The organism is Bacillus sp. AM 13(2015), assembly GCF_001518755.1.
GTDB lineage: Bacteria > Bacillota > Bacilli > Bacillales > Bacillaceae > Bacillus > Bacillus safensis.
Genome location: NZ_LKCP01000036.1, coordinates 1 through 57,165 on the forward strand (window position 1 = coordinate 1; position 57,165 = coordinate 57,165).

Consider the following 57,165-nt stretch of genomic DNA (forward strand, 5'->3'; position numbering starts at 1 on the left):
TGTCAAATGAAGTCGGTGCTTTGTCAAACGCCTTTCATCATACTGTACATCTACTTTATGAATGAACAAAAGACGAACGTCCATCGTTCCCTCTTTCCTTACTTCACTTCCTCATGCTCTTGGGCAGCATCTCTTTTGCTCGCAATAAAGAGTGCACAAGTCATAGCAAGAATGGCCAGCGCCCACCAGAAGGTCGATACCGCCTCTTCATGATCAATGATAATTAAACGGATAACAGCTGTGATCCCTATATAAATAAAATAACGAAGCGGAAAATGAAAGTTAGATTTAAAGTATTTAATAATTAAGGCAATAAACTCAAAGTACATAAAGAAGATCAGCAGTTCCCCAAGCATTCCATAATAGCTTTCTCCTTTGTTGAACAGTGTCTTATAAACAAATTGGACAATGTACCATGTTTCACTGATTAAGAGAACACTTAAAGCGATGGCCAAAAAGAACAGACAGATATTGAGAAGGCCTTGTAAGAGATCAGGTATCTTTTGGAAGTTGTTGAATCGTTTCATTGAGTTGTCTCTCCATTCCAGTATATTCATTTGTTTTCTACATTTTGATGTTCCAAAATCGCAGCACGATGTAGTAAACATCGTTCCTTTCTATACTTTCAAACTGACCGTGCATGCGGGACATCATTCGTTTGATGCTTCGTTCACCAAGTCCAGTACTTTCCTGCGTGTCATTTGTCTCGTTTATCGCATTGCTGATATGGATCTCAAAGATTTCTTGATCGGATAAAAACGTTAGATTGATATCCTTTTTAGAATCTGCATATTTCCTTAAATTGGACATCACATTATCAAATACTCGGCCAATCAGCTCGACATTCACATTGATATAGCTGTCAGGCAGCTCTCCTAAAAGATGAACCTTAAAGTTCTCTTGATGCAGGATGGCCACCTGATCTGACAGGAGATCGTAAATCACCTCTTTGACCGCAACGGTCTCAAGCTCAGATTCATGTTCTTTATCCAGCAGAAAATAGGCAAACAGATTATCAGACAGATTTTTTAATTGCAGTGCTTTCCCGTAGGCACTCGCTATATATTGATCTTTACGGGTATTCGCTCCAGTCTCCTCTTTTTTCGCAAACTCCAGATTCATCATCAACGACGTCAGCGGTGTCCTCATATCATGGGACATTTCGGTGACCAAGCTGCGGCTCTCTTCTTGCAGCTCATCAATGGCTTGAAGCTTGTCTAAAAAGGCTTTTCGCAGATCCTCAATACTTTTGGCAATCATCGCTAATTCATCATGCCCTTTTACCGTCATCTCATAGTCCAGCTCTCCGCCTTCAAGAATATGAATCTCTTGATGAATCATTTGCAGGTAGCGCAGACTTTTGCGAATGCCAAGAAGAACTATGAGGAGAAATATAAGCGTCGCCCCGAGCAGCTCGAGTGTAAAGGCAAGATCATGGTAGCGAGATGAATAGAAACCGTCCACCATGACGCGGCCTTTACCGTCGCTAAACTGAATCGGATACGAATGGTGTTCAGCGTACTGGGTCATCTTTTCTTTTCCGTACGCCGATTCATCGGCAGCGGAATAAATAGAGTCATATTGCAGCACTTGATCCTTGAAAATGGTCAAATTAATGTAATTCTCTTTTTTCACCCACTCGCCAAACGCTTTTCGATCCGTTGAAGACAGCTCATTCTCAGACACGTAGCGGCTGAATTTTTGTATATACTTGGCTGACTCCTGCTCGTAATACTCGTCTGAACTCAAATATCCATCGATCAAATCATTGGTGATCTTTTGCAGTGTCAAAAAGACAATACCACTTACGATTGCAGCCGCCAAAATCAACAGCGCCAGCTTTTTGGCCAGTGTATATTTACGATGTGCCAAATCGATATCCTCTTCCCCATTCGGTTTTGATATATACAGGGCGCGCAGGATCATCTTCAATTTTGGCACGAAGCTTTCGAATATGCACCATCACCGTATTGTTGGAACAATAGAAATAGGGCTGTCCCCATACGCTTTCATAAATATTTTGAGCAGAAAATATTTTGTTTCGCCTGCTCATGAGCAGCTTTAACATCCGATATTCTAGATCAGACAGCTTAATTTGCTGGTTTTCTTTCCATACTTCATTAAATTCTTCACTTACCCTCAGTTTGCCCCCAACAAGAAAGGTCTCTACCTGCTCCTTCTTTTCCTGATAGACGGTATACCTGCGTAATTGTGCAATGACTCTAGCATGAAGCTCCTCTTCTGAGAAGGGCTTTGTCATATAATCATCCCCACCGGCAAGTAATCCTTCAGTTTTATCGAATGTGCTCGACTTGGCTGTCAGAAATAGAATCGGAACGTTAGATGAAGCTCTTATGTGCTGGCACGTTTCGATGCCTGAGAGCCCTGGCATCATCACATCTAAAATCACCAAATCGAGCGAATCATCCACAACCTTCAATGCTTGCTCGCCATTCATCGCTCTTAACACCTCATATCCTGCACGTGTAAGGGATTCCTGCAGAAGTTCACCAATATCCTGATCATCTTCTACGACTAATATTCGATGGGTCATGTCTCTCACCTCATGTAATGTGATGTTCTTTCTTTTATGTCTTTACTATATATCATCTAGCTATGTGAAAAGATACAGCATAAACCTTAACAGTTTATGAAGTTGAGCATACGCCATCAATTTGTCACATTTATTTTCAAAAAATTGGATCTTCATAAATTGTTAAGAATTGAGCCGTATATTGATTCATTGTAAGGATCAATGAATTGATCCGAATGACATTTATCATAACAAGAAAAGGAGCATGGATATGAATGCAAACAAAGTAGCACACGGACAACCGATGAGTCTGCGAGAAAGGGTTCATTTCTTGGACATCGTACGAGGATTCGCCTTAATGGGGATTATTCTAGTCAATTACTTTTTGATCGTGGATTCGGCCAAGGGATTTGACATGCAGTCAAATGATGTCTTTCACAATGTGGTGAATTGGTTTGCCTCGGGGAAATTCATTACACTGTTTTCCTTTCTATTCGGGGTTGGTTTTATGATTTTTATGGACCGAGCTGCTCAGAAGGTTGACAGCCCAAACAAGCTGTTTGCACGCAGGTTAGCCATTCTCTTAGGAATTGGTCTCCTGCATGTCACCTTTGTTTGGATTGGTGATATTTTGACCCATTATGCTGCCGCTGGCTTTTTGTTACTTTTCTTTTATAAACGTAAAGCTAAAACCATCCTGTACTGGCTCATCACGCTCTTTGTGATTCAATTGCTCACTCCTTTTTTCACGATGCTGTTCAATACCGTTAACACAGTATCATCAGGCAAGCCGGATTTTGCTGACTTCGAGCTAGCCAGCCACAACAGCCTGACTTATCTAGCATCTATTGGTGACCGGTGGACAGATTTGGCCACAATGGCTTCTGGTTCATTTTCTATGATCTATTCTATGTTCCTCATGTTTTTACTTGGTGTGTATTTTGTGAAAATGGAGTTATTCAAAAACATGGGGGCGAAAAAAGCGATTTGGAGTCGCATTTGGATCATTTTCACAATCGCGTTTCTAATTACACAGAGCAGCACGATCATAGTAGCGGTCAATCCTTTTGAAAATACACTATTGGTGGACATAGCCTCTGTCCTTGAACAAAACGGCGGATTAACAGGCAGTATGTTCTATATGAGTACACTTGCGATGCTGTTTATTCACGTTCCTCAGCTGCGTGGTGCTTTGATGGTCTTTACCAAAGTCGGACGCATGTCACTGACCTGTTATTTGCTTCACTCCATCATTGGCACAATGCTATTTCTGAAATACGGAGCCGGACTTGCCAATCATCTTCAGCCAGCTGGCACGTTCATGATTGGGCTGGGGGTTTATGTCTTCCTAGTGCTCTTCAGTACACTATGGTTAAAGCGGTTTAAATATGGTCCGATGGAGTTTATTTGGCGTCAACTGACATATGGAAAGGTTATGATAAATCGAAAACAAGCACAATGCATGTGGCGAAGTAACTGACATCATAGTAGTTAAAAAGAGTGAGAAAAGGCGAACTTTAATGGTTCGCCTTTTCTGTAGTATATTAGTTTTTTGTGATTCAATACTGGTCAATCACTTCTCGCAATTGATTCAAATAACTTTCTTTCAATTCATCTGGGTATTCAATTTTCACATGTTTCCCAAATGACATCAAATAGTGTGTCATATACGATAATTCTTCTTGGTTGTATCCACCCACAATATAAGGGATCTGATCAATGATCTCCAATCTCATATTTGGGTAATGGTGCTTCAAAAACTTTTCTTTTCCTTGTTCCGTTAATCGACATTTAAATGAGATATCATGATAATTTTTTTCATATTCGAGTTGCAGTTCTTTTAATTCTTCCTTTGTAAATGTGTCTCTGATTTCTTCTTCAATCACCATGTCCTTCATAAAGTCACATCTATAGATGCCCCACTTTTTATTTTGAACATCATATGCTTGAGAAAACCAAATGCCATTTCGATAAAACAACTCAAGAAATTGCAGCCTCATCCATTTATTTTCATATTGAGTGTAAGTCATCTTCACTATTTGATCTTCCATTATCGCCTGTAAAATCAATTCCAAATGATTTTGTTCACTAACTGGTGCGACATTATAGTAATGAATCACATCCAAAGTCTCCGTAATCATTTGCTTTCTCTCATCAGACATTGTGGCAAACAGCTTTTGGCGAATTTGTGAGTAGGATTTTTTAAATGGTGTTGCTGACACCAGGTCTAGCGCTTTAAGTGCGAAAAAAATAGCTAGGACTTCTTCTATATTGAAATAAATAGGTACCAATGGAGATTGATTCACCAGTCGATATCCTCCGTGTCTGCCATTTTCAACGTAAAAAGCTAAGCCCATTGACTCTAGCTCTTCTATATCCCTTAAAGCCGTCCTTTTAGAAATGTCAAATTCGGATTGTAAATCCTTTAATTGAAAAGAGTGTTTATCACTTAAAAAAATAAGTTCTTGATTTAATCGTTCTGATTTTTTCATTTGTTTCCCTCTTAAAAAGGTGACTTCTTTTGTCACCTTTATCATTTATACTCAGCTTATCAAAAGAAAAGGAGCATGTACATGCATACATTAATCATTAACGCGCACCCAGATTTCACTCATCGAGAAAGTTATTCAAACAAACTGCAAACACTATTTTTAACACAATTTAAAGAAAGGTTTCCTCATGAAGAACCAACCATTTTACATTTATATGGAACTGAAATCCCTCGTATCGAAAAAGAACAGCTGCTAGGAATTTGGGATAAGCAAGCATCCAAACAAGCATTAACGGCTGCCGAGGAAAAAATCGCCGCTGCTTCATCTGCTTTATTGGCTCAATTCAAAGCACATCATCGAATTGTGATCGTGTCACCTGTTCATAATTTCAATGTGACTTCACGAATGAAAGATTATATAGATAATATCTTTATTGCGAGAGAAACGTTCAAATATACAGAAAGTGGTTCTGTTGGTCTGATGACTGACGATTATCGTGTACTTTTACTTCAAGCAAGCGGCTCAATTTTCACAAATAACGATCGATATACACCTCTGGAATTTTCACATCATTACCTAAAAGAAATATTCCAAAACTTGATGGGCTTTCAACAATTTCATATTGTCCGAGCACAAGGAACAGCGATTTTAGAGCAAGATGCCATCTTACAATCCGCATCTGATGATATGACGAAAACCTTAGAGGAGTTTTATGCACCTAGTTAACTTCTATTTAATCAAAAAGACCCAAAACGAAAAATCGTGCATTTTTTGATAAAAATCACCTTTTTCGTTTTAGGGTGCTATAAAATCTTTCAGTTGATGTACATCGGCGAGACCCCAAGCACTGCGACTTCATTTCAATTACGACATACTTTATTTATGCCACATTCTCAACTACTAGTAAGACTATTTTTTATAACCAATACTGCCGTTTCACGCGGATGGCTAAGAGGAAAATGATGGCCATACGGAACTAAATCAACCTTACCAAGATGCGATGGAGCAGAATAGCCTTTGTCATACTCCCCCCAAATCATGTGAAGATTATGCTTTGTTGCTTCATTGAAATCACCGTGATCGTTTTTCAATAGTAAATGGCTAAGCTGAACCGTCGTATTTAAAATTCTAGGAGAAGTAAAGCTGTTTCTGATTTTTTCAATATAATGTTCAGGGATGCTCTCCGTCCTTTCAAACAAACCATTACTTAATAAATAGCGCTCTATCATTTTAGAAGTTGCTAATTTTAATGTCCATTTGTTCATCCATTGTGGAACATTTAGCGATTTAGCATTTTCTTTAGCAACAGGCGGCTGAAGTAAAGTGATTGAATACTTCTTATCTATGTACCCTTGTCCCAATGCTTCAAGTAAGATAAATGCACCGAATGAATGACCAATGAGATGTGCACCATTTGTCGCTTTCTCCAATAACTTTTTCACTACATTCAAGTAGATATCTAGAAGGTTTTTCTCTCGTTTAAAAGGAGATCGTCCCAAGCCAGGAAGATCCAAGATCCATACAGGTTGACCCGTTTTTTCATGAAGCTCTTGCGCTAAAGGAAATAAATCCTCTCCATCACTCAATAAACCATGTAATAAAATAAACGGTTTCCCTTCTCCTTGTAATTGGTAAAGGGTGTTGTTATCGCATAATGTTCGCTCAAATACATGATAATGCTCACCATGTTGATCCATCATTCGATAATCCAGATCAGCTACTACGGCAGGGATAAAGTTCATGACACTCGTCTTCTTAAACCAATCCCCTCCCATTATGTTTTTCACTGAAGCATTTGAAAATGTTCGTTTAGTCATAAAATTGAGTCCATCAGAAGGAATGTTTGTTATTTTACTTACTCCACTTTTCATTATTGTTTTCATAAGCGGCATTGGGACAGAGATTTTGGGTGCCCTCATATTCATACTTTCCGACATCACACTTAATAATTCAGCAATGTTCGGATCGTTCTCTTTGTCTTCAACAAGTGTATATGTTTGAATAGCCGGCTGTTCGATCCTGAGAACCTGCACAATAAATTTTGCAAACTCATCGTTTGAAATCAGTGGCAGCCTATATCCCTTACCTCCAGGAATCACCGGCATGAGCCCTCTTCGTATACTCGTCACAAGCAAACCTAATCCTGCTATCTGCTCTGTACTCCCTGTTTTACTACTGCCGACTATAGTTGGCGGATTAATGACAGACAGCGGATAACCTAGTGCTGTGGCCTGTTGACGGATATAAAGGTCTGCTAAAAATTTTGTTCTCTCATATGGATTTTTGATTTTCAAATAATTGTTTCCTTTTTTAAACACATCAATGGCAATCCTGCTATTTTCATCATCAAAGGGACTCATATAACCGACAACATGAATAAAATGCTGCAAGCCCTTCAATTGATGAATACTTTTAGCTAATTCACCAATATATTTGGCGCCATTTAAAAAGACGGAAGCTGCCTCGTTACTTGTCGCTTGAATATCCATGGGGCCTCCTGCGTGAATCAGCACATCCGTTTTCAACACCATCTCCATATCTTTAGCACTTAGACCTAAATCTACTTTCGTTAAATCACCTTCAATAAAGTGCATCACTTCCTGTTTTAAAATGCCTCTTTCTTGAAAAATACGTGTTGCTTTACTTTTCGACCTCACTAAAAGAAGAATGTTCACATCCTCTTTGGCTAATTCTTCGACTAATTGCTTTCCAATAAAGCCTGTTCCACCTGTTAAAAATACTGTTTTCATATAAAGTCTCCTTTTTAGTACTACTTAGTACTAATTTAATGTAAAAAAAATGCTTCTTTATCGAAGCAAGTTAAATAAATGATCTGCTGTTTTTGTGATGACAGTGGCATCCTTCAATGTTTCTGAAATAAATAACGCTCCTTCAAGATTTGTAATAAAAAGTGATGCCACCTCATCAATATGAATCGTATTTCGGAATTCCCCGCTCTCTACACCTTGTTTCAGTAATAGAGAAACTTTCTTTTGTAATCCTGTGAAAAAAAGACCTATTTTTTCTTTTATTTGCGTGGCCTGTGCAGGACTTTGAATATAAAGAGTAATAAATGGACAGCCGCCCTTATACTCTCTCGACTGAACGCCTTGTGATAATTGCTTTAAAAACAGTTGGATACGATCTTCAACTGAAAATTGGGTCTGAGAAATTACGTCGTCTATTGCAGCTTGATACATGTCAATCCAATAATCAACGACCCCTGCTAATAATTCCTCCTTATTAGAAAAGTGATAATACACATTAGACTTTGACACTTTGCTTACACGTACCAATTCATCCATACTTGTATAAGCAAACCCTTTTTCCAAAAATAATGTTGCAGCTACTTCAAGCACACGTTTTTGATTCATTAATTTTACCTTTGTCATAATTAGAACTATACAGTACTAATTTAAATGTTGCAAGTATTTATGTTCATTTAGAAATAAGTTTGATTCCACAGAAAAATATGATGGCTTTAATGATGATGATATTGGAGGGATGGATCTGACTTCACGAACTAAATACATCTGTCGTTTCATCATGAATGTGAATAAGAGCCATTTGTTGAGGATGAACACTGTATATCTCTCCACATTCACATAAAAAAACACAACGCCATGAAGGCTTAATTAACAAGTGGTATCACTCGAAATTAAATGCCTTCAAAAAGCGTTGTGCATCAATATTCTTTATTAACCAATAGAACCTTCCATCTCAAACTTAATCAAACGGTTCATTTCAACGGCGTATTCCATTGGTAGTTCTTTTGTGAATGGCTCGATGAAGCCCATGACGATCATTTCTGTTGCTTCTTCTTCAGAAATCCCGCGGCTCATCAAGTAGAATAGCTGTTCTTCTGATACTTTTGATACCTTCGCTTCGTGCTCTAATGAAATGTTGTCGTTTAAGATTTCATTGTAAGGGATCGTATCAGATGTTGATTTATTATCCATGATGAGTGTGTCACACTCGATGTTTGAGCGAGCACCCTCTGCTTTGCGTCCGAAGTGTACGATTCCACGGTATGTGACTTTACCGCCTTGTTTGGAAATCGATTTCGATACGATCGTTGAAGATGTGTTTGGTGCAAGGTGAATCATTTTTGCACCTGCATCTTGGTGCTGACCTTTACCTGCTAGGGCAATACTTAATGTCATACCACGAGCGCCTTCACCTTTTAGGATGACCGCTGGGTATTTCATTGTCAGCTTAGAACCGATGTTTCCATCAATCCACTCCATAGTTGCATTCTCTTCACATACTGTACGTTTTGTCACAAGGTTGAAGACGTTGTTTGCCCAGTTCTGAATCGTCGTATAACGGCAGTAGCCGCCTTTTTTGACGATGATTTCAACAACCGCACTATGAAGTGAGTTTGTTGTGTAAACTGGAGCTGTACAGCCTTCTACGTAATGCACGTGTGCGCCTTCATCAACGATGATCAGTGTACGTTCGAACTGACCCATGTTCTCAGAGTTGATTCGGAAGTATGCTTGAAGTGGTGTATCTACTTTTACGCCTTTTGGTACGTAGATGAATGAACCACCAGACCATACAGCCGAGTTAAGCGCAGCAAATTTGTTGTCAGTCGGAGGAATGACTTTTGCCCAGTGCTCACGGAAGATGTCTTCGTTCTCTTTTAATGCACTGTCTGTATCTTTAAACACAATGCCTAGATCTTCAAGATCTTGCTTCATGTTGTGATACACAACTTCAGATTCATACTGAGCAGATACACCTGCTAAGTACTTTTGCTCTGCTTCAGGGATTCCAAGCTTATCAAAGGTTTGTTTGATTTCTTCTGGTACTTCATCCCAAGAACGCTCAGAGCGTTCTGATGGTTTTACGTAGTACGTAATTTCATCAAAGTTTAATGCATTTAAATCTCCGCCCCATTGTGGCATCGGCATGTTGTAAAAGTGCTCAAGAGATTTCAAACGGAAGTCGAGCATCCACTGAGGCTCTTCTTTCATACGAGAAATTTCTTCAACGATCTCTTTTGTCAGTCCGCGCTCTGAACGGAAAATGGAAACGTCTTTATCAGAAAAGCCGTATTTATATTCACCAACATCTGGCATTTTTTTAGCCATCCATTTTCACTCCAATCTTATGATTTGCCGTTATCTTCGGCAGATGCGCCTTTTTCAAGCGCCTTCCAGGATAATGTTGCACATTTGATGCGCGCTGGGAATTTTGCCACTCCCTGCAGCGCCTCAATGTCACCAAGATCAATGGAATCGTCGTATTCTTTTCCTAGCATCATATCGGAGAAAATCTGAGACATTTTCAAAGCTGTTTCAATATCTTTCCCTTTAATCGCCTGCGTCATCATAGAGGCAGATGCCATCGAAATCGAGCATCCTTCTCCTTCAAATTTCGCATCGATGACTTTTTCGTCTTCGATTTTCATCGTGAGACGAATGCGGTCACCACACGTAGGGTTGTTCATATCGACGACAATGCTGTCGTTTAACACACCTTTGTTTCTCGGATTTTTATAATGATCCATAATCACTTGTCTGTACAGTGTGTCTAAGTTTACATTAAAAGACATTCGTAAAATACTCCTTTGTCTTACGGAGCGCTGCAATCAGTTTGTCAATCTCTTCTTCTGTATTATACAGATAAAAGCTTGCTCTTGCAGTCGCTGATACACCAAGCCATTTCATAAGCGGCTGTGCACAGTGGTGTCCAGCACGAATGGCGACACCTTCCGTATCTAGAACAGTTGACGCATCATGCGGATGGACGTCGTCTAAGTTAAATGTCACAAGCCCAGCTCGGTGCTGCGGTCCATAAACAGTCGCACCGTCAAGCTCCTTAAAGCGCTCAAGCGCGTAAGTCGCAAGCTGATGCTCGTAACGGCTGACTTCCTCCATACCAATGTCATTTAAGAAGTCAATTGCTTTTCCTAGTCCAACTGCTCCAGCAATAATCGGTGTTCCCGCTTCAAATTTCCACGGCAGCTCTTTCCATGTGGAATCATATAGATCCACAAAGTCGATCATTTCACCGCCAAACTCAGCAGGCTCCATATTATTCAAAAGGTCCTTCTTCCCGTAAAGCACACCGATGCCAGTCGGTCCACACATTTTATGCCCAGAGAATGCGAAAAAGTCACAATCTAGATCCTGAACATCAATTTGCATGTGCGGAGTGCTTTGTGCACCGTCGACGACAATGATTGCCCCATGTTCGTGGGCAATTTTGGCGATCTCTTTAATCGGGTTGATGGTTCCTAATACGTTTGAGACATGTGTGACAGCGACGATTTTCGTTTGATGTGTGATCGTTTGCTTCACATCTTCAAGCGATAGCGTGCCGTCTTCCTGTAACGGAATGTATTTCAATGTGGCGCCAGTTGCTTTCGCTGCTTGCTGCCAAGGGATGATATTCGCATGATGCTCCATATGCGTAATGACAATCTCATCGCCTTCTTTGAGGTTAGCTCTAGCATAGCTGATCGCCACTGTGTTTAGTGCAGTCGTTGTACCTCTAGTAAAAATAATCTCCTGGACAGATGAAGCACGGATGAATGCACGAACTTTCTCTCTCGCACCCTCGTATGCGTCCGTTGCTCTTGTGCCAAGGGTATGAACACCCCGGTGGACGTTCGAGTTGTAAGACCGGTAATACTCATTCATTGCATCAATGACCACTCTTGGTTTTTGAGAAGTCGCTGCACTGTCCAAATACACCAAATCATGTCCGTTCACTTGCTGATGAAGGATTGGAAATTGCTCACGAACGTCTTTGATATTCATTATTTTACTTTCCTTTCAATTACAGAAATCAGCTGCTTTTTAACTCCTTCAATCGGCAGTTCTTTCACAACTGGATTTAAGAAGCCATAAATCACAAGTCTTTCTGCATCTTCTTTGGAAATTCCGCGGCTCATGAGGTAGTACAATTGAATTGGATCGACACGTCCAACAGAAGCAGCGTGCCCTGCTGTCACATCATCTTCATCAATTAATAGAATTGGGTTTGCGTCACCGCGTGCTTTCTCACTCAGCATGAGGACACGTGATTCCTGCTCTGCATTTGACTTTGTTGCGCCATGCTCGATTTTGCCAATTCCGTTAAAGATAGAGGATGCTTGATCCTTCATCACACCATGCTTCAAAATATACCCTTCAGAGTTTTTACCGAAGTGGATGATGCTTGTTGTGAAGTTTTCAGTTTGGTTTCCTCGGCCGACAACAACTGATTTCGTATCACCAAATGTACCGTCGCCCATCAGTTTTGTGATGTTTTCAGATACGACGTCTCCATCATTCATCAGACCAAGCGCCCATTCGATTTTACTGTCACGGCCATTTGCCATACCACGTCTGTTTACATAGACTGTGACACCTTCTGCAAGGTTATCTACAGCACCGTATGTGACGCGGGCGTTTGCACCTGTGAACACTTCAGAAACGATATTGAAGATCGCTTCTTCCGGTTTTGCTGTACTGATGTAGTTTTCTACATATGTCACAGCACTATGATCGTCTGCTACAACGATGACATGGTTGAACAATGTCGTTTCGTCATTTTCATGAAGATAAACAGCTTGAATTGGTGCTTCAAGCTCAACGTTTTTCGGAACATAGAGGAAAGCTCCGCCATTCACTAAAGCAGCATGTAAAGCTGTTAGTTTATGCTCATCCACTTTCACTGCATCTGTCATGAAGTATTGTTTCACTAAATCTCCATGCTCACGAATCGCTGTATGAAGATCAGTGAAGATCACACCTTTGTCTTTCGCTTCAGCTGAAAGAGACAAATAGGCCGGCGTTTGATCACGCTGAATGTAAACTGTCTTATCTGTGTCCTCTAAATCAATAAGAGATTTCACTTCTTCTGGAAGCTCTTCTAATGATCCAAATGGTGCACTTTCGACTGTATGCTGTTTGAAATTCGTTAAATTCCATTTTGAAATATTCGTTTTGTCAGGCTTTGGCATTGGGAGGTCTTCTGCTTTTTCAAGAGCCTGTAAGCGAAGGGAGCTCATCCATGCCGGTTCCTGATGCTTCTCGGAGAAGCTTTTGACATAATCTTGATCTACTGATAATTTCGTTTCTAATGTCATCAATAATCCTCCTAACGCTTACGCTTCTTGACCAACAGTTTCGTCTTCAATTCCTAACTCTTTTTTAATCCAATCATAGCCTTCTGCTTCTAGACGCTGCGCAAGTTCTGGTCCGCCAGATTTCACGATACGACCTTGCATCATGACATGAACGTGATCTGGTGTGATGTAGTTCAGTAGACGCTGATAGTGAGTGATCATTAAGCAGCCGAAGCTTTCGCCGCGCATTTTGTTAATTCCTTTAGAAACAACTTTCAGGGCATCGATATCAAGACCAGAATCGATTTCGTCAAGGATGGCGATCTTTGGTTCAATCATCATTAATTGAAGAATTTCGTTGCGTTTTTTCTCCCCGCCTGAGAAACCTTCGTTTAGGTAGCGCTGTGCCATATCTGGATCCATTTCAAGGAACTCCATGTTTTCGTCCATTTTGCGGATGAATTTCATAAGAGAGATTTCATCGCCTTCTTCTCTGCGTGCGTTAATAGCAGAACGAAGGAAGTCAGCATTTGTAACACCGCTGATTTCAGATGGGTATTGCATCGCAAGGAAAAGACCAGCTTGAGCGCGCTCATCTACTTCCATTTCAAGGACATCTTCGCCATCAAGCAAGATGCTGCCTTTTGTTACTTCATATTTAGGGTGACCCATAATTGCAGCAGATAAAGTAGATTTACCTGTTCCGTTTGGTCCCATTACTGCGTGGAATTCTCCACCTTTTATCTCGAGGTTTACACCCTTTAAGATTTCTTTCCCTTCAATCTCAACGTGCAAGTCCTTAATTGTTAATGTCGAAGCAGTCATATATCGATACCTCCAAAATAATCATTATTCTCAATTTATTCTCATTCTAATTTTATAACAAATTAAAACTGAATACAACACATTCACGATAAGCGTGAGAGGATGCTCTCAAAATTCTAACAAAAAAAGCAGGTAGATAAAAGGATTTATGTCGAAAAGACTGTTTTCATAAAGAAAGGGCGGGAAACTGTTCTCCCCGCCCCTCAGCTATTATTAGCCTCTTATATTCATTTTTGCAAGCTGTCTTTTCTCATCTCGATAGGACTGCTCTCGTTTATATTCCACTTTCATCCTTAAGTCATGGTCTCTTTCGTACTCTGCATAGCTCATGCCATGAGCTTGATGCATGGCCTTTTCCATCTCGGCGGTATAATCCAATCCCAGTGTACTATGGTCCGAACAAATAATAAACCATTCCCTTCCTTGAGTGTAGCTTTATTGTAGCAAACGTATGCGGCTTCACTCAAAAGGGATATGACGCTCTATGACGTCATATTTTCTCACACATTCGGTTGAGAAGTACTCAACTCCTTGATATGGAAAAATACCTTGTTTTCCTTCTTTTAATGCGTCTGTCCTCCAAATTCATCAATACATTGCTGAACGACAGTGATTCCTTGGCTTAGTGCTGCCCCGCCGCCAAAAGCTGCCGCCACGCTCACAACCTCTAGCAGATTCTCTTCTGTCGCCCCTTGATCGAGCGCTCCCTTTGTATGATAAATCATGCAGTATTCATCCTGCGCGTGAATACTGATGCCAAGGGCAATCATTTGTTTTTCCTTTTGCGTTAATGAATCGCTTTGAAAGCACTGCTCCGTAAATTCATTGAATTTCTTTCCAAACACCGGCATTTTCTTCTGGAATTCACCCATTGCGGTTTTATAATCAGTCAGTGATTGCTGCATGGATCCGCTCATATGCTGTTCATTCATTTTGATTCCATCCCTTCAGGTCATTTGTACGTTTTTATTATGAGCGAGATTTGAAAAAATACACAAAAAACCTCGCTTTGAGGAAAGCGAGGTTGAAATGTTGTTATTCAGATACAGGCAATACTGCACCGTCATATTTTTTGTCGATGAATTCTTTGATTTTATCAGAGTGAAGAACTTCCATTAATGCCTTGATCTTATCTGATTTTTCGTCACCTTTGCGAACCGCAACGATGTTTGCATATGGGTTGTTCTTTGTTTGCTCAAGTTCGATTGAATCTTTTTTCGGATTCAATTTATTTTGGATCGCATAGTTGACGTTGATAAATACAGCATCGCCTTCACTGTTTTCATAAGCTTTCGCAGTTAATTCAGGCGCGATTTTTTTGAATTTTAGGTTCTTTGGGTTTTCTTTAATGTTCTTTACTGTTGCGTTGATTGTATCAACCTTTGGATCAAGTTTGATGACACCAGCATTTTGCAGAAGGGCAAGCATACGGCCTTGTTCAGCTACGTTGTTTGTCATGATGATTGTTCCGCCGTTTGGAATATCTTTTACTGATTTGTATTTCTTAGAGTAGATACCGAAAGGCTCAAGGTGAACCGCACCAGCACTCACTAGGTTATAATCTTTGTTTGATTTATTTTCTTCGTTTAAGTAAGGGATATGTTGGAAAAAGTTCGCATCCACTTCTTTTTCAGCTAACGCTTTGTTGTACATTTTATAATCGCTAAGTACTTTCACTTTTAAATCGTAGCCTTTTTCTTTTAGAAGTGGTTTTGCTTCTTCAAGAATTTCGGCATGCGGCGTTTTTGATGCGGCAACCGTAATGGTTTTGCTTTCACTTGCGTTATTAGATGAACCGCACGCAGCTAAAATACCTGCAAATGCTAGAAATAGTGCACTTAAAATCAATTTCTTCATGAATAAATCCTCCCTTAACGTTTATCAATTTTATTTGTAATCAAATCACCGATTATTTGAATAATAAAGACGATGATGAGAATAAACACAGTGGCTACAAGTGTGACATCTGTATTACCAGATTGGTACCCTTCCACATAGGCGAGGTCACCAAGTCCGCCTGCTCCAATTGCACCTGCAATCGCAGTAGAGCCAATTAGAGCAATCGCTGTTACGGTAATACCTGAAATAAGGGCTGGCAATGATTCTGGCAGCAATACTTTGAAAATGATTGTCGATGTTTTTGCTCCCATTGATCGTGCTGCTTCAATGACTCCTTTGTCTACCTCACGCAGTGCAATTTCGACAAGACGTGCATAGAATGGAGCTGACCCTATGACAAGGGCAGGGAGTGCTGCATTTGGACCAAGAATCGTGCCCATAATGAGTTTTGTAAATCCTAATAATAGAATGATTAGAATGATAAAAGGAATCGATCTGAAAATATTGACGACTGCCCCAATGACGGTGTTAATCGGTTTATTTTCCCAAAGACCGCCTTTTCCTGTAAGGAAGAGCAGGAGCCCTAGGATAATCCCGATGACAAAGGCAAATGCCAATGAAATCAGTGTCATATAAACTGTTTCTCCTGTTGCACTCCAGATGACGTCTAAATCAACGTTCGGAAACCATTTCTCAAACATGTGTCATCACCTCGATTTCAACCTGTTTGCTTTGGATATAGGCGATGGCTTTTTCTACCTCGGTCTCTTCTCCATTAATGTGGATAAAGAGTGTTCCAAACGCACCTTCCTGCGTTTGAGAAATTTTCCCTTGAAGAATGTTCACATCGACATGAAACGATCGAATGATTTCTGTGATCAGTGGCTGCTCGGCAGAGTCTCCAATAAAGGACAACCGTACGACCTGACCTTCTTTTACTCGCTCTAGGACGTGCTCGATTGTTTCTTTCGCTTCTTCTGGTTCCGCAAGCTGTTTCACAAATCGCTTCGTCATTTCTTCCTTCGGCTGTCTGAAGACGCGCAATACTTCGCCTTCTTCGACAATACGTCCATTTTCCATGACTGCGACGCGATGACAAATTTTGCGTATGACGTGCATTTCGTGTGTAATGAGCACAATCGTGAGCCCTAGTCGTTTATTAATATCGGCCAAAAGTTCAAGGATTGAATCGGTCGTTTGCGGATCTAGCGCAGATGTCGCTTCGTCACATAGAAGAACCTTTGGATCATTCGCTAATGCTCTCGCAATGCCGACACGCTGTTTTTGCCCGCCGCTAAGCTGAGACGGATACGCATTTTCTTTTCCTTCTAAACCGACCAATTTAATCAGTTCATTCGCACGTTCTCTCCGTTTTGATGTCGGTACCCCTGCGATCTCAAGCGGGAACATAATATTTTGTCTCACCGTTCTTGACCAAAGTAGGTTAAAGTGCTGGAAGATCATGCTGATTTCTTGTCTTGCTTTCCGAAGTTTCGCATTCGATACTTCATTGATCCGGTTGCCTGCCACTTCAACAATTCCTTCTGTTGGCAGCTCCAGACCGTTTAATAGGCGAATAAGCGAGCTTTTTCCTGCACCACTATACCCGATAATTCCGAATATTTCACCTTTATCAATATTCAAGTTGACGTCTTTCACGGCATCAACATTTCCGCTTTTTGAATGATACGTTTTTGATACATTCTGTAAATGGATCACAGTCTGATCACCTGCTTTCTTGCTGAATCTATAGGTTTCCATCACATACGTTATTTATTCTTCTTTCTGTCATGACTCTAGCATGACGCCAGGTCAGTAAAAAAGACCTAACTGCAACGCAAGCAGAAAGGCCTTTTATGTCAATTACGCCTTTCTCTCATCTTTCAAAGCGCTGCGGCTTTGAGTGAATTGGCACCAATTTCAGCTATGCTGACGGTTGCCGGGTTTCATAGGGCACGTCCCTCCACCTCTCTTAATAAGAGAAAATATGTTGTTTTATGTGATGTTCATGTTTTTACTAACGTAGAATATCATGCTATCTGAGATATGTCAACGCTGTAAATCGCTACTAATTTCCAAGTAAACAACTACGTTATTCATTTTACGAAAAACCGTTCGTCAGCCAAAGCACTGCCTCTAGTCTAAGGAGCGCACGGAATGACCCTTTGACTTTGACTTGTCCCCTGCTGATTAACTGCTGTAAGGACATATCTCCATCTAATAATTGTAGAATCTCTTTCCTCTCACCATAAAAGATGAGATCCGATAACTCAATTGCAGGTAGTTTCTTCACTTCACCACGTTCATCCACAATCAATGTACAAGAGTCAGTTTCCGCCTCAAATGTAATCTTCAAGGATGATGATGAGAGCAGCGGTTTTAATAGTAAACGCTGCCCTGTGTTACCATGGGCTTTCACATTTTCCACATGTATAACCTCCCTGTCATTTGGTTATACATAACATTTCTCTACAAACATCTTCTTGTCCTTTATAAATAACTCGACAAATTTTCAAATGAATTTCTTGAAATATGACAAAAAACCGCTTTATTTAGCGGTTTCAATCATTTCATGAAGATATGGAACTGAGTGAAAGGCATAGCCTTTTTGCACCAATTCTCCTTTTTTAAACAGTAGAAAGCAAGGAACACTCTCGATCTCAAATGCTTTTGCAAAACCTGGTGAGTAGTTTAAATTGTTTTCGTAAAATGGTACATCCGGCTGCATGGCGTCTACGACTGCCAGCATTTTCTTTGCCAGCTGGCATGTTCCACAAAACGGTGTATATAAGTATAAAAGAAATAAATCGTCCTCTATCTCTTTGAATTCGTGTTCTTCAATCTCTTTCATATACGTCCACCCTCATAAATATTTCGAATGAACATCAATGTTTGCAGCTAATAGGATAGATGCAATGTGGGCTGACGGTGAAGCGGCCACTTCGCGGTACGTTCTGTCGACAAAAAGATGAAGTGCTTCAGGGAATTCTTTTCGAAATTGCTTCCGCAGTTTGTCGCCTGCATCGTCACTGTCTGCTAGTATGTAAACGTCTTTCCCCACTAAATCGTCCACAAGCTGGTCCAGCTTCGATGTACTGATCGTGCCATTGGTGCAAATGATGGTAACAGGTTCACTTATGACTTCTTTCAGCTTTTGTTTGTCTGTTTTACCTTCTACAATGATGACCTTTTCTATCTCGACATTCATCACGATCACCCGGCCCTTTTGACGTTGATTCACTTCTTCCTTAGATTACAATCTTTCATTCAGGTTGTAAAGATTGGGCGCCTCGTCATCAAAAAGACTGCAGTTTTTGTTCACTGCAGTCTCCTCTGTGATTAGCACCACCCATTTTCATCGTCACAGTCTACATATTTTTCTGTCCCATCGGTCAATGTATCCGTTAGACGATAAAAACGATTTTGATCATAGGAATATCCCGATTTCAGCTCATATTGGTTTTCACTAATCATTGTGCCAATCTCTTCATTTTGATGATAAAGCACCATGCCGCTTTCTTTGAATCGTCCAGTGACATGCTCTGTTATATCCACCTGTTCTTTTTGAAAAGACAAATTGGACACCCCCCATAAAGGTAGAGTGTCCAATTTCACATGAATTAGTCTTCTTTTGTCATTTCTTCATATTGCTCAGCAGTCATTAAGTTCTCGATTTCAGATGCATCAGCTGGTTCTACAACGATCATCCATGCTTTTTCATATGGAGAGTCGTTGACGAATTCTGGGCTGTCATCCAGCTCATCGTTCACTTCGACGATTGTGCCATTGATCGGTGCATAAAGTTCAGAAACTGTTTTCACTGATTCTACACTTCCGAAAGGCTCGTCCGCTGTGATTTTGTCTCCTACTTCAGGAAGCTCAACGAACACGATATCGCCAAGCTCAGATTGAGCAAAATGCGTGATACCGATACGCACCTTATCTCCTTCTACTTTGACCCATTCATGTTCTTCTGAATAACGTAAATCTTTTGGTGTGCTCATTCAATACCCCTCCAGTCTTTTCTTACAATCTATATTGAAGATACCACAATCTGAATGAAAGTTACATCATTTCCAGACGCTTTTAAATGTATCTTCGTTAAATCCAACTGTTACTCGTTTACCGTCTGTTGTAATCGGGCGCTTGATCAGCATTCCGTTAGACGCGAGTAATTCTAGCTGCTCGTCCTCTGACATTGCAGGAAGTTGATCTTTCAGCTGCAGCTCCCGGTATTTTTGTCCGCTTGTATTAAAGAATTTCTTCAGCTCTAAACCGCTTTTTTCGTAAAGGGCTTTTAATGTTTCTTTATCAGGCGTCTCTTCGACGATATGTATGCTGTTGATGTCTTTATTGTGTGCTTCAAGCCACTTTTTTGCTTTTCGGCATGTACCGCAAGATGGGTATTCGTAAAAATCTAAAGCCACCATTTTCACCTCCTGCAAATTGTGACAACATTTTATCACAAAATATTTTAAAAACCTAAATGTATGCTTACAAAAAGGTGCGGAGTGATATCCGCACCTTTTAAGCCATCCTTATACGATATATTTCTCTGCTTCAAAGATTCGTTTTGCCACTTCACGCTTTTTGGCGATGACATTGATTGGAGTAAATCTTGTCAGCTTGCGAAGGGCTGACAGGCTCATGCGGAGTGAATCTCCTTCCTCCATCGCAATCAAGGATTCTTTTGCATGGGCTTCAATCTTTAAGAAAGCCTCCTGCGTGAAAATTTGTGTGTAAGCCAGCTTTTGAGCGTTCTTTTCTGCGCCTGATGCAGCGACTGCCTTTTCCGTACGCAGAATTGCTGATTCAGCAGCAAAAATTTCATTGACGATATCGGCTATGTTCACAAGAATTTCTTGCTCTTTGTCTAAGGTTTTCCCGTATTTCATGGCTGCCATACCAGCCACCATTAAGGCGACCTTTTTCGCATGGACGAGCAAATATTTTTCTTGATCGAGCGGCTGATCGCCTGGCTCTTCCGGCATCATCATCATCAGCTCTTCCTGTAAGGTCTGCGCTTTTTGAAGCAGCGGAAGCTCTCCTTTCATCGCTTTCTTCAAGAATGTACCTGGTACAAGCAAACGGTTGATTTCGTTTGTCCCTTCAAAGATCCGGTTAATTCGTGAGTCACGATAGGCTCTTTCGACCTCGTATTCTTGCATGAATCCATATCCGCCGTGAATCTGCACGCCTTCATCCACAATATAATCTAACGTTTCAGAGCCAAGGACTTTACAGAGAGAACATTCAATCGCATATTCCGCAATGGATTGAGCAATTTGTTTGCCGTCTTTTTGCTCTTCGTCACTTAATAGACCCATCCGCTGTTCAAATAATCCAACCGTACGGTAAACAGCACTTTCCATCGCATAGAGCTTTGCTGACATATTGGCTGCTTTTTCACCAATTAAGCTGAATTGAGAAATTGGTGTTTTGAACTGCTTACGCTGGTTCGCATATTCGGCCGACAATTGAATGACGCGCTTTGATGCACCGATTGTGCCGACTGCCAGCTTATAACGTCCGATATTTAAAATGTTAAAGGCAATCACATGTCCTCTGCCGGCTTCACCGAGCAAATTCTCCTTCGGTACTTGGGCATCTTCAAGAATTAATGTTCTTGTCGATGACCCTTTAATGCCCATCTTTTTCTCTTCAGGTCCCGTTTTGACACCTGGAAAATCCTTTTCGACAATAAAAGCAGAGAAGTGTTCACCATCAATCTTCGCATATACAACAAAGACATCAGCAAATGCGGAGTTTGTGATCCACTGCTTTTCTCCATTGAGGACATAATGGGTACCTGCTTCATTCAGAACCGCAGTTGTTTTTGCTCCAAGGGCATCAGAGCCTGATCCTGGCTCAGTGAGTGCGTACGCCGCAATGGTTTCTCCAGAGGCGAGTCCTGGCAGGTACGTTTCCTTTTGCGCTTGATTTCCGAAGAGCACGATCGGCAGAGAACCAATACCGACATGAGCGCCATAGGAAAGTGAGAAGCTTCCTGCTCTAGCGAATTTTTCAGTAATGATTGCTGAACTGATTTTATCTAATCCAAGCCCGCCGAATTCTTCAGGTACATCGGCTCCTAAAAGCCCAAGCTCTCCAGCCTTTTTGAGAAGCCTGACCGAATGCTCAAACTCATGATTTTCAATTTGATCTATATGCGGAACCACATCTTGTAAAATATAATCCTCTGTTGTCTTTCCAATCATTTGATGTTCATCAGAGAAATCCTCCGGTGTAAAGATATGCTCATAATTCGTCTCATCAATTAAAAAGCTTCCACCCTTTTTTACATCTTCCAATGCTTTCATCCTGATTTCCCCCTTTAGATCAATTCAAAAATGCCTGCTGCTCCCATGCCCCCGCCGATACACATTGTGACAATGCCAAATTGCTCGTTTCGCCGTTTCATTTCATGAATAAGTGACAGCGTTAGTTTCGTTCCTGTACAGCCGAGCGGATGTCCGAGCGCAATTGCCCCGCCGTTGACATTCACTTTTTCTTCATCAATTCCTAAATGGCGAATGACTTGAATTGCCTGAGAGGCAAACGCTTCGTTTAATTCAAACAGTCCAATATCCTTCAGCTCAAGTCCAGCGATTTTCAGCGCACGCGGTATGGCTTCAACCGGACCGATCCCCATCACCTCAGGCGGTACACCGCCAACAGCAAATGCTCTGAATTTAGCGAGCGGCTGAAGAGAAAGTGAGGATGCTTTCTCGCGGTCCATCATCATCACACACGCAGCCCCGTCACTTGTTTGAGACGAGTTCCCTGCAGTCACCGTACCTTTTGTCGAAAAGGCTGGACGCAAAGTGGAAAGAATCTCTTCCGTTGTACCTGCTCTCACACCTTCATCCTGTGAGAACGTGAATTGATGCTCTTCTAATTGATATTGTTCTCCTATCCGCCGGTCTGTTACATCAACGGGCACAATTTCATCAGAAAACTTCCCTTCTTGAAGTGCCTTTGCTGCCTTTTGATGACTCCTCACCGCAAAGGCGTCCTGATCTTGACGTGTGACCTGATACTTTTGCGCCACTTGCTCTGCCGTGTGCCCCATGCTCATGTAGTATTCAGGTGCTTGCTCTGCCAAGAGGGCATTCGGACGAATGGAATGCCCCATCATCGGCACCTGCGACATCGATTCGACTCCTCCGGCTAAAATCGTGTCTGCCTGCCCGAGCATAATTCGTTCACCCGCATAAGCGATAGACTGAAGACCAGACGAGCAGTAGCGGTTTATGGTGATGGCAGGTACCGTATAAGGCAGTCCCGCTAATGCTCCAATATTCCGGGCCACATTTAACCCCTGCTCTGCTTCTGGCGTTGCACAGCCAATGATCAAATCATCTATTTGACCGTCGTATTCACCGGCACGCTTTAACGTTTCTTTTACACATAATGCGCCCATATCATCAGGCCGGACATGTTTTAACGATCCTTTTTTCGCCTTCCCTACTGGTGTTCTTGCGCCAGCGACAATGACTGCTTCTCTCATTTTGACTCCCCCTTAGTTACGTAAAGGTTTTCCTTTGACGAGCATGTGCTGCATACGTGCCTGTGATTTCGCTTCTCCTACAAGACTTAAAAAGGCTTCTCTTTCAAGCTCTAATAAGTATTGCTCCTCTACCTCTGTTCCAAATGGCAGTTTCCCGCCGGAAATGACATGAGCTAATTTTTTTACAATGGTCATGTCATGCTCTGAAATGTATCCAGACAGTCTCATATTTTCAGCAGCCAAAATCATCGCTGCATAGCCTGTTTCTCCCATGACCGGCACCTTTTGCTTGAGCGGCGCGCGATAACCGGCTTCATCAAGAGAGAGCACCAGTTGTTTTGCATCATAGATCAGGTGATCCCCGTTCATACTAATTCGGTCGCTCACGCGGAGCATGTTCATATCCCGCGCTTCCTCAGCTGAAGTTGATACTTTTGCCATTGCAATTGTTTCAAATGTTTTTAGCGTGGCATCCTGTATAGCCGTCTGCGACGGCTTCGCTGATCCTTGCAGGTGACGAAGATATAATTCTTTATTTCCACCGCCCCCTGGAATCAGTCCAACTCCCGCTTCCACAAGTCCCATGTAAGTTTCGCTGGACGCCTGTATAGCCGCTGCCGGCAGACAAACCTCCGTACCGCCTCCTAATGTCATCCCAAACGGTGCGGCTACAACTGGGCGGTCGCTATATTTCACCTTCATCATCGCCTGCTGGAAGCGCCTGATCACAAAGTCAATTTCAAAGAAATTGTCGTCCTGTGCTTCCATTAAAATCAGGGCAAGGTTGGCGCCAACACAGAAGTTCTTCCCTTGGTTTCCGATGATAAGCCCTTTGTAATTCTTTTCCGTCTCATCAACAGCGCGATTGATCATATCAATGACATCTAGTCCAATGGCATTGCTTTTAGAGTGAAATTCGAGCAAGGCGACATCATCACCAATATCAATCAGGCTCGCACCAGAATTTTTGAAGATGACGTCCTGTTTCTTTTTCAATCTAGCTAAAGAAATATGTTTGTCGTTCCATTTTTCCTGTACGTAAGCCCCATCCTGATAAAACGCACGCTCACCATCAGCATTCTCTTGATAGAATGTGTCGTGTCCTTTTGACAGCATGTCTTGCACCCATGCTGGGATGCTGTGGCCTTCTGCTTCCATGCGCTCGGCGGCTTTTTTGACGCCTATTGCATCCCACAGCTCAAATGGGCCTTGCTGCCAGCCGAATCCCCATTTCATTGCGTTATCGATGGACTGAATATCATCCGCAATTTCGCCTTTTAGATGCGCTGAATAAAGAAGTACGGGCGCTGTCATATTCCAAAGCAATTGCCCTGCACGGCCATCTTGATAAATAAGCGCTTTCAACTTTGCTTTTGTTCCCTTTTGCTGTTTCGCCATCTCAATGCCTGGATCTTTGAGCTTTGTGCGCTCTCCATATGTGAGCGTCACTGGGTCAAGCTCTAAAATGACCTTGCCATTTTTTTGATAAAATCCTTGTCCTGCCTTGCTGCCAATCCATCCTTTTTCAAGCATTCTTTCAATAAACTCAGGCAGCTGGAAAATCTCTTTTTCCTTTCCTTCTACCTGTTCATAGACGTTTCGTGCCACATGAGAAAATGTGTCAAGCCCCACTACATCGAGTGTACGGAAGGTCGCACTTTTCGGTCTTCCAATGAGGGGTCCTGTGACTGAATCCACTTCTCCAATGGTGTATTTGTTCTCAAGCATTTCACGCACTGTGACAAGAAGCCCATACGTGCCAATGCGGTTTGCAATAAAGTTCGGTGTGTCTTTAGCTTCAACCACACCTTTGCCGAGTACATCCTCGCCAAACGTTTTCATAAATGACAGTACTTCTGGATCTGTTTCTTGAATAGGAATGATTTCTAAGAGCTTTAAATAACGAGCTGGGTTAAAAAAATGTGTGCCTAAAAAGTGGCGTTTAAAATCATCTGATCGCCCTTCTGCCATTTTTTCAACCGAAATACCAGATGTATTGCTCGAAACGATGCTTCCTTCTTTGCGGTGTTCGTCGATGAGAGAGAATACGTGTTGTTTTATGCTGAGCTTTTCAGTGACGACTTCAATGATCCAGTCAGCATCGTGTAATAAGGAAAGGTGGTCTGTGAGATTTCCCGGTGTGATGTATGATAGGTTTTTTGCTGAAGTAAGAGGTGCTGGCTTTTGCTTTAACAATTTTTTCATCGCTTCTTGACTTAATCGATTCCGAACACTAGGGTGATCAAGCGTTCTCTTTTTCGCCGTTTCTTCCTTTGTCAGTTCATTTGGCACAATATCTAGCAGTGTTACTGGTATCCCGATATTGGCTAGATGCGCAGCAATGCCTGAGCCCATGACACCTGAACCAATGACAGCCGCCTTGCGAATATGTTTGCCCATAAATATCCCCCTAAACATTTTGAATGAACAGTCATTCATTTTTTGTCCAAAAAAAAGCAATGCCTCTTTCTTTATCTTAAAAGATTTTCCGAAACAGTTCAATAGCGGATTTCAAAAATTTACACATTCTCATGTGCCTTATTTTGCGGTGTATGAATTAAAGATCAAAGGGAATTGTAAGAATGGAGGTGATGTCCACATGTCTCGTTTGAAGAAAAACCCATCGAAAGCAGGCGTAAGTGCTGCAAGTGTAAAAGGAAACGCAGGTCCATCACAGGAAGCAGACCTAGGCGGGAAAAAAACCAGTCAAAATCAGCAATATAAAAAGAATCAGTAAGGAAACAAAATCGTAAGGAGGAACACATGTTGAACAATCAGCCAATGAATATGCCCCCAGAAGTCATTTCAGTGAAGGATTCCTTGTACTTAGAGGATATGCTCAACTGGAACTTGATCGCCATGAAAAAGGCTCATTTTATGGCCGAGCATTGCCAGGATCAAACATTGAAACAAGAATTAAATCAAGTTGGCCAAATGCATCATCAGCATTACACACAAATTCTTCAGCATTTAGGCAGCTCAGGGCAAGGCCAGTCTACTGGCTTTATGCAATAGGAGGAAAAAACATGGAACAGCAAAACCAACAAAAAATCGGGAATCCACAAACCCCGGTTCCCACAACTACAAACATGAACGATCGTGATTTCGTTACAGATCTCTTGTCTACTGAAAAATACATGACAAGTGGATACAACACAGCGCTCAATGAATTCAGTCATGAATCTCTTTACCAGGATATTCAGCGAATTGCGCTGGAAACACAGAAAACACAAAGACATTTATATGATGTCATGTTCCGATATGGCTGGTATTCTGTTGAAGCGGCTGATCAGCAAAAGCTCCAGCAGACACACCAGAAATTCCAGCAAACACTGACAGATCAATCTCCGTACGGATCATCACAAATGTCATAAGAAAAAAACTGCCAGTCTGATGCTGGCAGTTTTTTAACGGTCTTTATTGGCGCGATGAGCTTCGTTCAACTGTTTGATTCGTTGAATCGTGTGTTTGATTTCTTCTTTTGCTTCTGGATACGTTTCATTGAAATGCTTTGCTAGCGGCGGCATGCTTTTGGCAATATGAGAGTAGATCACCCATTGTTTCACATCTTGTTTCAGCTCGTCTGTTGATTCACCGAGCAGCAGCTCTGTATATTTATCAAGCAAGCCTTCCAGCTTTTCTTCTAATTCATTTCCCATTGATATTCCGCTCCTTTTTCAGAAAAAAGCCTGACTCTGTGAGACACAGATGTCAGGCTTTTGACATACGATTATCTTGCAGCAAGAAATGTTTCAGCTTGCGCTTGCTGCACAATACAGCGTCCTCTACCGTGCGGAATACATAATGGTGTTCCAAATAGAGGATCTGTTGTCACTTGGCAATTCATATCAAAGACATTTTTCACGAGATCACAATTAATCACTGTTTCTGGTCTGCCTTCTGCATAAATTGACTTGTCTTTAATCGCGACAAGATGATGAGCATATCTGCATGCGAGATTGAGATCATGAAGAACCATCACAATCGTGCGCTGCTCTTTCTCATTTAAATCAAACAGAAGGTCCAAAATTTCGATTTGATGCGTCATGTCTAAATATGTCGTCGGCTCATCTAACAAAATAATATCGGTCTCTTGGGCCAGCGTCATCGCAATCCATGCACGCTGCCTTTGTCCACCTGATAATGAATCAACGGTCCGATCAGCAAGGTCTTCCATCTTTGTTGACTTCAATGCGCGATTCACTGCTTCTTCATCTTGCTTCGACCACTGCTTCAGCCAATTTTGATAAGGATATCTGCCTTGCTTCACTAACTGATGCACAGTTAATCCTTCTGGCGCTTCTGGTCCTTGTGGAAGAATAGCGAGCTGTTTCGCTACTTCTTTTGTTGGTAATTTTGCAATGGAATGACCTTCAAGCAGGACAGAACCACCCATTGGCTTCATGAGACGGGCCAAAGAGCGAAGTAGCGTGGATTTACCGCATCCATTACTGCCAATAAATACTGTGATTTCACCCTTAGGGATTGATACATTTAGTTCATCGATGATCATTGTTTCTCCGTAGCCTAAGCTTAAACCTTCAGTAGAAATGGCACTCATTCCGCTCAAACGCTCCTTTTCTCATCCAAATTTTTATATGAAATATCGTCTATGTACAGACGTAAAAGATCACTTATCTCAATTTAGTGTATCAGATTTAAGTGATCTTGAAAATCATTTTCAATTAAAAAATGAGAAAGTCTCGTTTATTTCTTCCTTTGGAATGTACGTTTGGTCCCATCCTCGAGCTTCAGATCGATCTGAATCCGCTGATAATCATCATCTAAATTAAAAGCAGCTAATAGTTCATTTACATACGCTTCATTGATCTTTGCACTAGGAATCGACATATCATTCAGCTTCATCTTCATCTCGCGCAAGGCTTCTTCCCCTTCATAGCGGACCCCATTCATATGATCACGAATGATTGCCTCCTCTTTGCCTCTTGCCTGACGGTAGGTCGCTTCGTATAATTCGTTTTTCTGTCCATATTGTACATGCAGATGCAGATGCTGAAATGGCAGTTCCTTCATTTGAACAGCTGACAGACTTTCTGCCTCTGCTTCATGTGTTTGTTGTAATGGTTCAATTGATTGACAGCCGGACAGCATAAAGAGCAACACTCCTATTTGTCCCGCCTTCTTCCAACACATCATGTGTTTCCTCCTATTTCACAGCATCGCTTTTTATTCTTCTCCAGGCTCCTTTTTGTTATTCAATAAAACATCTCACTATGATAAATTTAAACAAAAAGGAGAACCGGATGATGAAAAAAACAGCCATTGTAACTGGTGCCAATAGCGGCTTTGGCAAGCTCATCACGATGCGTCTCGCCAAGCAGGGCTATACAGTGATTGCCAGCGTCAGACAGGAAACCAATGCAAAAAAGCTCGCTGAAGAAATCGAGCAAGCCTCTTTATCCGGCATGATACATATTGAAGCGTTAGATGTGACGGATACGCAGTCGATCCAAGCATTTCAGAAGAAACTTCATGCCTATGCACCTATTACCCTGCTTGTGAACAATGCGGGAACAGCCTTTGCTGGTTTTGCGGAAGAGATTCCTGTTGACACGTACCGCCAGCAATTTGAAGTGAATGTCTTCGGTGTGATGGAAATGACCCAAGCAGTCCTGCCGTTTATGACGAGCGGCGCAAAGATTTTCAATATGAGCAGTATCAGCGGATTAATGGGAATGCCTGCACTTTCTCCATATGTATCGTCTAAGTTTGCGTTGGAAGGCTATACAGAAAGCCTACGGATTGAACTAGCTTCGTTCGGTATCCAGGCGGCCTTAATTGAGCCGGGCTCTTTCCAAACAAATATTTGGAATACCTCCATGAACGAGCAAATGATTCAGCCAGCAGAGGGATCGAAATACATAAAACTCTATCAAAAGATGATGGCCCATATTGATACCCAGAAATCCAACTATGGAGATCCTCGTGAAGTGGCAGAGCTTGTTGTTCGGTTAGCAGAGAAGAAGCGGCTGAAACGGCTGAGATATCTTGTTGGAAAAGGCGTACGACTTTCATTCACAGCAAAACAGCTTCTGCCGTGGAACATGTGGGAACACCTCATACTGCGTACACTCTCTTCAAAAAAATAAGCACAAAAAAACAGGTGGATATGTTGACATCCACCTGTTTTTTTCATTTATTCGCTCTCTGACTGCCCAAGGGTAATATCTAGATTTTTGTTCTTTCCTTCACGGATGACAGTCATTGTGGTTTTATCGCCGACTTTTGTTTCTTTGTAAAGAATTTCTTTCAGCTGAGAGCTGTTCACTACGTCTTTCCCTTTGAACTTGATGATGACATCTCCAGATTTTAAGCCTGCTTTTTGAGCAGGTGAACCTTTTGAAACATCCTTTACGTAAATGCCTTTGCCGATTTGTTTATCAAATAAGCCGAGCGTATTTTCCTGATACGTCTCAGGCACTTGCTCAAGGTCAATCATTTGTACGCCAAGGTATGGACGTTCAACTTTTCCATTTTTCAACAGCTCATCTACAATCGGTTTGACATCGTTACTTGGGATCGCAAATCCGAGTGATTCCACACCGCTTTCGCTGATTTTCAAGCTGTTAATACCAATGACTTGACCATCTGTATTGATCAGTGGCCCCCCGCTGTTTCCTGGGTTAATGGCTGCATCTGTTTGCAGTACATTCATCTCCACTGTACCAGATGACGTATTTGCTTCAACAGTACGATCAAGACCACTAATGATTCCTTCTGTCACAGTACCTGAAAACTGTGCACCTAGAGGATTCCCAATGGCAATGACTTTATCTCCAGCACGAAGCTTAGAAGAATCACCAAAGCTTGCCACTTTATCAATGCCGTCTGCATTGATTTCAACAACGGCTAAATCTGTCATGACATCACTGCCGACAAGCTTTGCGTCTTTTGTTTTTCCATCATATAGTGTGACCTTTAATTTATTGGCACCTTCGACAACGTGGTTATTTGTAATAATGTACGCTTTTTTGCCATCTTTTTTGAAAATGACACCAGAGCCTGTTCCAGCTTCAGCTTCTGTTTGATCACCGCTCAAGCCAAACGAATTTTGTGTAGATTGATAGTTTGAGACACCTACAATGGTGGGCTCTAAATCTTCTACCATATCAGCAACATTTGTGGCATTGGTGATTTGTTTTGTCGAGAAATTATCTGAGGACTGCCGGCAGCACTTGATGCGGTCTGCGTTTGCGTGTTGGCAGCTGTATCCTGTGACTGCGGCAAAAGCGGTGTAATGCCAAGTACAAGACCCCCGCCAATAATTCCTCCAAGAATCGGGCTGAGCCATGCCGCCTTCCGCTTTTCTCCTTTTTTGACGCACGGTCATCCACCATTTGAGAAGAATGATTTGTCACACTCTCCTGCGCGGCAGATGCTTCGTTTTCATGCTGGTGTAAAACGAGTTCCTTCTCTTTTTCTGGTGCGTCTATTTGTTTCTCATTCTCTTGATGGGTATCTTCTTGATGGTTCATTTCATTGTCTTGATTCGTGTTTTCTGGATGATTCATCTTATTCTCTTCATCTTCTCTTCGGAAATCCATCGCTTGCACTCCTTTACATCATGTTTCATTTCATATGTCTAGATAGGACTCAGGTCCTCTTAATGGAAAGATCATTGAAAAATACTTTATGGCAATATGTCAAATTATATAATACTTATTCATAGAAAAAAAGCAAGGTGCGCACATTGATGAAAAGCACCTATTCATCCGCCTTTTGTCTATGCCCTTTTTTCCCTTGACCTTATCATAATCAAACATTATGGGATAATGATGAGAAGAATATGTGAAATTGTGAAAAAAGCATGTGATTGTTGACATGCCGCCTTTGTATCCCGTTATAATGACGTTGAGAGGATGTGGAAGACTTTGTCGTACACCATTTATTTAGTTGAAGATGAACAAAACTTAAATGAACTGTTAACCAAATATTTAGAGAGTGAGAATTGGAATGTCTCCTCTTTTTTAACCGGAGAAGCGGCACGCGAGGCAATGAACAAGCCGCCGCATCTATGGATTTTAGATATCATGCTGCCTGATACAGACGGCTACACCCTCATTAAAGAAATCAAAGCCGCATCACCTGACGTACCGGTCATTTTCATTTCAGCACGTGATGCCGATATCGACCGTGTCCTCGGTTTAGAGCTGGGAAGCAGTGATTATATTGCGAAGCCGTTTCTTCCGCGTGAGCTGATCATTCGGGTACAAAAGCTGCTGGAGCTTGTGTATAAAAACAGTGATACCCCGCAGCAGCAAAGTGTCACAACCGTTTCTTCTTATGTCATTCATGAGGATGTAAGAGAGGTGTATGAAGAGGGTCAGCTCATTAACTTAACTTCTAAGGAATTTGACTTGCTGCTTTTATTTACACATCACCAAGGACATGCTTTTTCTCGTGAAGATATCCTCGTCAAAATTTGGGGACACGATTACTTCGGGACAGATCGTGTAGTCGATGACCTTGTTAGACGGCTGCGCAAAAAAATGCCCGACTTAAAGGTCGAGACCATCTATGGATTCGGTTATAGGATGCTAAAAGGATGAAGAACAAACCGCTCGCTTTTCAAATTTGGGTTGTGATCTCTGGCATTTTGCTCACCATTTCCATTGTCCTGATCATTCTATTTTCTAATACATTACGTGACTTCTTCACAAATGAAATTTATAAAAATATTGAAAATGAACAGCAAGTGCTGACAGAATATCCATTAAACCGAGACGGCTCGCCAAAGTCGACACCGGAAAACCGCTCCGTGCAGCACATTTTGATTCCGTCAAATGAATTAGATCAAATGGCGCAGTTTTTTCCGCATGCCTTTATTGAGAAAATCCAATCGTTTGTGAAAAAACAAAAAAGCGCAACGAAACGGTATTCTGAAGAGGTGAACGGCCAGCATATCTTTTTTGTCATCAAAAAGGTATCATCAGGCAATACACCATATATTCTTCTATCCTATGCACCAGATTCTTATCGAGACGACCTGTCCTTTACGCTGTTTAAACAGCTGATCTTTATCTTAGGCACCGTTATTTTACTAAGCTGGATTCCATCGATTTGGCTTGCCCGCTATTTATCCCGACCAATCGTTGCGTTTGAAAAACACGTCAAACGGATTGCACAAGAGGACTGGGACGATCCTGTCATCGTTGACCGGCAAGATGAAATTGGCAAGCTTGGTCATACCATTGAAGAAATGAGACAAAAACTCATTCAAAAGGATGAAACAGAACGGACACTTTTGCAGAATATTTCACATGACTTAAAAACACCTGTCATGGTCATCCGCGGCTACACGCAGTCCATTAAAGATGGTATTTTTCCTAAGGGAGATCTTGAACAAACGGTGGAAGTCATTGAAGGTGAAGCGGAAAAGCTTGAGAAGAAAATCAAGGATCTGCTGTACTTAACTAAGCTTGATTATTTATCAAAACAACATCCCGCACATTCTTCCTTCCTACTCAGTAATACGATGCTGGAAGTGGTCGACCGAATACGCTGGTCGAAAAATGAATTGCAGTGGAACGTGGACTTAGATGATGAGGCTGCTCTTGAAGGCGATCCAGAACAATGGAGCAAATTATTTGAGAATGTACTAGAAAATCAACTTCGCTACGCAAAAAGTAAGATTGATATTCAGATGAAACAGGAAGAGGATCAAATCCGCATTGTTATTCGAAATGACGGTCCTCCAATTGAAGAACATATGCTGTCCAACCTATACGAACCTTTTAGTAAGGGAAAAAAGGGCGAATTCGGTATTGGATTAAGCATTGTCAAAAGAATCCTTTCAATGCATCAAGCGTCCATATCTATTGAAAATGATGATCTAGGTGTACGTTATACAATCATAGTTCCAAAGAAGAGACTGTAGGTTTTTGACCGCAGTCTTTTTTAGATGAATGAATACCCATTGAAATCACGGTATGTGGCTTTGATCTTTTTGCCAGCTTGATACATCCATTTCTTTTCAATGGTTGTCTCTTTCGGCATTTTGACTTTTTCTACTTGAATCCCTTTTGTTCGCAAGCGTCTAATCATATCATCAATTTCTCTCATGGAACATCATCCTTTCACATATTTTGACCAGTTGGTCACCTTACTTTATAATATAAAGAATTACACTGTAAAAAACAAGTTACAATCTGATTAATTTTTGAAAACTTTCGTCGTTTATGACCGATAAGTCATATCTCTTTGCGCACGTTTCCTAAGACATTTGTCTCTCGGTAAGAAAGGATGACATTCATATTGAAAAAGAAAGAAAAAATGATCATTGAGGCTGGCATGAAATTATTTGCCAGCAAAGGCTACAACACAACGTCTGTTCAGGAAATTGCGGATGAATGCCACATGTCAAAGGGTGCTTTTTATCTTTATTTTAAATCAAAGGAAGCATTGCTCATTTCGATCCTTCATTACTATTACGATAAGGTATTTACCCGGATTCATGAGGTTCAAACAGAGGGCGGCACACCAAAAGAAGCCTACCGCAAACAGCTCACTGTCTATTACGATAATATTTTGCAGCAAAAGGATTTTATTAAAATGCAGCTGAGCGACAGGGCGCTTCCACTGAATGAAGAAACGCAGCAGCTCGCAAAACAAATTAGGCTTGCGACCATCCAGCTTCACATTGATAACATTAAACAAGTATATGGAGATGCTGCAATTCCTTATATGGCTGATTTATGTTTGACGATTGAGGGCATGAGCCACGTTTATTTCGAGCTGGCGATTTTATATGATTTTCAGCTGGAAGCAGAAGAACTTGCCACAACCATGATTCATCGTATCGATGATTTGATGGGCGGTATGATGAAGCGAAATGACCTTCCTCTCATTTCTGTAGATCAAGCGAGCGATTGGTTTGGCCCGATTTATGAACGGTCATTCGATCCGCTCACAGAATCTCTTTTAAAGGAATTAAGAGAGATTGCTGAATCACAATATGAAGTGAAGAACGAACCTGAATTATTTGAAGCGCTTGGCATACTAGAAAATGAATTAAACAAACAAAAACCAAGACAAGTCATCGTGAAAGGCATGCTGTACCAATTAAAATTATACGCACCGCTTCAAACCAACTCTGAGTCACTTTTGCGTATTTTGAAAGAGGATCATTTGTAAACACATCACTTTTAATGAAAAAAACCAGGGGCAGCCGCCCCTGGTTTCTTATTTTGCTTTCGGTGTCACCATTTCTTCTGGTTTCACAAATTGCTCGAACTGCTCCTCTGTTAGCAGCTCTAATTGAAGTGCTGCTTCTTTAAGTGTTAATCCTTCTTTGTGAGCAAGCTTCGCAATTTTCGCTGCATTTTCATATCCGATGTGCGGGTTAAGTGCCGTCACAAGCATCAATGAATTGTTCAAGTTTTTCTCAATTGTTTCTAGGTTTGGTTCGATTCCAACTGCACACTTGTCATGGAATGAGTTCATGCCGTCAGCAAGTAGTTCAACTGATTGCAGGAAGTTATAAATGATGACTGGCTTGAATACGTTCAGCTCAAAGTTTCCTTGGCTTGCCGCAAAACCGATTGTGGCATCATTCCCCATGATTTGTGCTGCAATCATAGTTAAAGCTTCACTTTGAGTTGGGTTGACTTTTCCTGGCATAATAGAGCTTCCCGGCTCATTTTCAGGAATGATCAATTCGCCAATTCCACAGCGTGGGCCACTTGCAAGCCATCTCACATCATTGGCAATTTTCATTAAATCAGCTGCAAGTGCTTTTAAGGCACCGTGTGCATACGTAATTTCATCATGGCTTGTCAGCGCATGGAATTTGTTTGGTGAAGAATTGAATGTTTGACCTGTCAGCTGGCTGATTTCCTCAGCAACATATTGACCGAACTCAGGATGTGCGTTAATGCCTGTACCAACAGCAGTTCCGCCAATGGCTAATTCTCTCATTTTTTCAGTTGATTCTAGAATCATTTCTTTTGAACGGTCCAGCATGTATACCCAGCCACTAATTTCTTGACCAACTGTCAGCGGTGTTGCATCCTGCAAGTGCGTACGGCCGATTTTCACAATCTCTTGATACGCTTTTGCTTTCTCATCAAGAGTTGTTCTTAACTGGTCAATAGCAGGCAGCAACTTTTTGTACACAGCTAAAACAGCTGCCACGTGCATAGCCGTTGGGAATGTATCGTTTGAGCTTTGGCTGCGGTTAACGTCATCATTCGGGTGAATGCTGAACTCACTATTTTTATCTTTCAAATAAGCAGTTGCTCTATTTGCAACGACTTCGTTCATGTTCATGTTACTTTGTGTTCCACTACCTGTCTGCCAAACAACAAGCGGGAAATGCTCGTCATACTTTCCGCTGATGATGTCATCACATACAGCAGCAATTGCTTCTGCTTTTTCGCTTTCAAGGTTGCCAAGACGCTCGTTGGCAATCGCTGTGCTACGTTTCAAAATTGCAAACGCATTCACAACTTCCTTTGGCATTTTCTCAGAACCGATTTTGAAATTTTCTTTGCTTCGTTGTGTTTGTGCACCCCAGAACTTGTCCTTCGGCACTTTGATTTCGCCCATTGTATCTTTTTCGATTCTAAATTCCGTCATTATGTATCCCTCCATAGCTTCTCATCACTCAACTCTATTCTATACAAAAAACGAAAATCCTTTAAGCGTTTTCAATTAAAATTTTATCTTTATTTTAATTTTAGTTCAATATAAACGCGAACATCCTTCGAATATTTGTATTTTGGGTTCGTTTTTCCGTAGTCCTTTGATGTATAAGTCACCTCATAATGCTTGTCAAACGACTGTAGAATACGGTCGATCTCCTCTTTTGTTCCTGCTAAACGAATCTGTGCCATCTTGTTTCCTCCAAAACCCTCATTCTTTCTTTTACCACAAAATAATGTAACACAGAATATTGTTTTTTCAAGCAGGTAATGCTAAGAAAAAGATTTGAGGCGGGTGATCCGAATGAATCAAACTCCATTAAAAGAGCACTTATACGATAACCTCTCCGTCATTCTTCCACAATTAAAAGAAATGGACGACTTGGTTCATGAGAAAAAAACGTTGCCTCACGGACAGGTTGTTTACTATTTATACATAAAAGAAATGAACGAAACGATGGAGATTCAAACCTTTTTAAAGCTGCTTCTCCAAGATCATACGTCTCTCACAAAAGAGAAGCTGGAATCCAATTTATCGATGATGACCACCCGTTCGGTGAAGACTTCTGAGGAATTGGTCGCTGCGATTTTTGATGGGCATTGCGTGGTACTGATTAACGGTTTTCAGCATGCGTACATTTTAGAAACGCATGGAACGAAGAAACGCAGTATAGGGGATGCTACCTCTGAAACAGTTGTGAGAGGACCGAAAATTGGCTTTATTGAAGATTTAGATACGAACTTAGCTCTTGTAAGACAGCGCTTGAAAAACCCCGATCTTAAAACCGTCGACATGAAGATTGGTCAAAAGAAGTACACCCAAGTGACCATCATGTACATAGATGGCATGGCTCAATCGTCTGTTTTAAAAGAAGTGAAAAAACGACTCAAGCAAGTCACCATTGATGATATACAAGACTCTGGGGTTCTTGAGGAACTGATTGAAGACAATGTGTACTCTCCTTTTCCGCAAATCCAAAACACAGAACGACCGGATAAAGTGGCGTCTGCTTTAAATAATGGACGTGTCGCCATTTTTGTTGATCATTCTCCTTTTGTGTTAATTGTACCTGCTTCTCTCGCGACGATTATGCAATCACCTGATGATTATTATGAAAGGTGGATCGCCGCCTCTCTCATTCGGATGCTACGGTTTACCTCTATCTTTCTGACATTATTTTTATCAGCCATTTATATTGCGCTTGTGTCCTTCCATCAAGGACTGTTACCAACAACACTGGCTATTTCGATCTCAAGTACAAGAGAAAATGTCCCATTTCCTCCTATTGTGGAGGCACTCATTATGGAAATAACGATTGAGCTGCTGCGGGAAGCGGGTTTAAGGCTGCCAAATCCGCTCGGTCAAACGATTGGACTTGTAGGTGGAGTTGTCATCGGACAGGCGGCCGTTCAGGCTCATATTGTGAGCTCAATCATGGTGATTATCGTCAGTGTGATTGCCCTTGCGTCCTTTACTGTTCCTCAATACGGGATGGGCATGTCGTTCCGCGTGCTCCGCTTTGTGTCTATGTTTACGGCAGCTACTTTGGGTTTATATGGGATTGTGCTGTTCATGCTCGTTCTCCTTACTCATTTAACACGGCAAAAAAGTTTTGGTACGCCTTATTTTTCACCAGATTTTGTGTTCAGCTATAAAAATGAAGACAATTCCATCATTCGATTGCCTTTGAAAAATCAAAAGAAAGGAGAACGATATGGTCAATCATAAAGAGTCGATCACCAGCTATCAGGCAAGTGCCATTATTGCCAATACAACATTAGGTGCCAGTATGATGATTCTGCCAAGAGCAATGGCTCAAGCTGCAGCTACACCTGACGGCTGGATTGCGCTCTTGCTCATGAGTGCCATTTACATTGTATTTATTTTTGCGAATGTCCTTATGATGAAAAAAGTCCCCTTCTCCTCTTACTATGATTATACAAATGAGGGTCTTGGAAAGTACATTGGCGCTCTTGCTAACATATTGATTATTATTTATTTTCTTGGCGTTGCCAGCTATGAAGTACGAGCGATGTCGGAAATGGTGAAGTTTTTTTTGCTTCAAAACACACCTGTAGCAGTGACAATGATCAGCTTTATTTTGGTTGGCCTTTATCTCGTAGTCGGTGGGATTGGTGATTTTGCCAGACTGTGCCCCTTTTTCCTCATTGTCACCTTGATTATCTTATTTGTTGCATACGGACTCAGTGTTCAAGAATTTAAGTTAGATAACCTCCGGCCTGTTTTAGGAGAGGGATTCTCCCCTGTCTTCAAATCCCTTAACGCATCAGCCATTTCGTTTGTTGGCATTGAAATGATACTGTTTATGCCTGTCTATATGAAAACGCAAAAACACACCTTTGCTTATGGCGCAGTCGGCTTTTTGATTCCTGCGATCATCTATATTTTCACCTATATTCTTGTCGTTGGTGCGTTCACGGTGAAAGAAACAGCGACTTTGACTTGGCCGACGATTGCCTTATTTCAATCGTTTGATATACAAGGAATCTTTATTGAGCGAATCGAATCCTTTTTGCTCATCGTTTGGCTTGTTCAACTTTATACGAGCTTTGTAGGATATACGTTTTTTGCTGCAATGGGGTTATCAAAACTCACAAAATTCCCTAAAAAGATCGTGCTCGCGCTGATGGGAATTGTCATCTACTTTGCCGCCATTTTCCCAAAGGATGTTGATACAGTGCGCAATTATTTAACGTATGTAAACCATTTATTTTTCCTTTTATTCGGTATCCTCCCGTTTCTCTTATTTATCATCGTGTTTTTGAAAAGGAGGCGGAAAACAGCATGAAAAAGAAGAAGGTCTTTGCATTACTCGCCCTTGTTCTATTAAGTGGATGCTGGGATAGTACCAATATTGAGGAGCTCAACATGGCGATTGGTTATGGCTTAGATAAAGGAGATAACGGTCATAAGCTGAAAATATCTATGCAAGTCCTTGTTCCTCAAAAAATTGAACAGGAATCCAGCGTAAAAGACCCAACAAAGATTATTGAAACTAGCGGTGATTCCGTGCATCAAATATTCCGAACAACGACTCTCAAAAGCCATCGGATTTTCGCCCAGCAGCTGAGGGTGTATTTATTTTCTGAGGAGCTTATCAATGAAAATAATTTCGACCTCGTCATCAATCAATTTATTCGCGACAATGAAACGCGGAGAGGAAGCCTTGTCTTTATGACCGCTGAAAAGCCTGGAGACTTGCTGAAAATCAATGATGATGGGCAGCCTGCTTCTTCTACATTATATGATATTTCGGGGAATACAAAATCGACCATCCGTATGTTAAAGCCTGTTTCATTAGGAGATATTTCTACTGCTATGCAAAACAACGTATCTTTTGCTGTTCCAAAAGTCAGTGTGGATCAAGGGAAATTAATACTCGACGGTGCCTCTATTATTAAAAACAAACGATTTCTCACCGACATCTCTCCGTTAGCCGTGCAGTCATACAACCTATTGACAGGGGAAGGAAAAGGTGGAGTCATTGAATTTAAATATGACCACAGCATCTATTCTTATGAAATATTTAAACTGAAACACAACATTGAAACGAAGAAAACAGCCAGCGGAAGATATCAATTTGATGTATCCGTAGAACTTGATGGAAGATTATCTGAGGATTGGAATGAGCGTGAGAATGCATTTAATGAAAAGTATCTTCAAGAGATTGAGGGTGCAGTGGAGCGTCAATTAAAGAAAACCGTAAAGGATTTCATTGGGGAATTACAGCATGAGATCAAAGCAGATATTTGCGGGTTTTCTCAAAAAGCGAGTATTGCGTATCCGAAGGACTTTCGAAAAGAAGCGAAGCATTGGGATGAGATTTTTAGTGAATCGGACATTCGTTACAAGGCAAATGTGAAAATCCGTGACTTCGGGACTAAGGGCGCAACACAATCTTTATAGAGTATGTTAAAATGGTAAGAAAAAAAGGGTGTCAATCATGAAACGAGCTTTACTTTCGGCCGGCATTCTATTTTTGATTCTAGGGATACTTCTGTTAATCGTTGTATTTATGCAATCAAAAGAAGATTTCTTCATTGAAGCCGACAGCTTTTCAAGCACATTTTTGATCGTGGTTTATTATGGACAAACCCCTGCGCTCCTTCTGTTGGGAGGCGGATTATTCGTCGGACTTTCACAGATCATTGATTTGCAGGAAAAAAAAGCGGCAGCAGCAAAGGAGAGCGTAAAGCTTTTATCCGAAATGAAGAAAACCCTGGAAGAAAAATCGGCCAAGGAGCAGGAGGCTTTTCCAGTTCCTGAGCTCCATCAACTATCCGAACGTCCGATCACAGGACAGAAGGACTAATTTTACGCATGTTCTAGCAGCTTTCACTTGAAAGCTGTTTTTTTATTGAATCAGCTTATGGCGGTGGGCATACACAGCCGCTTGCGTTCGATCTTCCACATCAAGTTTGGAAAGAATGTTGGTAATATGGGTCTTCACCGTTTTAATTGTAATAAATAATTCCTCGGCAATGACCTTATTCGATTTCCCATCAGCAATCAGCTTCAAGATCTCCATTTCTCTTGCTGTTAATGAATCGTGAAGGATAGACCCATTTGATGAATGACGGAGTTTATTCATGACCTTTCCTGCCACTTTCGATTCAAGTCTTGGTTCGCCGATGCTTGCAGATCTGATGGCATCCGCAATTTCTCCTGCCTTGGATGTTTTTAATAAATAGCTTAAAGCACCCGCTTCAATCACAGGATAGACTTTATCATCGTCAATAAAGCTCGTCAGAACAATGATCTTGGCATCTTCAATTTCCTGACAAATTCTTTTCGTTGCTTCTATGCCATCCATCCCTTCCATGACGAGATCCATTAAAATCACATCTGGCCTTAATTCAACGGCTAGCTCTACACCTTTTTGTCCATCTGACGCTTCACCAATGACTTCAATATCAGCCTGCGCCTCTAAAAAGGCCGCAAGCCCCATTCTCACCATTTCGTGATCGTCGATTAAAAGCACTCGAATCATCGAACGTTCTCTCCTTTTCCTTCATCAAAAATGGGAACCTTCACATCAATTTGTGTGCCTTTTCCCTCAAATGACATAATCTCCGCGACACCGCCTACCTCACTTGTTCTTTCTCGAATCGATTCCAGTCCGTAGGAGGCCGTCTTCACATGGTCTGTTTGAAAGCCAATACCATTATCAATAATCTTTAGCTGCACTTGCCGGTTTCTTATGAGCAGACGCACTGTCACTTTTGTCGCCTTTGCATGCCTAAACACATTCGACAGTGCTTCTTGCACAATTCGGAAGAGGTGGTCCTCTACTCCTTTAGATAACGGAACATCATCTTCGATTTCCCAATCAATATCAATCGGCTGCTTTGCTTGAAATTCATTTAGCAGCTCAATTAAGCCTTTTTTCAGGTCTTTTCCTTCTAGAGTGATCGGTCTCAAATGAAGCAGAAGAGCACGCATCTCATTTTGTGCATCGCCAGACATTCGTTCGACAAGCTGCATTTGTTTTAAAATCTTTTCGTCCTTTTCCTTCATGCCTTCAAGAATAGCTGAGGTCATCATCGAAATCGCAAATAACTGCTGGCTGACCGCATCATGGAGCTCTCGTGCCAGCCGCTGACGCTCTTCTGAGACAACCGATTTCTTCATTTGAGCCTGCCATTCAGCCCGTTCATTCGAAAGCTTTTGCAAAGAGGCTACTTGCCCTTCCACCCGCTTCGCCATTTCGTTTAATTGATCGGCGGCTAAGCCAATTTCATCATCGCCAAGCGACGGCAGTCTGTATGCAAAGTTTCCATTTTCGAACTTCAAAATCGACTCTACAAGCTGGTCGAGCCTCTTCTTATGCTGATAGCCAAATACACTCGCGGCAGAAATCCCAATCGCAAGACTAACGATGAGTAAAATACAAAAAAACGGTATGCCAAACCAGCGGGTAGAAAGCAGGATCATTGGATCAAGCTGATAATAAAAAAACATCAGCAGTGTCGTCATCGTTACAACACCGAGCGAGACGCCGACTCCAAGACGAACAGATTGCCACTGGATACCTAAATGCAATTTCCTCATAAGTATCTCACATCCACATCTCCGATCAGTAGAGAGATGGAGATTTTCACTTTTCGTTTGCTCTCATCATAATCGTTGGTCATCACATACACTTTACTGCCGAAGCCGCTTCTTTTTTCATCTATGATTTTCATATCACCAATCGCGGCTGAAGCACTCACACATACTTCAATATCCTGCGGTACGTAAATATCCACATCGCCGATCAGTCCGCTAATCACGATTGTGCTCTCTTCTTCTGCAATGATCGCCTTTGATAAATCGATTTTAACATCGCCAATAAAACCTGAAATCGTCAAATCACTTAGTTGAAAAGGCTTTTTCATCAGCCTGACTTCACCGATAAAAAAATCATGCTCTTTGCGCGGCTTTGTCTGGCTTTTTGTTTTCTTCTGATCGCCCTCTTTTTCAAGATTGACTTTCAGTGAAGGCTTCCCATCGTCTGATGTTTCCTTTTTATCGACATCAAAAACAGGTTTATTTTTCAATAAGCGATAGCCGGCATAAATCAAAAAGGCCGCAAATAAGTAACCTGTTAAACTAAATGTAATATTGAGCAGAAATTTTAAGAAGAGAAAGCCGGCAAAAATATAGGAAACTGAACCGAGCCAACGTTTGGATCGTGAGTGCAGCCAATAACCCGCCAGCGCAAAAAACACAGGCCAAAACAGATCTGCTCCGATCCCAATAATTTTGAGAAATAAATTAATACCAAAAATCACAACAATGATGCCTAATATTTGATTCCTTGTAAAACGCAGTTGACTCGCCTCCTTCCTTTTCTTTCATTCATTACCGCAGCTTGAGGTTACCACTTGTCATTTCAATATCGACTAAATGTGTCCCTTTTCCCTGCGTACCTGTAAAGCCTCGACCTTCATTATCCACTTGATCAAAGTCATACGAGTGATCGACGCTTCCACTTGTTTTTTTCACCTGAACGTTGAAATCTCCGTCATCTGGCAAATTAAATTTCGCGCTCCCTGATGTCATCTGAAAGGAGACAGGTGACTCAATTGTATCAAAACTTGCCGTCATTCGGCCGCTTGTCATGCCCAATTGCAGTTTGCCTTTGACATCATTAATATCGGCACGCCCTGAAGTTGCCCCAATATCACTATCCTTCGCATCGATATGCGACACTGCCATCCTGCCAGAGGTTGCTTTGATTTCTACATTTTTTGCTGAAAAATTCTCGGCTGTGAGGTTTCCACTCGTTGATTTGAGTATCACATCTTGAAGGGACAGCTTTCCTCCTCCGTCAATCTCACTGACGCCACTTCCACCTGTAATCTTCACATTTTTATGATAATCTGTTGGAATTTTAACCAAAAGCTCTCCTTTTTCAAATTGAGTGAAAAACAAGAAGCTTTTATTTTCAGCCCGAATTTTGAAGGTACCACCTGTTTGCTCCGCATACATTTTCCCTTTTCCATTGACAGCAGTCACGGAAATATCGGAACGATTTTCAGGTTTTACCTTCACGCGAAACCCAGAAAGAGAAATATCTAATTGATCAATCTCCTCTGTTTTTGCTGAAGCTGTTGTCACTGGTTTTTCACGGGAAAACTTAAATGAAAGAGACCTTCATTTTTGAAAAGCATGCCAATCATTAAAAAGATACCTACAAGTATACAAATTAGACCGATTAATCGCTTCATTCATACCATCCCTTTATCTTCTGACCTTTTCATTATAAGGAAAAGCGAAACAGAAAGAAATCAAATATCGGAAGAAAAAGCCTGCTTTTCTTCCGATGTGATCTCTATACGTTTGCTTGCTGCTGTTCAGGCTTTTTCTCAAGCTTCAGTTTCTGCCATTCTTTTTCAACCTCGTCGGCATAGTCTAAATGAGCATATGCCCCTTGATCCGCAAATTGTGCATAACTGCCTGCTTTTGTTTCCATTTCTTCAATACGGTTCTCCATTCGAAGAAATTCTTTATATGCACTTTCACTGTCTACTTTATTGATGGAATCATTCATATGCTGCTTTGCCTGTGCGGCATTGGCTCTTGCAATCAGTGCCTGTTTCTTGTCTTTTATATCACGCAGCTTCGTTTCTAAGTGCTGTAATTGCTCTTTCAGCTCTTTCAATTGTTTCACAGACTGCTGGTACGCTTCCTGATATTCGTTGTGCTTTTCTTCAAAATACTTCATTTCCGTGAGCGCTTTTCGTGCAAGCCCCTCTTCTCCCGCATGATATGCCAGCTCCGCCTGCTTCTTTCGCTTTTCAGCAAATGCTTCCGTCTCTTCTGCTTTTCGCAGGAAGCCTTGCTGAATCGTTTGCTGTTTGATGATGGCATGTTTCGCTTTCGCAACATCATCCTCCATATCACGAACGTATTGATTCAGCATGACACGCGGATTCTCCAATTTATCTAACCCTTCATTGACAGTTGCAACAAACATATCTCTTACTCTTCTTAATACCATTTGATGTTCCTCCTTTTATTTTTTCTTTAAAAAGTCTTCCCATTCTTGATCAAATGACGTGTGAATCGGTTCCTCCGTATTGGGTGCCGTGTTTGGCTCCATATAGGCTCTGCTTGATGATTTTTTGGTAGATTCACCATTAATCATCGACCAGCCAGAATAAAGAAGTACCCCTGCAAATGCGATGCCGAGTAAAAACGGCAGGAATTGCACGACGATCAGTACACCAATGACTGCTAGAATGATCCCTGAGGTTTTACTGCCTTTTTCATATTTTTTAACACCTACATAGATGAGCCATGCCCCAATCAAAACCGGAATCAGTCCACCTAATGAACCACCAAAGAAGATGGATAAACCGACAAACAATAAAATTGAACCGATAATGGTTTTACTTGTTATTTTCATCTTCATGCCTCCTTTCTTGCTCCTTGCTTTAACTATAGTCAAAAAAGAAAGCCGGCAAAACGTGTCACAGATTGATTTTTGATTGCGACTAGAGTCGTAACAATGCTCAGACTGAACGGTTGAATCAAACAAAAAACACTCATCGAAAAGAAGAGTGTTGTTAAACGTATGGTAGAATCACAGAATAAGTTGTATCTAAATCAAGTAAGAGGCAGGTGTCGTATATTGATAAATAGAGATCAACTAGCTGATCTATTTGCTAGTCATCCTTTTCACATAAAAGAAATCTATCGTTTAGTCATCCAGCCCCATAGTACATTAAGGGAGTTTAAGACAGAAAGTGCTTGCTTTCTTTTCAGTATTCGCGGGGAAGCTAGGCTGAATGTTAATGGAAAGAGCTACGATTTGCAGCCAGGGTCCGTCATCCATGTAACACCAGGATGCCAGCTTGCCCTGCAGGTGATCAGTCAATCAGAATACGAGTACCATTCACTTTTCTATCATTTGAATTGTGATAAAGAATCTGACTGTGACACTGTTTTCAAGCTGGAAACGGGAGCAAATCCGAGAATCATTGAATTACTCACCATGCTCCATCAGAATGTCCATACACCTGGCGGAATGGGGAAACTTCGAGTCAAAGAATTATTTTTACGCATCCTATATCAAATACTAATGGGCTGTAAGCAGGAAGAGAGCTCTCCTCATGAAAGGGTCATTGAGGAAGCCATCGCTTATATTAGAGGACAATATATGATTCCATTAACACTTCAGGATCTCGCTGAACTGTTCGATATGAATCCTAAAAGCTTCTCATACTTTTTCCATAAATATACCGGACTTCACCCAATTGACTATGTCATCCAGTATCGTATGGAAAGAGCGCTTGAAATACTAAAGGCAGGCAATATTTCGATTCGTGACGTTGCTATGACTGTCGGCTATCCCAATCCGCTATATTTTAGCAGACTATTTAAAAAGAAATTCGGAGTGCCGCCTAGCGCATATATCGCTAAATAAATCTGTCGTATTTCTTCTCAAAACGATAGACGCCAGCCTCATTCCTTAAAGGAATTCCACAGCTCTCTATGAAATAACCAGCCTAACTGCCTCATAAATTGAAGTCGATCAAGATCATCGCTCTTCTGTCAGTCCAGATTAGATAATAATGCATATGATATTCGCTATTTGTGTATTCGCATTTCACGAGGTCCTTGCTATACTATTAAATGATAATGATTATCAATATCGATTATTGCTGACTAATAATCAGCAACGACAGGGAGGCAGATGATGTGAACAAAAAAAGGCAGATTTGTATCGGATTGTCCTTGTCAGCGACCTGGTTGAAGGGAAAAGGCTGGCAGCATCCGAGCAGCATGGTAGAACACTTATTTTCAACCAACTTTTACGTTGAGCTTGCAAAGAGAGCAGAGATGGCCAAGCTTGACTTTCTTTTTAAGCCGGATGCACTGACACTCCACATAGAGTCATTGGATCACTCCCCTGGCTTTGGCGGTCTTGATCCAACGGTTCTGCTTGCTTCGATTGCTCATGAGACGGATCGAATCGGACTTGTTTCAACTGCCTCGACTACGTTCAACCCTCCCTATGTAGTGGCGAGACAGCTTCAGTCCTTGCACTCGATCAGCAATGGACGTGCCGGCTGGAATATTGTCACTTCGATCGACGGAGCCGATAATTTTAGCCATTCACCCATGCCAACCTCAGAAGAACGATATAAGAAGGCGATGGAATTTACGGATGTTGTACGCAAGCTTTGGGAGAGCTATCCAAATGAGGCGCTGCTCATCAATCGAGCGACAGGACAGTTTGCTGACAAGGAGAGAATTTATTCTATTCAACATGAAGGGCATTTCTTTCAAATTAAGGGGCCGCTTAATGTGCCAGCTCATCCGTCAGGAACCATTCCTTTGTTTCAGGCAGGTGCTTCGGAAACGGGGCGGGATTTTGCCGCTTCAACTGCAGATGCGATGTTTGCAGCAACCCCTGATATGGCCTCAGGCATTGAATTACGGAAAGACATGAGGAGAAGAGCATGCAAGCATGGCCGCCAGCCGGATGAGATCCGTGTGCTGCCTGGCTTGTACTTTTTTATAGGAAAAACACGTGATGAGGCGCATGAAATGTATCGAGAGGCTCATTCCCATTTAAGCACTGCACAAGGTTATGCAGCGATACAATCGATTCTAGGTCTCGATATTCGTCACCTTCCCTTAGATCAACCCGTTCCTGCCGATATGCTGCAAGGATTGGATGAGCAGGTACGCAGTCAGACTCATGCTGATTTGCTGCGCAGGTTGATTGTACAAACGCAGCCTACCGTAAGAGAACTACTCTCCAGACCAGAGGTCATTGGATCGGCACACTGGGTCATCGTGGGAACAGCTGAGGATGCACAGAGAGAAATAACCAGATGGTTTGAAGCAGGCGCTTTAGACGGTTTCATTGCTCTTCCGGGCTCAGTACAATCACTAGAATTATTTTTTGACGAATTGGTCCCCTTACTCGTCCAACATGGCTTATTTAGAAGTGAATATATAGGATCCACCTTACGTGAGCATCTGGGGATGAAATAAAGCACGACTACAATAGACAGTTTGAGAGGAGTTTTGAAAAGATGAATAAGAAATTAATGATCATCGGCTTCATTTCCTTATTGATGCTGATCATGGCGGCATGCGGCGGAGGAGACAAGCCTAAGCAATCAACTACTGCCTCCGGAAGCAAAAATGCCGGAATTGAAAATTCAGGTGATGCTGCTACGAAAACAATAGAGTATCTTGGGAAAAAGTATACCATCCCGAAAAAAGCCGAAAAAATCGTCATTACTGGGGCAATGGAAGCGATGGAAGATGCCGTTGTACTTGATGTTCATCCGGCAGGGGCAATATCAGTAGGAGGAAAGTTTCCGAAAATATTTGCTTCAATCACAAGCGATTCCGAATCAATCGGTGAAAAACAGCAGCCAAATTTTGAGAAAATATTAAGTTTGAAACCTGATGTTATTTTAGGCTCCTCTAAATTTCAACAAGTCGTACTGAACAAGTTAGAGAAAATTGCGCCGACCATTCCAATCTCCCATATCGCGACAAATTGGGAGGCTAATTTAGAGCTAATGGCCGAATTAACAGGAAAACAAACGAAAGCAGAGAAAATCCTCACTCAATACAAAACAGATGTCAAAGACGCAAAAGCTTCGTTAAAGGAAAAGCTCAAGGATAAAAAAGTAGCCATCATTCGCATTCGGGGAGCACAAGCCTTCGTATATCCAGAAGATGTTTATTTCAATCCTGTCTTGTATAACGAATTGGGTCTCGCCGTTCCTCAGCCGATTAGTTTGGCAAAGACACAAGAAGCAATCTCTGTCGAGCAGCTAGGAGAAATGAATCCGGATTATCTATTTGTACAATTTTCTACGGATGAAAATCAAGAGGCAAGCCAGGCATTTGATGACATGAAAAAGAATCCTGTTATTCGAAATATGACGGCCTTTAAAAAGGATCAGGTTTATATCAATGTGGTACATCCACTCCTTGAAGGAGGACCTGCTTATAGCCGCATCCAGTTTTTAGAAGCCTTGCAGCAGCAATTAGAAAATAAATGAGACTGCATGAATCAGCTATGAAATCATGACTATGGTCATTTTTAAAAATAAATGAAGCAAAAGAAGTGGGGAGAATTGTACGATGCAGGATATGGAAGTTTATGATGTAACCATTATTGGCGGCGGACCTGCTGGATTGTTTTCCGCCTTTTATAGTGGATTGCGTGAAATGAAAACGAAACTGATTGAATTCCAGCCTTTCCTTGGAGGAAAGGTGCATGTTTATCCAGAAAAGATGATCTGGGATATAGGAGGATTAACGCCAGTTCCAGGCTCGCAGCTGATTGAACAAATTGTTACTCAAGGACTGACCTTTGATCCAAAGGTCGTACTCGGAGAAAAGGTGACCTCTATTTCTCAAGACGAAACAGGTCACTTTGTTCTCCACACCGCGTCCAATCAAAAACATTACTCCAAAACCGTCATTTTAGCTGTTGGAGGAGGTATCCTCAAGCCGATTAAATTGGATATTGAGGGTGCAGAACGATTTGAGGTTCAAAATTTGCATTATACGGTCAAATCCCTTGCACGTTTTAAAGATAAAACCGTGTTGATCTCAGGAGGTGGTAATTCAGCCATTGACTGGGCGAATGAGCTGGAGCCGATTGCCAAGCAAGTGTATTTAACCTACCGGAAAGATGCTTTAAAAGGACATGAAGCCGAAATATCAAGACTTAATAACAGCTCTGTCCAATGTCTGCTTCATACCTCGATTGAAAAGCTCATCGCAGCAGACGATCATGAACGGATTGAAACGGTTGTCCTCAAAAATAATCAGGACGATACTTTATTTAAGCTAGCCATAGATGAAGTCATTATCAATCATGGATACGAACGAGACAAAGAATTACTTGCGAATAGTGCCATTAAACTAGAGCAGAAGGATTACTGGATTGCAGGAACTCCACTGAGTGAGACGTCAGTCCGGGGCATTTATGCAGCAGGCGATATTTTGCATCATGAAGGAAAATTACATTTGATTGCTGGGGCTTTCCAGGATGCTGCGAATGCGGTAAACCAAGCGAAGCAATACGTAATGCCTGATGCAAGCGCTCGTGGAATGGTTTCTTCGCACAATGACATATTTATTCAAAAAAACAAAGAGCTGATGAAGCATTTGTATACGAAATAAAGTGTTCATTGCACAAGCAAGACTTGGAATCCCTTCTGTGCTTACAGAACGAAGACGTTTAGCACTCTTCTCATTCGAAGAGTGCTTTCCTTATTTAGAACGAAACACGTCGGCACTTCGTTCATATTCAACATCAGCTTCACCAAGCCGATGATTCACGATTCGGGCAGCAGCAAATAAATAATCGGATAGACGGTTTACATATGTGAGCGCAACGGTTGGAATCTCCTCCTGTTTCGCAAGCGTCACAATATGCCGCTCTGCTCTTCTAACGACTGTCCGCGCCACATGTAAAAGAGCAGCACCTTCCTGACCGCCCGGTAAAATAAACTTGGTGAGCGGCGCAGCTTCTTCTACATAGACATCCATTCTTTCCTCAAGGACTGCCACAGAGGCTTCTGTTAATTTGCCCTCTTTAGGTGGTTTCACTGCTGCCAAATCACCGCCGCAGTCAAACAGCTCATGCTGTATAACGATCAGCTCTGACAAAAGGTCCTGAAACAATTTGCCATGCTGCCGTAAATTTGCATGCGCAAGTCCAATGAAGCTATTCGCCTCATCTAATGTGCCGTAAGCTTCAACTCTCACGTCATCTTTATCGGCTCTTCCTCCGATCAAGCCTGTTTGTCCCTGATCCCCGGTTTTCGTATAAAGTTTCAACGGTATTCCCCCTTTTCTACTGCTTTGTCCTTTTAGTATAACCCGAACTAAATAGGATGTAGTTGTTTTACTAAAACATGGTGAATGAATGTCATTAATGAAACAGAAAAGTGAACCATTTGTCCATTATGAAGGCCAACCACCCCTTTTATTTCCTTATAAAATAATGATTGAAGATATAGTTTATAGTGTCTAAAATGTGATTAAGACAAAATGAAGGAGGATGGTATGAGTAAATTTAGTTTATTTAACAAGTTTATGGTACAAGAAGGCGAAAAAGAAAAAATGGTTGATATTCTGTTAGAAGCAGCAGAATCAATGAAGAATTTGGATGAATGTGAAATATATCTTGTGAATATTTCCGAGAATGAACCAAATTCTGTTTATGTTTATGAAGTGTGGGCAAACGAAGATGCCCATCAAGCATCTCTAGGTCATGAAGCTACCCAAACATTAATAAGTCGTGCGAAACCAATTATTACTGGTATTGATAGAATCAATACTTTAATAACACAAGGCGGAAAGGGCATTTCATCTAATTAGAATTCAACCGTCTTAGATATAAAATTAGAACTGGTTGTCATTGTGGCAGCTTTTTTTCTTAAGAACAATTGTAATGACTACACATTTTAGATATGTGTAGTCATTACAATATCAACTGTTTTACTCAACTAACCTAAATATAACTGTACGTTCACTTTTGAATGACTTTCAACTTATGAAGAAGCCCATACACCTTTTGTCCTAATCTTTCGTGTAGAAGGTCAACATCTTCCGTTTCCTGCGTATTGGGTGCAGCAATACAAAGATGATGGATTGGAATGCTTGTTTCTTGCTTTATGATGTGCATAAGCTGACCTATGAGCTGAACAGCTGCGCCGTCTGATAAAGATCGTTTCAGGATAAGCCAAATGTTCAACTTTTCCTGCTGAAGCATGCTGTAAAGGATCATATCGTCTTCGGCGTCTTCTGCAGCGTATTTCGCTAATCCTTTAGCTTGCTCGAAAAACAGCATATCTTCAGTTGGCTCTAACTGATGATGAAGCGTCTTCGTTCCCGTTCCAATCGACCTTTTCCAAAAGAACCCGCCGTTTTCCTTATGTGAGGTAAGGATGCGAAGAGGCTGATTAATGGAAAATGTCATTCCTTCTGAGCCATATGTCCTCCAGCCATCCGCTATGTTTACAATTGATGTTTTAGAAGGGGCGGAAGGTTCAACCATCAGCTGAGGGTTTGCCCTAATTGGATGCTGGAGCGGTGTCACATTTGTTTCATACACACGGTTGATTCGTTCGGTGGTCAAAACGTGATGCGGCAGTCCTAACATGTCAGTCTTTCCTTCATGAAGCAGCAGCAGCCGATCACAATATAAACTAGCAATGTTCACATCATGGAATACGCCAATGACCGTTAACCTAGAGGAAGTCGTTTCTTCTTTAATTAAATCAAGCAAATCTTTTTGATAGGCTAAGTCAAGGAAGCTGGTTGGTTCATCCAGCAATAAATATTCAGGCTGCTGCGCCAATGCCTGTGCCAAATACACACGCTGCTGTTCACCGCCACTTAACTCATGGATGGGTTGATCCTTAAACTGTGCAACACCCGTTTGTTCCATTACTTTTCTGACTACCTGCACATCTTCTTGCGTGGCAGATTGCAGCCACCCTTTTTGATATGGATAACGGCCGAATTGGACGGTTTCTTCCACCGTAAATGAAAAAACTTGATCCGTTTTCTGCGGCAGAACTGCCATCTTTTGCGCAAGCGCCTTTGGCTGATAGGATTGAACAAGGTGACTGCCGAGGCGCACTTCACCGCTCTCAGGGGCTAAAATTCCTGCCATCATTTTAAGCAGGGTCGTCTTCCCGCTCCCGTTTGGGCCGAGTATACCGAGAAATTCTCCTTGCTTTACTTCAAAGCTAATGCCACGAATGATCTCTTTCTCTCCATAGCCACCTCTGATTTCCTTCACTTGAATCATACGTGCGTCCCCCCTCTATATTGACGAATGAGGATGATGCCAAATACAGGTGCACCAATTAACGCAGTAATGATGCCAATCGGTAATTCAGTCGGCTCAATGATGGTACGGGATAACACATCTGCTATTACGAGAAAGGAAGCACCGTTCAACATAGACAAAGGCAGCAGATGCCGATGATCCGTGATAGTTAAGAGGCGGATAAAATGCGGAATCACAAGTCCTACAAAACCGATCGTCCCTGATACCGCTACTGCACTTCCGGTCAGAATCGAGCCCGCCAGCAGCACAATATATTTGCTCCTTTTCACATGGACACCTAATAGCTTTGCCTTCTCCTCGCCATATGTCATGACATTCAAATCTCGCCCCATCAACATTAACGTAAAGGTCCCAATAAGAAAGAAAGGAAGAAAAAGCGCAATATAACGCCAGCCTCTCATGGACACACTGCCAAGCAGCCAATGAATGATCTCTTTTAGATCATCACCTGTTAAAGCAATCATCAATGAAATGAGCGCACCCAAAAAAGAGCTAAAAATCACTCCTGTTAAAATTAAAGAAGAAATGCTCATCCCCCGATGAACAAGACGCGCAAAAAAGAGAACGAGACACAGGGTCACAAGCGCCGTTGTCATACTGAATAATGGCAATGTGAAACTGCCAACAAGCGGGAGCTGCAAGCTAAAAAACAGAGTCGCTACGGCTCCAACTGATGCCCCTTGAGATACCCCCAGCGTATAAGGGTCAGCGAGAGGATTTTTTAATAAACCTTGAAAAGCTGCACCAGATAACGCCAGTGCTGCTCCGACTAATGCCGCTAATATGACTCTTGGCAGCCGAATGTTCATCATAATATTGCGATCGATGGAATCAATGGTTCCAAACTGTATTCCGAATAGTTCATGAATAAATATACGAAGAATAGAAGGAATGGGAATCCCTAAGCTTCCAAAGGAGATTCCCATTCCAATGCTCATCACAAGAAGTAAAGCACTTAGTGTATATGCGATGATCAATTTATTTGAACGTGTCAGGATAGACGCTTTTCGCAAGAGCCTCGACTCCTTCAACCAATCGCGGTCCCGGTCTTGATGCGAGATCCGTATTCAATTGAAAGACTTGTTTTTCTTTCACTGCTTTCATTGCATTCCAGCCGTCTCTTTTTTTCAAATCAGCTAAGCTGGAACCATCAATTGTCACGATGACATCAGGATTTCGTTTGATGATCGATTCTTCTGTCATTTGCACCCAGCCAGTTTGATCGCCAGCAGCATTTTTGGCATGGATAACAGAAAGCATTTCATCCATAAATGTATTTTTACCAGTTGTATAGATTTCAGGCGCACCTGACACTTCGACAAAGACAGTTTTTTGTTTGTCTTTTGAAATCGTCTCTGCTTGTTTCTTGATGTCATTCAATTTTGTTTTCATCTCGTCTACAAGTTTTGTTGATGCTTCTTTCACGCCAGCTGCTTCACCGATCATATCGATTGATTTGTACACATCCTTAAAGGAGGTTGCATCATTTACAGTCAGAACTTTTATCCCTGCCTCTTCAAGCTGTTTAAATCCTTCTTTTGATCCCATTTGAGATGCATGTGCTAACACAAGATCTGGCTTTAATGAAATGACCTTCTCGACATTGAATTCAAGTCCGCCAATCTTCTCTACCTTTTCGACTTCCTTTGGATAATTATCAAAGTCTGATCGTCCAACCATTTTATCTCCAAGGCCGAGTGCATAGGCAACTTCTGTATTACTTGGAATTAACGAAACAATTCGTTTAGGCTGTTCTTTGATTTCGACCGTTTTTCCAGCTGCATCTTTAATCGATACTGGAAATGCCGCAGTGGCCGTTTCTTTATTTTGTGACCCTGTTGCTTTATGATCTGTCTCAGCGCCTGCACATCCTGCTAAAACACCCATCACAAGCAATAACGATAGCCAAATAGCTGTTAACTTTTTCATGAGCGAACCCCCTGGTTTATGTACTGCTTAACGAAATCTCTTTCGTCAATTCTTTTCTAATTTCGGGAATATTATACTACAGTGCAGATAGGTTGTATATGTGATTTCTAAAAGCGTCTTTTCTGTTCATAAAACAAAAAACAGCCTCTAAAAAGACTGTTTTTCACTCTTCTATTGATTGATTGGTTCTCCATTGATAACGACTTTCTGAAAATCAGGAGAAACTGCATGCTCTAAAGATAAGGGATACGCCACTTCATCTATGACACAATCTTTCATTTTAAAATGAGTAACAGGAGAATGTGCGTATGCGGCTATTTTCACACCATATCGTCCGCCGTTGCTTTTGAGTCCTTCTACTTCAATATGACGTACAACAGGACGATGCGGACCAGCATCTCCTTCCTCATACATCATGTCGATACAGATCACTTCATGCTTTAGACTTTTGACTGTATTGTTTTTAAAATAAATATGTTCAATCGTACCGCCTCTGACAGAGTTGGTTTTAATACGCAGTGCCCGATCAAGGTTCGGACTGTCCATTACGTTATCTTCTGCATAAACAAACTTTACCCCGCCAGAAATCTCGCTCCCGATCGTCACACCGCCGTGTCCATCCCTCATCTCATTTCTACGAATGACGATGTTTTCAGATGGAACCCCTATTCTCCGTCCATCCTCGTTTCTGCCCGATTTGATGGCAATACAATCATCTCCGTTATCAAAGTAACAATCTTCAATGAGCACATTCCGGCAAGACTCCGGATTGACACCATCTGTGTTTGGTCCATGCCCAATGATTTTAACGCCGCGGACGATGACGTGACTACTTAATACAGGATGAATTTGCCACATTGGTGAATCCTTCACTGTCACTCCTTCGATTAGAACTTGCTGACATTGGTATGGCTGAATAAAGCTCGATCTTAAATAATGGCCTTCTCCAAATACCCTTTCTTCTACCGGTATTCTCTTTTCCGCCATTTCAAACAAGAGCTGACGATCCTGATCTTGAGAGGGCTGGCCATTTGTCCCATACTTCCAAGGCCACCAATGATGCTCATCCCCTCTGCCATCAAGCGTTCCGGCTCCAGTAATAGCGATATTTTCTGCATGGTGTGCATAAATGAGAGGTGAATAATTATAAAGCTCAATCCCCTCATATCTTGTCAGTACAAGAGGCAGATAATCCTTTGGGTCTTGACTGAATGTCACATAGGCTTTCTCCTGCAGATGAAGTTCTACATTGCTTTTCAATTCTAAAGCACCTGTCACAAACGTCCCTCTTGGGATCAGCACCCTTCCTCCTTTCAACCGATGTGCTTCATCGATGGCAGACTGAATGGCATTTGTAGATAACTCTTTCCCTTCCGCATCTGCTCCATAATGAACCACATTCAATTCACGATCTGGGAAATGCGGCGCTTTTATCTGCTTTAACACTTGATCGATCCCGTTTGCTTTTTTATCTTTCTTCCCTTGCTTTGCTAAACGAGCAATTCCGACTCCAGTTAGTACCGTTCCTGCTGTGATATACATCAAATTCCGTTTTTTAGACACTTTCTCATCCCCCAGTCGCCTTAAAGTGTGACACCTGTTTTGAAAATAGCCAGCTCTCTAAAATTGTTTTTTTCATGATTTAACAGCTTCCCACTCGCCACATCAATAACCGTTGAAATGAATTTTTCTAACACAACATCTTCCGGTACATCTTCAAGCAGTTCTCCGGCATTAAAGTCAATCCAGTGCTTTTTTGTTTCATATAAAGCTGTGTTGGTCGAGATCTTCATTGTTGGCACAAACGTACCAAATGGTGTCCCCCTGCCTGTTGTAAAAAGCACCATTTGACAACCGGAAGCAGCAAGAGCAGATGAAGCAACCAAATCATTACCAGGTGCACTTAATAAGTTCAATCCCTTTTGTTTCAGCAGCTCCCCATATTTCAATACATCTTTAATATCAGAAGTGCCTGCTTTTTGTGTACAGCCGAGAGACTTATCCTCTAATGTCGAAATTCCACCAGCTTTATTTCCCGGGGAAGGATTTTCATATACCGGCTGTCGATGATCCAAGAAGTATTGTTTAAAGTCATTGATCATTTGCACAATATTGTCGAAAGTCGCTTCTGATGCTGCTCTCTCCATTAAAATCGTTTCAGCACCAAACATTTCGGGCACTTCTGTCAGCACCGTCGTTCCACCTTGCGCGACAATAAAATCGGACAGTCTGCCTAAAAGCGGATTTGCAGTAATACCGGAAAATCCATCTGATCCTCCACACTTCAAGCCAATTTTCAGCTCAGATAACGGAATATCTTCACGATGATCTTCTTTCGCCGCATCATAAATTTCCTTGAGTAAAGCGACTCCCGTCTCAATCTCATCTCCTACTTCTTGGCTTCTTAAAAATTTCACTCTCGTAAGGTCATATTCACCTAATGTGGACTGAAAATCCTCAATGTCATTGTTTTCACACCCAAGTCCAAGAACAAGTACTCCTCCAGCGTTAGGGTGCTTCACCGCATTTTGTAAAATGGTTTTCGTATTTTCATGATCGTCCCCAAGCTGTGAGCATCCATAATTGTGCTTTAATACGAGGGCTGTTTCAAAAGGATGGATGTTTCCACCCATTTCAGCGGTGAATATTTGGATCATTTGATCGGCGATGCCATTCACGCATCCAACGGTGGGAACAATCCAAAGCTCATTGCGGATTCCGCTTTCACCATTTTTTCGTTTAAATCCTTTAAATGTAAGATTCGTTTTTTTATAGGGGTTTTCTGATAATGAAGGCTGGTATTCGTATTCTAGCTTGCCAGATAAATTGGTTTTAATATTATGCGTATGCACCCATTCTCCAGCAGAAATGGCAGTCACTGCATGACCAATGGGATAGCCATATTTGATAATATTCTCTCTTTGCTTGATATCAGCCAATGCAAACTTATGACCT

61 protein-coding genes, 1 pseudogene and 1 riboswitch (1 of these 63 only partly in view) are annotated in these 57,165 nt (G+C 41.6%); of the genes and pseudogenes, 18 read left to right on the forward strand and 44 right to left on the reverse strand.

Annotated elements, in window-relative coordinates; all coding sequences use genetic code 11:
* Positions 1-98 precede the first annotated feature (98 nt).
* From psiE to AOQ70_RS04485, 3 genes are read right to left on the reverse strand one after another with little or no spacing between them, the layout of a single operon-like run.
* Entirely contained in the window at positions 99-527 is a 429-nt protein-coding gene (psiE, locus tag AOQ70_RS04475) for a phosphate-starvation-inducible protein PsiE (protein WP_039181241.1), read from the reverse strand.
* A 37-nt stretch (positions 528-564) separates the two neighbouring features.
* Positions 565-1,872, reverse strand: coding sequence for a HAMP domain-containing sensor histidine kinase (locus AOQ70_RS04480; protein WP_059374978.1), 1,308 nt, complete (start codon positions 1,870-1,872; stop codon positions 565-567).
* On the reverse strand, positions 1,859-2,554 hold the full coding sequence (locus tag AOQ70_RS04485) for a response regulator transcription factor (RefSeq protein ID WP_059374981.1): 696 nt from the start codon (positions 2,552-2,554) through the stop codon (positions 1,859-1,861). The genes AOQ70_RS04480 and AOQ70_RS04485 overlap by 14 nt, the downstream gene beginning before the upstream one ends.
* 250 nt (positions 2,555-2,804) lie before the next feature.
* Here AOQ70_RS04485 and AOQ70_RS04490 point away from each other — a divergent pair, with 250 nt between their 5' ends.
* Complete coding sequence (locus tag AOQ70_RS04490) at positions 2,805-4,013, forward strand: DUF418 domain-containing protein (protein ID WP_059374983.1); 1,209 nt, start codon at positions 2,805-2,807, stop codon at positions 4,011-4,013.
* Between the two features lie 79 nt (positions 4,014-4,092).
* On the opposite strand, the gene AOQ70_RS04495 is transcribed toward AOQ70_RS04490, so the two are convergent.
* A complete protein-coding gene (locus AOQ70_RS04495) occupies positions 4,093-5,025 on the reverse strand; it encodes a helix-turn-helix transcriptional regulator (RefSeq protein ID WP_059374985.1) in 933 nt (310 codons plus the stop codon).
* 81 nt (positions 5,026-5,106) lie between these two features.
* Here AOQ70_RS04495 and AOQ70_RS04500 point away from each other — a divergent pair, with 81 nt between their 5' ends.
* Positions 5,107-5,751 (forward strand): FMN-dependent NADH-azoreductase, encoded by a 645-nt coding sequence (locus AOQ70_RS04500; protein ID WP_059374987.1) that lies wholly within the window; start codon positions 5,107-5,109, stop codon positions 5,749-5,751.
* Between the two features lie 167 nt (positions 5,752-5,918).
* On the opposite strand, the gene AOQ70_RS04505 is transcribed toward AOQ70_RS04500, so the two are convergent.
* The 21 genes from AOQ70_RS04505 to AOQ70_RS04600 all read right to left on the reverse strand — a co-directional run bounded on the left by AOQ70_RS04505 (position 5,919) and on the right by AOQ70_RS04600 (position 25,661).
* Positions 5,919-7,775 (reverse strand): alpha/beta fold hydrolase, encoded by a 1,857-nt coding sequence (locus tag AOQ70_RS04505; RefSeq protein ID WP_059374988.1) that lies wholly within the window; start codon positions 7,773-7,775, stop codon positions 5,919-5,921.
* Between the two features lie 57 nt (positions 7,776-7,832).
* Complete coding sequence (locus AOQ70_RS04510; RefSeq protein ID WP_058838126.1) at positions 7,833-8,399, reverse strand: TetR/AcrR family transcriptional regulator; 567 nt, start codon at positions 8,397-8,399, stop codon at positions 7,833-7,835.
* A gap of 324 nt (positions 8,400-8,723) precedes the next feature.
* Positions 8,724-10,121, reverse strand: a complete 1,398-nt coding sequence (sufB, locus tag AOQ70_RS04515) for a Fe-S cluster assembly protein SufB (RefSeq protein ID WP_007500362.1) — start codon at positions 10,119-10,121, stop codon at positions 8,724-8,726.
* Positions 10,122-10,138: 17 nt separating this feature from the next.
* Entirely contained in the window at positions 10,139-10,585 is a 447-nt protein-coding gene (sufU, locus tag AOQ70_RS04520) for a Fe-S cluster assembly sulfur transfer protein SufU (protein WP_008347017.1), read from the reverse strand.
* Entirely contained in the window at positions 10,575-11,795 is a 1,221-nt protein-coding gene (locus AOQ70_RS04525) for a cysteine desulfurase (RefSeq protein WP_059374990.1), read from the reverse strand. The genes sufU and AOQ70_RS04525 overlap by 11 nt, the downstream gene beginning before the upstream one ends.
* A complete protein-coding gene (gene sufD / locus AOQ70_RS04530; RefSeq protein ID WP_024423399.1) occupies positions 11,795-13,108 on the reverse strand; it encodes a Fe-S cluster assembly protein SufD in 1,314 nt (437 codons plus the stop codon). Before sufD ends, AOQ70_RS04525 begins: the two co-directional genes overlap by 1 nt.
* 18 nt (positions 13,109-13,126) lie before the next feature.
* Positions 13,127-13,912 carry a Fe-S cluster assembly ATPase SufC gene (sufC, locus tag AOQ70_RS04535; RefSeq protein WP_007500355.1) on the reverse strand — a complete coding sequence of 262 codons (786 nt, stop codon included), beginning with the start codon at positions 13,910-13,912 and terminating at the stop codon, positions 13,127-13,129.
* A gap of 213 nt (positions 13,913-14,125) precedes the next feature.
* A complete protein-coding gene (locus AOQ70_RS20060; RefSeq protein WP_254965641.1) occupies positions 14,126-14,260 on the reverse strand; it encodes a hypothetical protein in 135 nt (44 codons plus the stop codon).
* Positions 14,261-14,475: 215 nt separating this feature from the next.
* Positions 14,476-14,844, reverse strand: coding sequence for a carboxymuconolactone decarboxylase family protein (locus tag AOQ70_RS04540; RefSeq protein WP_003212803.1), 369 nt, complete (start codon positions 14,842-14,844; stop codon positions 14,476-14,478).
* A 103-nt stretch (positions 14,845-14,947) separates the two neighbouring features.
* Entirely contained in the window at positions 14,948-15,769 is an 822-nt protein-coding gene (gene metQ, locus AOQ70_RS04545) for a methionine ABC transporter substrate-binding lipoprotein MetQ (protein ID WP_024423400.1), read from the reverse strand.
* 14 nt (positions 15,770-15,783) lie between these two features.
* Positions 15,784-16,452: a methionine ABC transporter permease gene (locus AOQ70_RS04550; RefSeq protein WP_059374992.1), complete on the reverse strand. Its 669-nt coding sequence runs from the start codon at positions 16,450-16,452 to the stop codon at positions 15,784-15,786.
* Entirely contained in the window at positions 16,445-17,470 is a 1,026-nt protein-coding gene (locus AOQ70_RS04555; protein WP_059375051.1) for a methionine ABC transporter ATP-binding protein, read from the reverse strand. Before AOQ70_RS04555 ends, AOQ70_RS04550 begins: the two co-directional genes overlap by 8 nt.
* 154 nt (positions 17,471-17,624) lie before the next feature.
* Positions 17,625-17,733, reverse strand: a riboswitch (SAM riboswitch).
* A gap of 119 nt (positions 17,734-17,852) precedes the next feature.
* Positions 17,853-18,179: an SCP2 sterol-binding domain-containing protein gene (locus AOQ70_RS04560; RefSeq protein ID WP_059374994.1), complete on the reverse strand. Its 327-nt coding sequence runs from the start codon at positions 18,177-18,179 to the stop codon at positions 17,853-17,855.
* Between the two features lie 120 nt (positions 18,180-18,299).
* On the reverse strand, positions 18,300-18,602 hold the full coding sequence (locus AOQ70_RS04565; protein ID WP_024426005.1) for a thioredoxin family protein: 303 nt from the start codon (positions 18,600-18,602) through the stop codon (positions 18,300-18,302).
* 12 nt (positions 18,603-18,614) lie between these two features.
* On the reverse strand, positions 18,615-18,959 hold the full coding sequence (locus AOQ70_RS04570; RefSeq protein WP_024423404.1) for a toprim domain-containing protein: 345 nt from the start codon (positions 18,957-18,959) through the stop codon (positions 18,615-18,617).
* A gap of 131 nt (positions 18,960-19,090) precedes the next feature.
* Entirely contained in the window at positions 19,091-19,327 is a 237-nt protein-coding gene (locus AOQ70_RS04575) for a YusG family protein (RefSeq protein WP_039181284.1), read from the reverse strand.
* Between the two features lie 44 nt (positions 19,328-19,371).
* Positions 19,372-19,755: a glycine cleavage system protein GcvH gene (gene gcvH, locus AOQ70_RS04580; RefSeq protein WP_008347039.1), complete on the reverse strand. Its 384-nt coding sequence runs from the start codon at positions 19,753-19,755 to the stop codon at positions 19,372-19,374.
* Positions 19,756-19,821: 66 nt separating this feature from the next.
* Positions 19,822-20,178: an arsenate reductase family protein gene (locus AOQ70_RS04585; protein ID WP_024423406.1), complete on the reverse strand. Its 357-nt coding sequence runs from the start codon at positions 20,176-20,178 to the stop codon at positions 19,822-19,824.
* 111 nt (positions 20,179-20,289) lie between these two features.
* Positions 20,290-22,071 (reverse strand): acyl-CoA dehydrogenase family protein, encoded by a 1,782-nt coding sequence (locus tag AOQ70_RS04590; protein ID WP_059374996.1) that lies wholly within the window; start codon positions 22,069-22,071, stop codon positions 20,290-20,292.
* 14 nt (positions 22,072-22,085) lie between these two features.
* Positions 22,086-23,261, reverse strand: coding sequence for an acetyl-CoA C-acetyltransferase (locus tag AOQ70_RS04595; protein ID WP_058838130.1), 1,176 nt, complete (start codon positions 23,259-23,261; stop codon positions 22,086-22,088).
* A gap of 12 nt (positions 23,262-23,273) precedes the next feature.
* Entirely contained in the window at positions 23,274-25,661 is a 2,388-nt protein-coding gene (locus AOQ70_RS04600) for a 3-hydroxyacyl-CoA dehydrogenase/enoyl-CoA hydratase family protein (protein WP_059374999.1), read from the reverse strand.
* A gap of 199 nt (positions 25,662-25,860) precedes the next feature.
* Between AOQ70_RS04600 and AOQ70_RS19110 the strand changes: the two genes are divergently transcribed.
* From AOQ70_RS19110 to AOQ70_RS04610, 3 genes are read left to right on the forward strand one after another with little or no spacing between them, the layout of a single operon-like run.
* Positions 25,861-25,998, forward strand: coding sequence for a YuzL family protein (locus tag AOQ70_RS19110; RefSeq protein WP_003212904.1), 138 nt, complete (start codon positions 25,861-25,863; stop codon positions 25,996-25,998).
* A gap of 26 nt (positions 25,999-26,024) precedes the next feature.
* Positions 26,025-26,276: a hypothetical protein gene (locus AOQ70_RS04605; protein WP_047202428.1), complete on the forward strand. Its 252-nt coding sequence runs from the start codon at positions 26,025-26,027 to the stop codon at positions 26,274-26,276.
* A gap of 11 nt (positions 26,277-26,287) precedes the next feature.
* A complete protein-coding gene (locus tag AOQ70_RS04610) occupies positions 26,288-26,635 on the forward strand; it encodes a spore coat protein (protein ID WP_039181293.1) in 348 nt (115 codons plus the stop codon).
* Positions 26,636-26,668: 33 nt separating this feature from the next.
* Here AOQ70_RS04610 and AOQ70_RS04615 read toward each other — a convergent pair whose 3' ends face one another.
* The 3 genes from AOQ70_RS04615 to AOQ70_RS04625 all read right to left on the reverse strand — a co-directional run bounded on the left by AOQ70_RS04615 (position 26,669) and on the right by AOQ70_RS04625 (position 28,415).
* Positions 26,669-26,920: a YusU family protein gene (locus AOQ70_RS04615; RefSeq protein ID WP_059375001.1), complete on the reverse strand. Its 252-nt coding sequence runs from the start codon at positions 26,918-26,920 to the stop codon at positions 26,669-26,671.
* Positions 26,921-26,991: 71 nt separating this feature from the next.
* On the reverse strand, positions 26,992-27,822 hold the full coding sequence (locus AOQ70_RS04620; protein ID WP_008347057.1) for an ABC transporter ATP-binding protein: 831 nt from the start codon (positions 27,820-27,822) through the stop codon (positions 26,992-26,994).
* Positions 27,823-27,968: 146 nt separating this feature from the next.
* The gene (locus tag AOQ70_RS04625; protein WP_180272447.1) at positions 27,969-28,415 is read right to left on the reverse strand and encodes a YusW family protein; all 447 of its coding nucleotides are present in this window, start codon (positions 28,413-28,415) and stop codon (positions 27,969-27,971) included.
* Between the two features lie 113 nt (positions 28,416-28,528).
* On the opposite strand from AOQ70_RS04625, the gene AOQ70_RS04630 reads away from it, so the two are divergent.
* A complete protein-coding gene (locus tag AOQ70_RS04630) occupies positions 28,529-29,371 on the forward strand; it encodes an oxidoreductase (RefSeq protein WP_231730828.1) in 843 nt (280 codons plus the stop codon).
* Positions 29,372-29,418: 47 nt separating this feature from the next.
* Here AOQ70_RS04630 and AOQ70_RS04635 read toward each other — a convergent pair.
* Positions 29,419-30,826: pseudogene (locus tag AOQ70_RS04635) on the reverse strand (S1C family serine protease).
* A 327-nt stretch (positions 30,827-31,153) separates the two neighbouring features.
* On the opposite strand from AOQ70_RS04635, the gene AOQ70_RS04640 reads away from it, so the two are divergent.
* On the forward strand, positions 31,154-31,831 hold the full coding sequence (locus tag AOQ70_RS04640; protein ID WP_059375004.1) for a response regulator transcription factor: 678 nt from the start codon (positions 31,154-31,156) through the stop codon (positions 31,829-31,831).
* Positions 31,828-33,159, forward strand: coding sequence for a HAMP domain-containing sensor histidine kinase (locus AOQ70_RS04645; RefSeq protein WP_058838135.1), 1,332 nt, complete (start codon positions 31,828-31,830; stop codon positions 33,157-33,159). Before AOQ70_RS04640 ends, AOQ70_RS04645 begins: the two co-directional genes overlap by 4 nt.
* 20 nt (positions 33,160-33,179) lie before the next feature.
* On the opposite strand, the gene spxO is transcribed toward AOQ70_RS04645, so the two are convergent.
* Positions 33,180-33,344: an anti-adapter protein SpxO gene (gene spxO, locus AOQ70_RS19675; RefSeq protein ID WP_003212782.1), complete on the reverse strand. Its 165-nt coding sequence runs from the start codon at positions 33,342-33,344 to the stop codon at positions 33,180-33,182.
* 192 nt (positions 33,345-33,536) lie between these two features.
* Between spxO and AOQ70_RS04650 the strand changes: the two genes are divergently transcribed.
* Positions 33,537-34,415, forward strand: a complete 879-nt coding sequence (locus tag AOQ70_RS04650; protein WP_039181310.1) for a TetR/AcrR family transcriptional regulator — start codon at positions 33,537-33,539, stop codon at positions 34,413-34,415.
* 48 nt (positions 34,416-34,463) lie between these two features.
* On the opposite strand, the gene fumC is transcribed toward AOQ70_RS04650, so the two are convergent.
* On the reverse strand, positions 34,464-35,858 hold the full coding sequence (fumC, locus tag AOQ70_RS04655) for a class II fumarate hydratase (protein WP_024423418.1): 1,395 nt from the start codon (positions 35,856-35,858) through the stop codon (positions 34,464-34,466).
* 89 nt (positions 35,859-35,947) lie between these two features.
* Complete coding sequence (locus AOQ70_RS19115; protein WP_003213147.1) at positions 35,948-36,115, reverse strand: YvzF family protein; 168 nt, start codon at positions 36,113-36,115, stop codon at positions 35,948-35,950.
* A 112-nt stretch (positions 36,116-36,227) separates the two neighbouring features.
* Here AOQ70_RS19115 and AOQ70_RS04660 point away from each other — a divergent pair, with 112 nt between their 5' ends.
* From AOQ70_RS04660 to AOQ70_RS04675, 4 genes are read left to right on the forward strand one after another with little or no spacing between them, the layout of a single operon-like run.
* Entirely contained in the window at positions 36,228-37,652 is a 1,425-nt protein-coding gene (locus AOQ70_RS04660; protein WP_039181313.1) for a spore germination protein, read from the forward strand.
* The gene (locus tag AOQ70_RS04665) at positions 37,639-38,733 is read left to right on the forward strand and encodes a GerAB/ArcD/ProY family transporter (protein WP_039181316.1); all 1,095 of its coding nucleotides are present in this window, start codon (positions 37,639-37,641) and stop codon (positions 38,731-38,733) included. Before AOQ70_RS04660 ends, AOQ70_RS04665 begins: the two co-directional genes overlap by 14 nt.
* The gene (locus AOQ70_RS04670) at positions 38,730-39,851 is read left to right on the forward strand and encodes a Ger(x)C family spore germination protein (protein WP_059375008.1); all 1,122 of its coding nucleotides are present in this window, start codon (positions 38,730-38,732) and stop codon (positions 39,849-39,851) included. Before AOQ70_RS04665 ends, AOQ70_RS04670 begins: the two co-directional genes overlap by 4 nt.
* Before the next feature lie 37 nt (positions 39,852-39,888).
* A complete protein-coding gene (locus AOQ70_RS04675) occupies positions 39,889-40,257 on the forward strand; it encodes a hypothetical protein (protein WP_039181321.1) in 369 nt (122 codons plus the stop codon).
* Between the two features lie 42 nt (positions 40,258-40,299).
* Here the strand turns inward: AOQ70_RS04675 and AOQ70_RS04680 are convergent, their stop codons facing one another.
* From AOQ70_RS04680 to AOQ70_RS04705, 6 genes are all read right to left on the reverse strand, one after another.
* Positions 40,300-40,935 (reverse strand): response regulator, encoded by a 636-nt coding sequence (locus tag AOQ70_RS04680; RefSeq protein WP_024426015.1) that lies wholly within the window; start codon positions 40,933-40,935, stop codon positions 40,300-40,302.
* Positions 40,932-41,996: a two-component system sensor histidine kinase LiaS gene (gene liaS, locus AOQ70_RS04685; RefSeq protein WP_039181324.1), complete on the reverse strand. Its 1,065-nt coding sequence runs from the start codon at positions 41,994-41,996 to the stop codon at positions 40,932-40,934. Before liaS ends, AOQ70_RS04680 begins: the two co-directional genes overlap by 4 nt.
* Positions 41,993-42,757, reverse strand: a complete 765-nt coding sequence (liaF, locus tag AOQ70_RS04690; RefSeq protein WP_039183309.1) for a cell wall-active antibiotics response protein LiaF — start codon at positions 42,755-42,757, stop codon at positions 41,993-41,995. The genes liaS and liaF overlap by 4 nt, the downstream gene beginning before the upstream one ends.
* 31 nt (positions 42,758-42,788) lie before the next feature.
* Positions 42,789-43,547 carry a DUF4097 domain-containing protein gene (locus AOQ70_RS04695; protein WP_231730829.1) on the reverse strand — a complete coding sequence of 253 codons (759 nt, stop codon included), beginning with the start codon at positions 43,545-43,547 and terminating at the stop codon, positions 42,789-42,791.
* A gap of 214 nt (positions 43,548-43,761) precedes the next feature.
* On the reverse strand, positions 43,762-44,430 hold the full coding sequence (gene liaH / locus AOQ70_RS04700; RefSeq protein WP_059375010.1) for a stress responsive protein LiaH: 669 nt from the start codon (positions 44,428-44,430) through the stop codon (positions 43,762-43,764).
* Between the two features lie 15 nt (positions 44,431-44,445).
* A complete protein-coding gene (locus AOQ70_RS04705) occupies positions 44,446-44,838 on the reverse strand; it encodes a hypothetical protein (RefSeq protein WP_059375012.1) in 393 nt (130 codons plus the stop codon).
* Positions 44,839-45,063: 225 nt separating this feature from the next.
* Here AOQ70_RS04705 and AOQ70_RS04710 point away from each other — a divergent pair, with 225 nt between their 5' ends.
* The 4 genes from AOQ70_RS04710 (at position 45,064) to AOQ70_RS04725 (ending at position 49,598) form a co-directional block, all read left to right on the forward strand.
* On the forward strand, positions 45,064-45,858 hold the full coding sequence (locus tag AOQ70_RS04710; RefSeq protein ID WP_039183310.1) for an AraC family transcriptional regulator: 795 nt from the start codon (positions 45,064-45,066) through the stop codon (positions 45,856-45,858).
* Positions 45,859-46,133: 275 nt separating this feature from the next.
* Positions 46,134-47,438, forward strand: coding sequence for an NtaA/DmoA family FMN-dependent monooxygenase (locus tag AOQ70_RS04715; protein WP_059375013.1), 1,305 nt, complete (start codon positions 46,134-46,136; stop codon positions 47,436-47,438).
* A 41-nt stretch (positions 47,439-47,479) separates the two neighbouring features.
* Complete coding sequence (locus AOQ70_RS04720) at positions 47,480-48,466, forward strand: ABC transporter substrate-binding protein (RefSeq protein ID WP_059375015.1); 987 nt, start codon at positions 47,480-47,482, stop codon at positions 48,464-48,466.
* A gap of 82 nt (positions 48,467-48,548) precedes the next feature.
* Entirely contained in the window at positions 48,549-49,598 is a 1,050-nt protein-coding gene (locus AOQ70_RS04725; RefSeq protein WP_059375016.1) for an NAD(P)/FAD-dependent oxidoreductase, read from the forward strand.
* Positions 49,599-49,688: 90 nt separating this feature from the next.
* On the opposite strand, the gene AOQ70_RS04730 is transcribed toward AOQ70_RS04725, so the two are convergent.
* Positions 49,689-50,258: a cob(I)yrinic acid a,c-diamide adenosyltransferase gene (locus AOQ70_RS04730; RefSeq protein WP_059375019.1), complete on the reverse strand. Its 570-nt coding sequence runs from the start codon at positions 50,256-50,258 to the stop codon at positions 49,689-49,691.
* Positions 50,259-50,486: 228 nt separating this feature from the next.
* On the opposite strand from AOQ70_RS04730, the gene AOQ70_RS04735 reads away from it, so the two are divergent.
* Positions 50,487-50,801, forward strand: a complete 315-nt coding sequence (locus AOQ70_RS04735; RefSeq protein WP_039181343.1) for a putative quinol monooxygenase — start codon at positions 50,487-50,489, stop codon at positions 50,799-50,801.
* Positions 50,802-50,952: 151 nt separating this feature from the next.
* On the opposite strand, the gene AOQ70_RS04740 is transcribed toward AOQ70_RS04735, so the two are convergent.
* From AOQ70_RS04740 to AOQ70_RS04760, 5 genes are all read right to left on the reverse strand, one after another.
* Positions 50,953-52,239, reverse strand: coding sequence for a heme ABC transporter ATP-binding protein (locus AOQ70_RS04740; protein ID WP_059375021.1), 1,287 nt, complete (start codon positions 52,237-52,239; stop codon positions 50,953-50,955).
* Positions 52,236-53,294, reverse strand: coding sequence for a FecCD family ABC transporter permease (locus AOQ70_RS04745; protein WP_059375023.1), 1,059 nt, complete (start codon positions 53,292-53,294; stop codon positions 52,236-52,238). Before AOQ70_RS04745 ends, AOQ70_RS04740 begins: the two co-directional genes overlap by 4 nt.
* Entirely contained in the window at positions 53,260-54,210 is a 951-nt protein-coding gene (locus AOQ70_RS04750) for an ABC transporter substrate-binding protein (RefSeq protein WP_059375025.1), read from the reverse strand. Before AOQ70_RS04750 ends, AOQ70_RS04745 begins: the two co-directional genes overlap by 35 nt.
* A gap of 171 nt (positions 54,211-54,381) precedes the next feature.
* Positions 54,382-55,773 (reverse strand): glycoside hydrolase family 28 protein, encoded by a 1,392-nt coding sequence (locus AOQ70_RS04755; protein ID WP_059375027.1) that lies wholly within the window; start codon positions 55,771-55,773, stop codon positions 54,382-54,384.
* Between the two features lie 20 nt (positions 55,774-55,793).
* On the reverse strand, positions 55,794-57,165 hold the 3' portion of the coding sequence (locus tag AOQ70_RS04760; protein ID WP_059375029.1) for a UxaA family hydrolase. 122 nt of this gene lie beyond the right edge of the window; only the last 1,372 of its 1,494 coding nucleotides appear in the window; its start codon lies off the right edge, out of view — the gene reads right to left on this strand; the stop codon is at positions 55,794-55,796.

What these genes read in the sequence shown, in the direction of transcription:
- psiE (WP_039181241.1), bottom strand. Translation starts at nt 527, where the DNA reads ATGAAACGATTCAACAACTTCCAAAAGATACCTGATCTCTTACAAGGC.
- AOQ70_RS04485 (WP_059374981.1), bottom strand. Translation starts at nt 2,554, where the DNA reads ATGACCCATCGAATATTAGTCGTAGAAGATGATCAGGATATTGGTGAA.
- AOQ70_RS04490 (WP_059374983.1), top strand. Translation starts at nt 2,805, where the DNA reads ATGAATGCAAACAAAGTAGCACACGGACAACCGATGAGTCTGCGAGAA.
- AOQ70_RS04495 (WP_059374985.1), bottom strand. Translation starts at nt 5,025, where the DNA reads ATGAAAAAATCAGAACGATTAAATCAAGAACTTATTTTTTTAAGTGAT.
- AOQ70_RS04500 (WP_059374987.1), top strand. Translation starts at nt 5,107, where the DNA reads ATGCATACATTAATCATTAACGCGCACCCAGATTTCACTCATCGAGAA.
- AOQ70_RS04505 (WP_059374988.1), bottom strand. Translation starts at nt 7,775, where the DNA reads ATGAAAACAGTATTTTTAACAGGTGGAACAGGCTTTATTGGAAAGCAA.
- AOQ70_RS04510 (WP_058838126.1), bottom strand. Translation starts at nt 8,399, where the DNA reads ATGAATCAAAAACGTGTGCTTGAAGTAGCTGCAACATTATTTTTGGAA.
- sufB (WP_007500362.1), bottom strand. Translation starts at nt 10,121, where the DNA reads ATGGCTAAAAAAATGCCAGATGTTGGTGAATATAAATACGGCTTTTCT.
- sufU (WP_008347017.1), bottom strand. Translation starts at nt 10,585, where the DNA reads ATGTCTTTTAATGTAAACTTAGACACACTGTACAGACAAGTGATTATG.
- AOQ70_RS04525 (WP_059374990.1), bottom strand. Translation starts at nt 11,795, where the DNA reads ATGAATATCAAAGACGTTCGTGAGCAATTTCCAATCCTTCATCAGCAA.
- sufD (WP_024423399.1), bottom strand. Translation starts at nt 13,108, where the DNA reads ATGACATTAGAAACGAAATTATCAGTAGATCAAGATTATGTCAAAAGC.
- sufC (WP_007500355.1), bottom strand. Translation starts at nt 13,912, where the DNA reads ATGACTGCTTCGACATTAACAATTAAGGACTTGCACGTTGAGATTGAA.
- AOQ70_RS20060 (WP_254965641.1), bottom strand. Translation starts at nt 14,260, where the DNA reads ATGCATCAAGCTCATGGCATGAGCTATGCAGAGTACGAAAGAGACCAT.
- AOQ70_RS04540 (WP_003212803.1), bottom strand. Translation starts at nt 14,844, where the DNA reads ATGAATGAACAGCATATGAGCGGATCCATGCAGCAATCACTGACTGAT.
- metQ (WP_024423400.1), bottom strand. Translation starts at nt 15,769, where the DNA reads ATGAAGAAATTGATTTTAAGTGCACTATTTCTAGCATTTGCAGGTATT.
- AOQ70_RS04550 (WP_059374992.1), bottom strand. Translation starts at nt 16,452, where the DNA reads ATGTTTGAGAAATGGTTTCCGAACGTTGATTTAGACGTCATCTGGAGT.
- AOQ70_RS04565 (WP_024426005.1), bottom strand. Translation starts at nt 18,602, where the DNA reads ATGAAAGAGATTGAAGAACACGAATTCAAAGAGATAGAGGACGATTTA.
- AOQ70_RS04570 (WP_024423404.1), bottom strand. Translation starts at nt 18,959, where the DNA reads ATGAATGTCGAGATAGAAAAGGTCATCATTGTAGAAGGTAAAACAGAC.
- gcvH (WP_008347039.1), bottom strand. Translation starts at nt 19,755, where the DNA reads ATGAGCACACCAAAAGATTTACGTTATTCAGAAGAACATGAATGGGTC.
- AOQ70_RS04590 (WP_059374996.1), bottom strand. Translation starts at nt 22,071, where the DNA reads ATGAAAGCATTGGAAGATGTAAAAAAGGGTGGAAGCTTTTTAATTGAT.
- AOQ70_RS04595 (WP_058838130.1), bottom strand. Translation starts at nt 23,261, where the DNA reads ATGAGAGAAGCAGTCATTGTCGCTGGCGCAAGAACACCAGTAGGGAAG.
- AOQ70_RS04600 (WP_059374999.1), bottom strand. Translation starts at nt 25,661, where the DNA reads ATGGGCAAACATATTCGCAAGGCGGCTGTCATTGGTTCAGGTGTCATG.
- AOQ70_RS19110 (WP_003212904.1), top strand. Translation starts at nt 25,861, where the DNA reads ATGTCTCGTTTGAAGAAAAACCCATCGAAAGCAGGCGTAAGTGCTGCA.
- AOQ70_RS04605 (WP_047202428.1), top strand. Translation starts at nt 26,025, where the DNA reads ATGTTGAACAATCAGCCAATGAATATGCCCCCAGAAGTCATTTCAGTG.
- AOQ70_RS04610 (WP_039181293.1), top strand. Translation starts at nt 26,288, where the DNA reads ATGGAACAGCAAAACCAACAAAAAATCGGGAATCCACAAACCCCGGTT.
- AOQ70_RS04615 (WP_059375001.1), bottom strand. Translation starts at nt 26,920, where the DNA reads ATGGGAAATGAATTAGAAGAAAAGCTGGAAGGCTTGCTTGATAAATAT.
- AOQ70_RS04620 (WP_008347057.1), bottom strand. Translation starts at nt 27,822, where the DNA reads ATGAGTGCCATTTCTACTGAAGGTTTAAGCTTAGGCTACGGAGAAACA.
- AOQ70_RS04625 (WP_180272447.1), bottom strand. Translation starts at nt 28,415, where the DNA reads ATGTGTTGGAAGAAGGCGGGACAAATAGGAGTGTTGCTCTTTATGCTG.
- AOQ70_RS04630 (WP_231730828.1), top strand. Translation starts at nt 28,529, where the DNA reads ATGAAAAAAACAGCCATTGTAACTGGTGCCAATAGCGGCTTTGGCAAG.
- AOQ70_RS04645 (WP_058838135.1), top strand. Translation starts at nt 31,828, where the DNA reads ATGAAGAACAAACCGCTCGCTTTTCAAATTTGGGTTGTGATCTCTGGC.
- spxO (WP_003212782.1), bottom strand. Translation starts at nt 33,344, where the DNA reads ATGAGAGAAATTGATGATATGATTAGACGCTTGCGAACAAAAGGGATT.
- fumC (WP_024423418.1), bottom strand. Translation starts at nt 35,858, where the DNA reads ATGACGGAATTTAGAATCGAAAAAGATACAATGGGCGAAATCAAAGTG.
- AOQ70_RS19115 (WP_003213147.1), bottom strand. Translation starts at nt 36,115, where the DNA reads ATGGCACAGATTCGTTTAGCAGGAACAAAAGAGGAGATCGACCGTATT.
- AOQ70_RS04660 (WP_039181313.1), top strand. Translation starts at nt 36,228, where the DNA reads ATGAATCAAACTCCATTAAAAGAGCACTTATACGATAACCTCTCCGTC.
- AOQ70_RS04665 (WP_039181316.1), top strand. Translation starts at nt 37,639, where the DNA reads ATGGTCAATCATAAAGAGTCGATCACCAGCTATCAGGCAAGTGCCATT.
- AOQ70_RS04670 (WP_059375008.1), top strand. Translation starts at nt 38,730, where the DNA reads ATGAAAAAGAAGAAGGTCTTTGCATTACTCGCCCTTGTTCTATTAAGT.
- AOQ70_RS04675 (WP_039181321.1), top strand. Translation starts at nt 39,889, where the DNA reads ATGAAACGAGCTTTACTTTCGGCCGGCATTCTATTTTTGATTCTAGGG.
- AOQ70_RS04680 (WP_024426015.1), bottom strand. Translation starts at nt 40,935, where the DNA reads ATGATTCGAGTGCTTTTAATCGACGATCACGAAATGGTGAGAATGGGG.
- liaS (WP_039181324.1), bottom strand. Translation starts at nt 41,996, where the DNA reads ATGAGGAAATTGCATTTAGGTATCCAGTGGCAATCTGTTCGTCTTGGA.
- liaH (WP_059375010.1), bottom strand. Translation starts at nt 44,430, where the DNA reads ATGGTATTAAGAAGAGTAAGAGATATGTTTGTTGCAACTGTCAATGAA.
- AOQ70_RS04705 (WP_059375012.1), bottom strand. Translation starts at nt 44,838, where the DNA reads ATGAAAATAACAAGTAAAACCATTATCGGTTCAATTTTATTGTTTGTC.
- AOQ70_RS04720 (WP_059375015.1), top strand. Translation starts at nt 47,480, where the DNA reads ATGAATAAGAAATTAATGATCATCGGCTTCATTTCCTTATTGATGCTG.
- AOQ70_RS04725 (WP_059375016.1), top strand. Translation starts at nt 48,549, where the DNA reads ATGCAGGATATGGAAGTTTATGATGTAACCATTATTGGCGGCGGACCT.
- AOQ70_RS04735 (WP_039181343.1), top strand. Translation starts at nt 50,487, where the DNA reads ATGAGTAAATTTAGTTTATTTAACAAGTTTATGGTACAAGAAGGCGAA.
- AOQ70_RS04740 (WP_059375021.1), bottom strand. Translation starts at nt 52,239, where the DNA reads ATGATTCAAGTGAAGGAAATCAGAGGTGGCTATGGAGAGAAAGAGATC.
- AOQ70_RS04750 (WP_059375025.1), bottom strand. Translation starts at nt 54,210, where the DNA reads ATGAAAAAGTTAACAGCTATTTGGCTATCGTTATTGCTTGTGATGGGT.